Raw genomic sequence first — 57,530 nt, 5'->3', positions numbered from 1 at the left:
GCAGGCTGAGTACAAGGGTGCGCAGGAACTCCGACTTACCGGAACCGGTGGCTCCGATGCACAATCCGTGCGGGCCCATGCCGTTCTCGGCGGCCTCTTTGATGTCCAATTCCACCGGAAGGCCGTCAGCACCGACACCGAAGGGAACACGCAGGCGTTCCCGGCCATAGCGCGGACGCCAGGCGTGCTCGGGGTTGAACGCGCCGATGTCGCCGAGGCCCATCAGCTGGCTCCAGGTCGAGATCACCTCGGAGTCATCGGATTCCACGTCACTGCTGCGCTGGGTCGCCGCGCGATAGGGCGCGAGTCTGCGCGCCACCTGCTGGGCCTGCTGCGGGCTGATCCGGTCGATGAGCGCGAAGCGTTCCTGATTGCCGGTCGCGCCGCGGCCGACGCACTCGCCGTTCTCCACGATCATCTTGATGCCGCGGGACACCGCTAGACGCGGCGCGTAGCCACAGAGGTCGATGATCGTGACGCCCTCGTAGCCGGATTCGCGCAACTGATCGTCCTCGGCCTCGAGCAGACCCCCGTCGACGACGATGACGATGTGCACCATGTTCGCGTTGGCGGGCTGATTCCTGGAGTACCGAACCCGATTGCCGAGCAATGGATGTAGGCCGGCCATGGCTTCCCGGATCGAGCCGTAGAACATGCGCTGGGTGCCGATACCGTCCTGCGCGTCGGGATGTTGGGTGTGCGGCAGCCATTTGGTCCACTCCCATTCCCGCGCCGTATCGGCTCCGCAGACGACGGCGACGAGCACTTGGTCCGGCGCCTGGAACATGCACAGCTGCACCAACATCGCTCGGGTCATGTCCCGCGCCTCGCCGCGGTCGCCGTCCAGCGCGATCGTGGCGAAGCCCTTGACCGCGATCGCGGTCGGCAGGTCGGGCACTGTCGAGTGGGCACGCACGAAGCGGCGCAGCGAGACCGCGGCGATCGGCTCGAGCTCCTCGACCGGACCGGTCTCCGGCGCGACCAGCCGGGTGGCCAAGCGCTGACCGCCGATACCGATGCGGGCGTGGCAGAAATCCTTGTCGCCCGCACGGCGCTCCCACATGCGACTGGTGCCCGCGAGCATCCAGATCAATCCCGGTTCGGAATGGCTCCATTCGACCGACGCGCGCTGCTGCCGCGCAGTCTCGTCGACATCCCTGCGGACCTGGTCGAGATAGCGAAGGTAGTCCTTGCGGTCCTCGTTGGCCTCCGCGGCCTTCTGCCCCTTACCCCCGCCCTGGCCCGCGAACATGCCGACCATGGAGAACAGCATCATGACCGGGAACATCATGCTCATCGGATTCGACGCGATGCCGCTGCCCTGGGTGAACATCAGGGCCATCATGCCGACCATACCGATCACCATCACGACCGGCATCAGCTTCATCAGCAGGTTTCCCGGTGTCACCCGGGGGATTTCGGGCGGCGGCTGCAGCGTGACCTCGCCACCGGGTAAACGCGGCATCTCGCGGCGCGCACGGCGCTGGAAGCGGACAGTGCTCATCGACGAGAATCCCCCTTAGGCAAGCTGTGATTCGGGCTCAGTGTAGAGGTCACAGCCGACATGTCGTACAGTTCGACCAGCATTCTGCTGCCCGAACCGTGGGTTCGCAAGAGCGCCCATGACCAACGGGGTTTGCGGAATCACGAGGTAGAAGACCGAGTTGGGGGAAGCTTGACGCACGCGCGCCTTGACCACATCGACGAAGAATCCTCGCGCGGTATCGTCCGCGCGCCCGACCTCGCCAGGGTGACGATTCTGGCCAAGCACACCCAGGTCGACATGGCGATCCCGGTCGATGTGCCGGTCGCGCTGGTGATTCCGAGCGTCGTCGACATGGTCGCCCAGCACAGCAGGACGAACGACTTCGACAACGAGGGTGAGCGTTTCGAGCCCGCCGAATGGGTGCTCGCCCGCATCGGCCATCCCCCGTTCTCCAACTCCCTCAGCCTGGGCGAGCACGGCGTCCGCGACGGCGAACTGCTGATGCTGGAGAGCGCCTCACACATGGCGCCGACACCGCTGTTCGACGACATTATGTACAACGTCGCGATCGCCGACACCGACCACTACCGCAGCTGGACTCCGAAGGTCGCGCGGATCACCGGCTCGGTGCTCGCGGCGGTCACCATGACCGTCGGCTGTCTCGGCCTGCTGCTGTCTCCCGACGCACTGCCGATCGCGGTGGGCGGCTCGGTCGCGCTGGTGGTCGCGATCCTGCTCGTGGTCGCGGCGATGGTGCTGAGCAGGATGTACGGTGACACCACCACCGCGCTGGTACTCGGCGGCTGCGCGCTGCCCGCCGCCTTCACCGCGGGCATGCTCTACGTGCCCGACAACTACGGCTGGCCGCACATTCTGCTCGGTTCGGTGGTGCTCGGCGCGACCGCGATCCTGGCCTGGCGCGTCACCGGTGTCGGCCTCGCGCTGTTCATCGGCGCGGCCACCCTCCCGACCTACGCGGCGCCCGCCGCGCTGGTCGGTCTGTTCACCGATCAGCCCGAGCGCGCGATCGGCGCCGGCGTAGCGGCACTCGGGCTCGGCGGGCTCTCGCTGGCGCCCCGGGTATCCATGCTGCTCGCCAAACTGCCGCTGCCGCCGGTTCCTTCGCCCGGCACTCCGATCGACCCGAGCGAGGACGATCCGGACGACCACCGGGCGCTGCCGACCATGGACGTACTGCGTGTGAAGTCGGAACGTGCCCGCATGTACCTCGCCGGCTTGGTCGCGGCGACCACGCTGGTCACCGCCATCGGCGCGCTAGCGGCCACCGACCCGAAGACCGACGACCCGTACTGGCAGGGCGTGGCGTTCGCGGTGGTCTGCGCGGTGGTGCTGATGTTCCGCAGCCGCACGTACGCGGGCGCCGAACAGGCCGTCGTGCTCATCTCGGGCGGGTCGGCGATCGTACTGATCATGTTGGTGGGAGCCGGTTTCGCGATGGACCAGCCGCTTACGGTGTTCGGCGCGGCGATGGTCGGGCTGATCGCGGCGCTGATCCTCGGCATCATCGTCCCGAACCAGTCGGCCACCCCGCCGATGCGTCGCGGCGTCGAACTGCTCGAGTACGCGTTCGTCGCCGCTGTGTTGCCGCTGGCATTCTGGGTCGCCGACCTCTACTCGCTCGTCCGCTCGCTGTGAGCTCGCCAGGATGACTCCGAAGCATCTGGGCGGCAGACGTTTCCGTGTCGTACGGACCGGTACGGCCGCGTGCCTTCTCGCGCTCAGCGTGTCCGTCGGGTTCGGAGCGACTACCGGAAGCCCGCTCGCGCATGCGGAGAAGCCGACAGTGAGCCCGGACACGCCGCCGCCACCTGGAAATCCAGCCGCACCGCCGGACAAGACCGAGCGTGCGGCGAACACCCCATGCGTCGGTACCGGATCCGGCGGCGACGGGCCGACGACCCCGGCGGCGCAGCTCTCACTCGGCCTCGAACACGCTTGGCAGTTCTCCCGGGGCGCAGGACAACTCGTGGCGGTCATCGACACCGGCGTCGTCCGTCATCCGCGGCTACCAGGGCTGATCTCGGGCGGCGACTATGTGAGCAGCAGTGACGGAACCGAGGACTGCGATGCCCACGGCACCCTCGTCGCAGGGCTCATAGCGGCGACGAAGGTTGACGGTCAAGGCTTCTCGGGGGTCGCGCCCGAGGCACAGATCCTTGCCATCCGGCAGAGTAGCGGCCTGTATCAGAAGGAAGGAGCGAATCGGGACAAGGGGCCGGACGCACTGCCCCAGGCGTACGGCACCACTCGCACCATGGCGTCGGCGATCCGTCGCGCGGCGGACATGGGAGCCACCGTCATCAATGTGTCCGAGGTCGCGTGCAGGCCGACTTCGGAGCCATTCGAAGATACCGACCTCGGCGCCGCTGTCCGGTATGCCGCGATCGAGAAGAACGTGGTCGTGGTGGTAGCGGCCGGTAACTCCGACGAGAACTGCAAGGGCACCAACGCGGTCATCGATCCTCTCGATCCAGCCGCGGACCCGTGGAGCAAGGTGAACCTCAATGTGTCGCCGGCCCGCTACGACGATTACGTGCTCTCCGTCGGTTCCATCGACCAGAACGGGCAGCCGTCGAAGTTCACTGTGCCCGGGCCGTGGCTCGGCGTGGCGGCGCCCGGTGAGAACATCACCTCTCTCGATCCACTGTTCAACGACCCGAACAGCAAAGGAACAGCGGTCCAAGTCAGCAGCATCCGTCAACAAGGCCAGCTCGGACCGATTCAAGGCACCAGCTTCGCCACGCCCCTGGTGTCGGGTGTCGCCGCACTCGTACGGGCCCGTTTCCCAGAATTGAGCGCGCTGGACGTCATAAAACGCATCGAGGCCACCGCGCACGCCCCCGCGGAAGGGTGGAACCCTTACATCGGCTACGGCGCCGTCGATCCGGTCGCGGCCCTGACCGCCGAGGTGACCGGGGAACTGTCCCCGAAAAGGCCCAGCGTCGCCAAGAGCCAACAGCTAGCCGTACCCGCTGCGCCTCCGGCGCCGGACCATACGGCCCGCAACGTCGCGCTGATCGGCTCCGGCGTGATCGCGCTGTTGCTCATCCTCGGCTACCTCGCGTCGTTCCCACTCCGCCGCAGGTTCGGCGTCAGTCCCGACGACATGTGACGGATGTCCGCTCGGCGAGAGCATGAAGGTTCGCGCGTAGAGCGCGTCATGCAGGCTGATCTGATCGATAGGCTCGGCGAGCCGCACGGTGATTCCGGCGGCCTCGGCCTCGCCGTGCTGCCGGGCCTCCTCTGCCTCTTCCACCTTTCCTTGGCCCGATACCGCCGGTCACACGCGCCTCCCTACAAGGTTCTGATGCCCTGCGCGCAGCAATCTGGCCCGGAGAAATCACACCGTGCCCGCGGGGACGATCCACCGCATGGGCTGACCGGTGATCTGCGCAACAGTGTCGAAGTCCGCGTCATAGTGCAGAACTGTCAATCCGCCTAGCTCTGCGGTAGCTGCTACCAGGAGATCAGCCAAGCCTGCGCTCCGCAGCCAGCCCCGTTCGGCCATCTTGTACTGCACTTCCCGCACGCGCTCCCAGACTCGCGCGGGCATCACTTGCCAGGGATAGATGTCGGCAAGATCATCCCGATCCTGTTCGAAATCAGCCAGGGACCGGGATGAGTAGAGGAACTCCGGCTCGTTCGCCGCGCAGATGTGCACCAGACCCGCCCACACAGTGCCCGCCCACACAGAGGAAACGGTGGGATGCCCCATACGCGCCAGGGCGCTGGTGTCGATGAGATATCGCTCTACCGCCACGCCTCGGCCTTACGCCCAGGCGCGATGACGTCGTCGTACGCACCGGCCTGGGACCGAGCCATCATCCGCTGCAGTGCGGCAGACCGTCGATAAAACGCGATGACCTGGTGCAACGCCGCGTTGACGGTGTCCTTCTTGGTCGTGGTGCCGAGCAGATCACCGACCTCGACCAAAGCCGCGTCATCGATGTCTATCATCGTTCGCGACATCTTTTCCACCTCCAACATATGCATCAAGCCCCGTGCCCGGCGCTGTCAGCGGCCCCACCAGGTACAGAAGATGTCCTTGACGCGCCGAGGACATCCTCCGAGTGTCAGGTGTAGCAGTAGTCGGGGTCGTTGTCTTCGCGGTATGTGCGGACTGTGGTGTCGATCAGGCGCCGCAGGCAGGTATTCAGTGTGGTGGTGTCAGCGGGTTCGGCGCGGATCTCGTGGGCGCTGTGGCGCACCAGGTATCGGCCGTCGGGGAAATCCATGACGTGCAGGTCGCGGGCGGCGGAGGGGCGGTTGTCCCAAGCCGGTCCGGGGTGGACGGCGATGTGGACGATGGCGCTGCGGAGGCGTTCGAAGAATCGTTGCGCCTGTTCGCGGGGTGGCTGTGGGGCGTCGTCGTGGAATGCGGTGAACGGGCGATCCTCGTCGTCGAGGTCGTGCCGGGACACCTGCAGGGCGGCGCCGGTGCCGCGTGCGGTGTCCGGGAGCGCGCCGAGCACATGGCGGGCAACGTTATCGGCATCGATGAGCGACATGCGCACGCGCCCACCAGAATTCGAACTGACAGTCGGCTCCTGGGTTAGCAGCACGGCATGCCGGTGGTGCACGGCGGCGTGCACACGGATTCGGTGCTGCGGGTCGCCGCCGTTCAAGAGGTCGGCCGGTCTGGTTGCCGCGCCAGCGAATCCGGTGGCTTCGATGCGCGCCTCCGGTTCATCGAGCAGCCGCAGGGCGGTGTAGATGTCCTCGTTCATCCGCTGCGCGAGGTCGGCCGCCTCCGTTTTCCACTCCTGCACGTAGGCATCGACGGTGTCGTGACCGGACCGGTACTGCAACGGATACGGCAGCACATCCCGGTCGATACCACGCCACAGCACCGCGTAGCCCAGTGCGCTGAACGTCCACTGCCGCATACTCATCCACCCAGCACCGGAGGCACCGTCTTGGGCCGGTGGGCTTCGTCCTGACCGGTCAACTCGTCACCATTTGCCTTCGACACCAGGGCTTCGCTGATCTTCGACTTGTGTTCCTTCTCGTCGTCGGGTTTACCGCGGGCACCCGGCGGCATCATGCCGGGCGATCCGCCCATTCCCGGTGTGCCTGACCGTGCTGAACTCGGCCGACCCCCGCCCGGTGCGACCGGTGTTCCCGGCACACCTGGCATCGACTTTCCAGGACCGCCCGGCGGAGCACCGGAAGGCACCCCTGGACCGCTGGGTCCGCCAGGGATGGAGCTGGATGGACTGCCCGGCTGGGTGCTCGACGGCGTCGTCGCGGCGGGGTCGGCATTCGCAGGGATGGTCGGGTTCGCTTTCGATGGATCGAAAGCTGTTGTGGCTGGGGGATTCACACCTGCCGGGGTCGTGTCGGCCGGATTCTCGCCGGTCGACTGGTCCGGTGGGTTCGACGGCCGATCGGAGGCTGGGTTGTCCGGAGTCTGACCGCTCGGCCCGCCCTGCTGGTCAGAAGTGCCCTGCGGTGTCCATGGCGCGTTCGTACCTGGATCGCTCACCGGATTGTGCGGGCGTGGTACCAGCGGAACCTGGGTATCGCTCTCCCGCACGGCCGGGTAGAAGACGTTGTTGATCACGTGGGCATTCGCGGCGGCGGTGACGTCGCGGCGGTGATCGTTCATCTTCCAGGTCGGACCGGGCACCCAGCTGGCGACATCGCTCGTCCAGGTCGACTTGGAGTCCGGCTGCACGGCCGGTTTGGTGATCTCCACCGCTGACCGCACCAGCTTCACCTTCTCCGCCACGATCTGCGCGGAAGCGACCAGCTGCTGGGATTCGTCGACGTACTTGCGGATCCCCTCGGCCGCCTTGGTCCCGGCGCCGCCCTGCCACTTCTCGGCGATCGCCTGGAGAATCGCCGGACCGAACTCTTTCTGGCTGTCCTGCAGCTTGTTCCGCAGGCCCTCCCACATCTGGTGCACGCCCGTGACCGCGGATTGATTCATCTTCTGCACACGCTCGTAGATATCATCCAGACTCTCGGGATTCTTATACGAATCCGCCGGAACCTTCGACGACTGGAACTGAATCCCAAAACCGCCATTGAGAATTTCGCTGATCCGATTCCGCGCGATTACCGCATCGGAGCTCTGATCGCCATTGGCGTTCGCATACGAATCTGGGGGGCCGCTCTTCGACTGCTCCCGCAATGCGATAATCACCGCCGCCAGCATCGGAATACTCACAACCGCTCCCCCCGATCAGCCGACCTGGATATTCGCAATAGTCTGCGCGTTGACCCGCTCTTGCTCCACCAAGCGGTCAACCGAGACCTTGATCGTATCCCGGATGCCTTCCAAGACGGCAATGTGCTCGGCGAGGGAGGAGTCGAAGTCACCCTCACCACCGATGGCCTTGGTGCCCAACATCTTCGCGAGCTCATCGGCACAAGGGAAATCGCCGAGACCAGTGACGTTGGACATGATCTTTAGCATGGAACGACACTCGTTGTACACCCGTATCCGATCCTCGCATGCCTTGAGGCAGTCACGAGAGACGGAATCGTCAAGGTATAGACGGCCACTTTTCGCCTCATCGGCAAGATATCGCCACAACGTGACGTCCTCGTTCATCGCCATACGCGCCTTCCCCCTCAGGTCACTTCGGGAACAACGGTACTAGGACATCAGCCGCAGCGGTAGCGCGATCACATGGGCTCACGGAGGCGCTGGGCGATAGTCTATTGAAGGATATTTGCAACGAGCCTCCACCCGCCGAGAAAAGTAGGTCACAGGTCTCATTTCGTTTATCACTATCCCTGCGGAATTTCCACCCACTGCGACCTGTCACTGATACGCCTACAAAGTCGACGTTTTCTTTCTTCTTCTTGAAGTCATCCACTGTGAAAATCGTGGAGTAGATTGTCAAGGAGTAGTCATGCCCTGGCGGATGGTACCAGGAGCAAATCTTCCAACCATCCAACTGAACTCCTCCAACTCCAGAATCGCGAGAAGCCGGATCAACATCGAGACGGCGCAGAACCTCATCGCCGATCTGCGTACACGGATCCCAAAGCGCCTCAGTGGCAGCCTTCTGGTCAATGCCCGTGCTCGGTGTCGCCGACCCGTCGGTCGACTGTGAACACCCTGTGCCGGGCGCGAGGAGCCCCGCCAGCGCAACCACAGCTGCCACCGTCCGTCGTCCCACGAAGTGCCTCCCGTCAAACCGTTACGTCCTCCGAAGTCTATGACGCACCAGCTGCGGATCCGGTTCCATCGGACTCCGGACAAATCGGTGTGGTGGCCCGGAACAGTTGTGCTGGTGCAGAACTGCCCGTCCTCAGCCGACACATCCCGGTGCTGGCTGACATTCGGCGTGCGCTTCGAAAAAGACGTGGGCTATGTCGACCGGCGGAATTCGCCTTGTCCTACAGCCGAACCGCACAATGCGTCGAAGCGGAGGCGGAAGTGTTCGACCTCGTCCCCGGAAACCTGTCCGGCAGCGGCTCGCACCGGTCGGAGTTCCTGCATCAGCCGCCGTGAACTGACTAGACCCGTCAGAAGCGACAAGACGGCTTGGCCCTCCGCTATCGCCATGCGCAGCTCTCCGAGACCAGAAAGTGCCACAGCGAAGTATGCCCGGTAGGAAGCTTCGTCTCGAGGTTCATTGCTCGAGCACCGAACATTTTGGCGGTACAGCTCGACAGCTTTGCTGTGCTGGCCAAGCAATTTGCGGCCTTTGGCTTCGTGCGCATGAAGCTCATCCGGCGTCACGAAGTGCAGCCAGATCGGATCGTCAGCATCGTCCAAGCCCCGATCCGCCTCACGCCACACACGGACCATTGTTCGCTCGAACTCCTGCCGATCACCGACGGCCGCGTGGGCGACAGCCTCTCGGGCCATCCGCAGCGCATTCAAGCGAGAAGAGGGGACATGGCGGGCAAGATCGGTCACCCTCCGCGCCAGTCGCACCGGCTCACGGCTGGTCGTCGGCCGGTCTGTCGTCAGGATGCTCAATCCGCCGAGCGCACCGGCCATCATGTCGTCATCATTGCTTTGTTCGGCTAGCAGCAACGCGTCGGTATAACGCTGTCGCGCAAGGTCGGTCATGCCGCTGTCATGGGCAAGCCACCCAACGCAACTGCACAATCGGCCCGTTTCGGCGATCAGTTCTGCACCTGTCCGTACTCCGTACTCGCCGTGGTCGAGCAATCGCCGTGCCAGGCGATATTGCTGGATTGCGAAGTCGACGATCGCGCCGCTGCCGAATTGGTTGTCGTGCTCCCACAACTGCTGAGTCACCGTGCGCAGGTAGGCAATGTGGCCGGTCCCGACACGTATCGGATCCGACCACGGAAGGTCGGCCGCCGCACCCGTCGCGACCACCGCGACCGTTGCCGCCTGGACGAATTGTCTTCGATCCACGTCGTCGACTCCTTCACCCTCCCCACCGTCGATGGTCCCCGCGTCGGGGTCGCCGAGCAAGAGGGGCAACAGTGCGGACCTGGGTATCCCGAGCGCATCCGAAGCCCGGACCAATTCGCGCACATCGAATATCGTGCCCACTTCACCGCGTTCGACCCGTCCGGCGTGAGTACGGTCCCAGTGCAGCAGTTCCCCGAAATCGGCCTGGGACAAACCCATCTGCTTACGCACGAGCGCCAGCGCCGGGCCCGGCATCCCCGAGGCGAGCAACTGCCGGAATCGCGGCGAGTCCCACACGACAGTGAAAACTGAATTGGTCACATCCGGCCCCCTGATCCGAAGCGATACGCAATGCCCGGAACTCTATTCCCGGCAACACAAATCGTGGCGGCAAAACGGCAGATACCGCGCAATCGTGTCGGTCGGCCGATGCTGTCGCTTCGCCGCTTGCGGCGGCCGACGCTATTGATCGTCCGGCGCCGGGCCGATGCCATCTCCCGGGCACATCGGCCGCAAAGGGTTGCTGGTCGGTGGCGTGAGCCCCCGGCGCCGGACGCCCAATTCTTCCGTCGACGCGAAAGGCACCGCATGACACAACCGCCGCATCCGCTCGCCCCACACCCTCGCGCCAAGGCGCTGGGCTACCTGCGCGACGACGTGAGCGGGCAGGGGTGGCAGCACGATGAGCAGGCGATCCTGTCGCTGGCCACCCGGCTCGGCTACGACCTGGTGAAAACCGTGCGCATGAACCCCGACATCCACGACCCGCTGCACCGGCTGCTGATCATCGTCCGCCGCCTCGATATCGCCGCAGTGATCACACCCACCCTCGAACACATCGGCGCCCCCAGTCGCCTCTGCCGAGCCTGTTCCCTGATCACCATCACCCCGGAATACAACTGGGCACTCGCCTACCAACCATTCGACGGAAGTGCGCAATCGTGACCAGCGTCCCGGCGTCGGGTGCCCGCAACCAACAGAACACGTGCATGGGGGTAGCGGAATGCCCGCGGAAGCCGTTCACATACCGTCCAACGGCATGGGCGGGCAATAGTCGACTTACCAGTCAGCCGTTGGCCGATCGGCTACTTCGCCGAGGCGACCCGCTGCTTGGCGGGTGCGGGATCCGGGGCAACGCCGTCGTGGGCGACCATGGCGGCGTCACGGCCCATGCTCGGTCCGCTCGCAAGCAATCCGGCGATCGGCCACGGCGCCGGTTCCGGCTTGACACCGGATTCAGCATCCATGCCGAGCGCCTTCGCGGCCTCATTGTCCTTGATCCCGAAGCGAACACCGGTATCGGCGACATAGAACATGCCGTCCTTGCGTCGGCTGTCCGGTTCGATGCCGGTGGTCTGGACGAACGCGCCCGAACCAGGCGGGAAGTACACGGAGTCGACGTTGTCGCCTGTGCCGTCGGCCTGTGCGAGCGGAACCAGCTTGGCGCTGCTGGACATCGGCAGATCGCTGCCATCGATGACGGACAGTTCCGCTCGCAACGCGACGTCGGTGCTGCCGGAGACGCCCGGGATAGGCTTCCACGACAAGCAACTCACCGGTCGTGCTTTGGGCTGGACGATCGTAGGCGCGGTTTCGGGGTAGGTGGCGACGTTCAGCGCTCGCGACTCCGGCGCATAGGTCTTGTCGAAAGTCTGGATGGCGGTGCCGTGGTCCGGATTGCGCTGTGAGGCACGGATCACCTCGGCGGTAAACGGACTGACGGGTTGCAGGCCGTCATTCAGGAGAACGTAATTCTGATCAGCCTTGCCGTCGAGTTGCACGACCGTACCGATCTTCAGTCCGTTGATCGAGTATCCAGACGGTTGCCCACCCGGATCAGTGATCGTGGGCGGCGCAATCTGATTCACCTCGGGGATAGCGTTCAGCAGGCCCTCGCTGATCGGTCGAGGGGTCATTCCCCGGATCTTCAGCGGGTCGGTGACAGTCGGGTCGTTCATGTTGACGCGAGCGCGCGTTTTGTTCCAGACCAAGTAGACCGCGTCCTTGCCCTTCACCAGCAGCGCCTTGTCCTTGCCCATCGGCGCGGCCTTGTCGCCCAGTTCCAGATCACCGATCAGCACGGAGCTACTGCGGTCGTCGCTGCCGTCGGTCTTCAATGAGTCGCACACCGTCCAGACGCGCCCCTTGCCCTCCTTGTCGAAGTGCAACGAGCCGGGAGCGCCTGGGATGCCGATCAATTGACCGCGCGCCTTCTTCCCCAGCTCCGATTCCTTCACGATCGCGGGTTTGGCCGCGTCCCCCACGGCGAGGCGGGCCGAGGCGATGTTGAGCGCCGGATGCACCACGTCATCGATCACCACGTAGACGGCGCCGGACTCCTTGCCGATCAGGATCTTGTTGTCGCCGATCTTGTCCTGCGGTCGCAGCAACGCCAGCACGCCGCAGCCCGCGAGTACCACACAGGCCAGGATCAGACCGACCGCGTACGCGCGCGACTGAGAACGCATGGGGTCGTGCAGCATTCGCACGTCCCGACGCACCAAGGCGTGCTCCATTCGCCGGACCAGAAAGCGGTATCCGCTCACCTGCCAGCGTGTGGTGGGTTTTGAAGGCATTATTCCTCCCCCGAACAGTGCTCGCGCTCGCCGAACACAGTACAGTTCCCGAGGACTCTTGTTCAGCTCGGCCACTGCGAACCGGCCGACACCGGGTACTTGGGGGACGACGATGGCGGAACCGGCCGGAGCGGGATCACCGCCGCTCCTCGGACGCGTCTCGATGCGAAATCTGCTGATAGCACAGATCATTGGCCTGGTCGTCGGGTTGATCGCGCTGTTCGCCGGTCTTCCGGCACTACCCGCACTCGGCGCGGTGGTGGTAGCGATGCTGATCCCACTCATCCCGGTCGGCAAACGCACGCTGCTGGACTGGATCACCACCTGGTGGCGCTATTCCACCCGCCGGGAATACCAGCTCGGCGACACCGTCGACTTCCGCGGCGCGGACGGACGGTCGCTCGGCCTGTACTGGGACGGGAGCCGCGTGGTCGCGGTGGTCGAGGTGCTCCCCCCGCCCGGCGGTCTGACCAGGATCGCCCGCACCACAGTGCACGCCTCGCACCTGCTTCCGCTGCCGGAACTGGCGAATTGCCTGAACCAGCACGACATCCTGCTCAGCGGCATCGACATCATCAGTCATGGGCATCGCAGCCGCTCCGGCACGCCCGCGGGTCAGATCTACGAATCGCTGCTCGGCCCGCTGCCCGCCACCGCGCACCGCACGGTGTGGCTCGCGATCAGTTTCGACGCGGTGGCCTGCCCGGAGGCCGCGGCGCGGCGCGGCGGCGGAGCCGAGGGCGCCTCGCGCGCTGTCAATATCGCCACCCAGCGCATCATGCGCACGCTCGAGGATGCCGATTGCAATGCCCGGATCCTGACCGCGGCCGAGATCCGCAAGGCGGTGCTGCAAATCACCGGCGACTTCGCTCCGCGCACGCTCGAACATCGTTGGCGCTACGCGGAGATCGGAAACAGCGTGAACGTCGGCAGCGCGGTCGACCCCAAACATCTCGACTCCGAACTGCTCGCTCAGCTGTGGGTGGCCCCGTCGCGCGACACCACGGTGGCGGTGCGGCTGCGCCCCGGCAACTCGGCCGAGTCGGTAAGCATCGGTGCCGCTTGGCGATTGACCGCACGAGAGCTACCCGAACGGATCGAGCTGGCGGGCATGGTCTCGATGAACGGACGGCACCGCGACGGACTGCTCGCCCATCTGCCGATCGCCGTCCCCGGCTTGGACGACACCGTCCCGATGGCCGAGTACCCGATCGACGTGATCGACGCACTGCACCTGCCCTCCTCTGGCTGCGGCCAGCTGATCGGCTCGGACGACGAAGGACAGGGCGTCGCGGTCCGCATCGTCGGCGCGGGCATCTCGACGGTGTATGTCGCGGGCGAGTTGTACTTGGCTCAGCAGTTGGTGTTCCGCGCGCTCGCGGTCGGCGAGCGGATCCTGATCCGCACCGACCGGGCGCAGGCGTGGGAAAACCTGGTCACCACGATCGGCAACCCGGAGCGACTGACCATCGCCGTCGAGACCCACCAGTCCGACGCGGGATTCACCGCGACAGTGGTCGACGGGGTGCTCGCGCCCGCCCCGCATGCGGGCGTCACCACCATCTACGTGACGGGCGACCCGATGGGCTGGCCCGCCACCCGTCCCGACCTGGCCATCCACCAGCCCGGTGCGATCGGCAATCACGTCGTCTTGCGCACCGGCGCGGCCCAGGTCGACCTGACGCTGGTGTCCATCCCGCGCGAAGCCACCTACATCGGGCAGCCGCGCAGCCGTCGCGCCATGGCCAACCAGTAGCCACCGGCCCCGCGGCACGCGCTACGTCGAGCACGGCGGCGAAGATGCGGTTCGGCCGATCGGAGCGAGTCAGCGGGGCCCGCATATCACCAGCACCGTGTGCACAAACCCCGATAATCGAAATCCAGGCCACCGGCGGCGTACTTCCAGCGGGCGCCGAACGCGAACCGCTCGACCGCCCTCCCGATCCGACAGGCCCTCCACCTGGATTCTTCACCGACCCGAACTCGGCCTACAGCACCGCCGAACTCGACTTACTTACGACTACTTAAGTAACTGTGGATATAGCGCCCTTCCCCAGTCTCCGGCCTGAAGCAGACCTGGTACGCGCCAATCGCAAAGACCCAACCATCGCTGCGTTTCTACTCCGATGCCGGCGAACTACCGACTGGAGCCGGCATATCGCGGCCGAAGTGTCATAGCGCCACCCTGTCCGTCGCTTCACATCGAGAAGAACATCGAACAGGTGCGTTCCCTGTTCCTCGACACCCTGCGCAACTGGCCCGAAGAAAAGTTAGACAAGAACCGCCGAAGCATTGACAGACCTACATCCGATCGTTATCGTCGTCCTTGGTTACAATCTGTACGAGACGAGGAGTATTCGACATCGATCGGGAAACGCTTTTCATCTGACTTCCCGAGCATCGCGGTCCACCCGCGCTCGATACTGCGCGAACGTCGACAATAGCTTGTCCGCGTTCCCATATCTTCCCTTTCTTCTTCAACGGTAAGAATATTTCTCGTCAGCTCCCTCTGGTTGAGCAAAGACAAATCGGGAGCGCATATGTCGGCCCAGGTGTCGGCGGTTCTGAACAAAGAAATGCTGGCCAGCCGATGACCGCAACGGCAGTCGACAACAAGGCGAGTTCCAGATCCCTTCCCGCCGAAATATGGATTGTTTCCGTAGCCGCATTCCTCAATCGCACGGCAGGGTTCCTGGCGCTCTTTTCGGCAGTTTTCTACAAATCGATGGATCTGAGTGCATCGGCGATATCACTTGCGCTGTTCGCGGTAGGAGTTTCCGGAGTGCTCGGCTCGCTTGCCGGCGGCTGGTCCGCGGTGCGGTTCGGGCCGGTCAAGGTTCTGATCGTCGGTTCCGCCCTCAACGCGCCGCTGTTGCTCTCGCTCGGACTCGTGTCGACGAAACCCACGGCGACCATCGTCCTCGCCTCGCTGAGCGTAGCGGTGACGCAATCATTCACCGGACCGGCCGCGACCATCGTGACAGAGTCGACGTATGCGGGCAGCACAGTAACGGCATTCGCCTTTTATCGAGTATTTTTCAACGTCGGAACAACAGTCGTCCCCGCCGTCACCGGAATTATCGGAACCGGCAATTTCACGCCGCTCTTCTTCCTGTCGTCCATACTCTCTTTGACGACAGCAGTCATATTATCGAGTGAGCAGTCTCGAATAACCAGAGTGACCGAGTCCACCGAACTCGAGCCGAGTAACAAGCCGAACTCGACATTCGAGACGGACCGGTCGTACGATACCTACCGGCGAGTACGACTCTGGGCCGTTGTCGTCGTATTCGGCATCGCGATGCTCATTCATGCCACAAGCCTGAGCAGCATTCCACTATCCGTTCAGCGATTGAACCAGGGCGACCGGCTGTATACCGTATTGTTCCTGATCAATCCGGCTGTCATAATTCTGCTGGAACTTCCGCTCAGTTTCTTGGTAGCTAAAGTCAGATGGAATTACTCCTTCGGGCTGGGAGTTTTCATCAACGGCGCGGGGCTTACGCTATGCGGCATCGGGACCAATTGGACCGTCTGCATTGTCGGGTTCGTTATCTTTTCCATTGGTGAAGCAATTTTCGTACCGCTGGTAAACGCGTCCGTCGCGGATATTTCATCAGGCTCCGAGAACGCCCGTTTCCAAGGGTATCTATCGGCTGCGCAGGCGATCGGTTTCGCAACAGGGCCGGGCATCGGCGCCTTCGGCGTCCTGCAAAATCCCTCCCTTTTTTGGCTGGTGATTGTGCTTTTTTCACTGGTCGCTGGAGTGGCGGCAACAGTATCGGGAATCAAGATGCGGAGAACCCATGTCGAGTAACTCGGCCGTAAGTGACAGCTCCCCGGCGGCCATCATCAATGCACGGTCCCGTACCGGACAGCGGTCGGGGGTCGACTGGGTCAGCCTGTTCGACGACCCCGGCGAATGCGCCCACCGCTTTCCCGATGTCGAAGTTCTCATCCAGTGGATCGACGACTATCTGATCCGTCCCCACCAGAATCTCGGCCGCACCGGCGCGGTGTGCCCATTCGTCAAGCAGGCTGTCAAGGGACACACTATCTGGACCGCCGTCATACCCGGCGACACCGAGCCGACTGTGGATGCCATGCAGGACATGGTCGATGACGCCATGGACATCTACACCGATCTCATCGACACCGAAACCGACACTCCACTGCACACTGTGGTGACGATATTTCCGGACCTGACCGATTGCCGCCCGATAGATACGGTGCAGTCCGCCCGCAAGTCCCAGTTCGTCGAGCGCGGACTCATGCTCGGCCAGTTCTATCCGGGATGTCGGCAAACCGGATTGTGGAACAAGGATTTCTACCCTTTGGACTCGCCCATGCCGATGTTGGTGGTCCGGAAGATGATGAAATCGGACTTCCCATTTTTGGTCAGCAGCCGAGAGTGGCTGTTCGCCTATCTATCGCAATACGCCCCGGATCTCCCTGCCCGACTGCGCCGCTCGATCGCCGAACGGCTACAGGTGCACGGCCAACAGTCCGAAGCCTTCGCCGAACTCCGCGTCCACGACATCAACCAGCGACTCGACTAGTGCCGTCCCCCAAACACTCAGGTTTCGGCGGGTGACGCGGATGGGTTCGACTTCTGATGATTTCTCGGTGACCGTCGGATAATAGCAAGCGAGGAAACAGATTCGGTGCTCCCCGGTTGCGCTGGAGGGTTGCGGCCACAAGCCGGACTCATATCTCAGCACGCAAACCGAATTACCGTCCACGAGAATAAAAAACATCATCTTCGAGCGCGAAGACCAGACCCACACCCGTTTCAGGACCAGTGATTTGGCGATACGGCCTAATGACCCGGGTACGGGTCGGCGGTGCGGGCAGCCCGCAATGTGCGTGCCCACCAGGCCAACTGGCGCAGCAAGCGTTCCGCGGCGTCGATCGCGGCGCCATCCCTGGTGTCGCCAGCGTCGTCGAACTGCCTTTTGGCCTGGTGGAAGCTGACCGTCTCGCGGACAGAGACCATATGGATCTCGGCGACCACCTGCCGCAGCTGCTCCACCGCACGCAGGCCGCCGGAGAGGCCACCGTAGGAGACGAAAGCGATGGGTTTTGCACGCCATTCGTGTTTGGCGGTGTCGAAAGCGGTCTTCAGCGATGCGGGGTAACCGTGGTTGTACTCGGAGGTGATGGCGACGAAGGCGTCGGCCGCGGCCAGCCGCGCACGGTAGGCCGCCGTCTCGTCGGTCTCGGTGAGGTCGACGGGCAACGGGGTGTTGGCGAGGTCGATGACGCCTGTGTCGAACTCCGGGTGCCCACGCACCGTGCGCAGAAACCAGTCGGCGACCACCGGCGCGAACCTTTTCGGACGCACGCTGGCCACGATGACCTCGAGTCGCAACGGGGTATCCACCGCGCGAGCCTAACCTCCTGTGTATCGCCCGCGGTGCACGGACATCAGTCACGGACCGCCGCGATTGTTCGGCCCGCGCCAGCACCGCACTCACGATGACGCGACGGGCCAGGCCGTAACGCGGTTTCCCGCCGTCGATGGGCGAACTCTCACCTGAACGCGCTGCGTGCCGCTATGTTCGGCACGACAAGCGCAGTGCGGTCACGGGAGGACACGAAATGATCCTGGTAGCCGGAGCCACCGGCAATGTCGGCGCGGAACTGGTGCGGACGCTGAGCAAGCAGGGCGAGCCGGTCCGGGCGCTGGTGCGCGACGCGGCGAAGGCCGCCCTGCCGTCCGGAGCCGAGGCGGTCACCGGTGATCTGAACAGGCCGGAGACGCTGAGCGACGCGCTCGACGGCGTGCACGGCATGTTCTTGCTGTCCGGCTACAACGACCTCCCCGACCTGCTGAAACGTGCGAAAAATGCCGGGGTGCAACGGGTCGCGCTGCTCTCGGGCGGCTCGGCCGCGCTGCAGGACCTGGATAATGCCGTGTCCCGCTACATGACGCTGTCCGAGCGGGCGGTACGCGCGTCCGAACTAGCCTGGACATTCCTGCGGCCCAGGTCGTTCATGTCGAACTCGCTGCGCTGGCTGCCCCAGCTCGCGGTCGGCGACGTCATCCGCGTGCAGTTCCCCGATGTCCGGGTCGCTGCGATCGATCCCGCCGACATCGCTGCGGTCGCGGCGACGGCGCTCACCGGCGGCGGGCTGGACGGGCAGGTCCTCGAGCTGACCGGACCACAGGCGCTGCTGCCCGCCGACCAGATCGCGGTGCTCGCCGCCGTGCTCGACCGCCCGCTCGTCGCGCACGGGCTCAGCAATGAGGAGACGAAGGCCGAGTTGACGGCCACCATGCCGCAGGAGTACGTCGACGCCTTCCTCGGCTTCTTCGCCGACGGCACGCTGGACGAGGCGACGCTCTACCCCACTGTCGAGCAGGTGATCGGACGCCCTCCGAACACCTTCGAGCAATGGGCGACGGCGCACGCCGACGCGTTCGAGTGAAATGACCCCCATTCACCTCTCCTGACCGAATTCGGGCACCATATTCTCTGGCTATCAGCCTGACCGTGGCATCGGGGTTCGATTTCGGGAGGGAGACTGTGATTATCGGACGCTGGCTGGTGATCGAAACGCTCGGCCAGGCCGACACCTGGTCGGTGCTGGTAGCCGGATCAGCACCGCGGGAGTGGAAGTCGTATCACCGTGCGGTGCCCGCGCGATTGCAGCCGATCGTCACCGCGGCCTACAGCTGCGGCACGGCCGTCGATTACGAACTGCCACCGTCGCGACACGTCTGGTCGGGGCGGCAGGTCCAGGCGGCTCCGCTGCTCGGGCCCGGCGACCGGGTGCACGCGGTCCGACTGTGGGTGGGCAGCGGCGACCCGCCCGTGCCGGTCGGTATCACACCGTTCACCGTCGATGGCCGCACCCGAAGGGTCGAGGCGGTCCAGGACGAATCCGGCTCGCATTTCGATCGCACTCGCACCGTGTGGATCGGTGCGGAAGCCTTCGAGATGATCGAACGTTTCGACAGCGCACTCGAACTCGTCACCACGATGGCACGCTCGGAACCCGGCGGCCGATGGCTCGACACCGCCACCGTGCGTTCCACCATCGGCCCGCGCACCCTGCTGCTGGCGGCACGCAACCCGGATCCGGACCGCCACCACTGGGTCGGTGTCGCCGTCGACGTCACTGACAGCGTTGCGCCGCAACCCAAGTCGTTCGAGGCGGCCACCCTGGAACTGCTACGCGGCAGGCAATCGAACCTCTACCTTCTCGTCGTCGACCTGGCCCAGGTCCGGCTGGTCCGCTGGGTCACCGAACCTGTCCCCGGATTGCGCTGGGGTGGTGTGACAGACGAACGCACCATGCCACATCCGCACGACCGGCCTCGGATCCTGACCGCCCGCGCCGATGTCCGAGCGGGTAGCCGGCGGGTTCGGCTCGACGGGGTACGGTTGGCGGCGACCACCGGTGACTGGATCGTCGCCGACGTCGAGGCATCACCCTTGCCCTGCGGCACGCCCGACTTCCCACCAGCGGCATTCGCGCTGGTCCAACTGGCGGTCGTGGGACATCCGGCCGCCGAGTGATCCGCTGATGGCCGCGAACTCGGCCATCCCCGGCACCCGCATCGGGCTCAGGGGAGTTCGAATGGAAGCGACACTCCCGCATGTACGCGACACCGCTCACAGGTTTCGGTGCCGTCGACCGCGCTTACCGCGCGGCGGACGAGTTCCTTGAACGGCGGGAGATTGCGCTTGAACTCGGCGAAAACGTCGGCGGCGTGCACGCCGCCGCCCTCCTCCAGCCCCGCGTCCAGATCGGTCACCAAAGCGACTGCTGCATAGCACATTTCGAGTTCGCGGGCGAGCACGGCTTCGGGATGGCCGGTCATGTTCACCAGCTCCCAGCCCTGCGCGGCGAACCATCGGCTCTCGGCGCGGGTGGAGAAGCGCGGCCCCTCGACCACCACCATGGTCGCGGAGTGCATCATCGGCAGCGCGTCGGTCTCGGCCTTGATGGCGGCGGCACGCAGTTCGTCGCAGTACGGGTCGGCGAACGAGACGTGGATGCCGCCACCGTCGAAGTAAGTCTGCGGTCGGCCGGAGGTCCGGTCGACCAGCTGGTCCGGGACCGCGACGGTGCCGGGGCCCCAATCCGCGCGCAGGCTACCGACCGCGCACGGCGCGAAGATCCGCCGCGCGCCGAGCGAGCGCAGCGCCCACAGGTTGGCCCGGTACGGCAGGGTGTGCGGTGCGTATTCATGGTTCTTGCCATGCCTGGGCAGGAAGGCCACCGGCCTGCCCTCCACCTCGCCGACCGCGATGGCCGCACTCGGCGATCCGTACGGGGTCTCGACCTCGACGGTCGTTGCGTCGTTGTCGAAGAAATCGTAGAAACCACTTCCACCGATGACGGCGAGCGCAGGCCGAGAGTGCGAACTCATCACGCAATTGTCTCGTCTCGCGTCGACCGCCGCATCGCGGGGCGGCGCGACCGCGCCGGCGCGGCGTCGGGGATGATCACCGGAGGTATCGTTCGACGTGGAGAGGGACGTGCCGGGTGCGCGCGCCGACCTGGGCGCGGCCCGTCGTACGGGGGGCCTGACCTGACAATTCGCCCCGATCAATGTACCCTAGGGGGGTACTGATTCGGTCCGCTCCGCAGACCGGCAGGCAGCGAGGAGACACCGGTGGCAGCCACCCCCAACGATCATGCGACGCACGGCTACATCACCGCCAAGGACGACTACCTCAAGCGGCTGCGCCGCATAGAGGGTCAGGCGCGCGGTCTGCAGCGGATGGTGGAGGAAGAAAAGTACTGCATCGATATCCTCACCCAGGTATCCGCCATGACCAAGGCGCTGCAAGCGGTCGCGATGGGCCTGCTCGAGGACCACATCAGCCACTGCGTGGTGGATGCGGCGGTCGCGGGCGGCCCCGAGGCCGAAGCCAAGATCAAGGAAGCCACCGACGCCATCGCCCGCCTGGTCCGTTCCTGACCGGTCACGCCCGCGCATCGCCGGTGGCCGGGAACAGGACGCAGATCAGCCGTGCCAGCGGCGATAGACCTCGGCCGCGCCGGGATGCAGTGGGATAGAACCGGTGCTGATCAGCGAGCGACCGTCCAGGAACTGGGTGCCCGCCGCCTCGGTGGGCACCAGCGAATCCGCCTGCCACACCAGGAGCTCCGCGACCGAGGCGGCTACCCGGTTCGGCATGGCGGCGGTGGCGAGCAGGAGGTTCGCCACACCGATCGTGTGTACCGCGACGCCACCGGGGTAGGCGTCGGTGGGGATGGCGACCCGGTCGTACACCGGCCCGAACCGCTCCCGCATCGGCGCGGCCAGTTCGCCCATGTCTACCAGCCGCATCCGGCTCGGCACCTCGAGCAACGCAGTCGGCACACCGCCTGCCCACAACAACGCGTCCACGTCACCATCGCCCAACGCCGTCACCGCCTCAGGCAACGGTCGATGCGAAATCGCCACATCGGCGGCGGGATCCAATCCCGCGACCCGCAGAATCCGCTCGCCGGTCAGCGCCGCACCAGACCCTTCCGCCCCCAGACTCACCCGCGCCCCGCGCAGATCCGCGACCGCACCGATCGGGCTATCAGAACGCACGACCAGTTGCAGGTAGTTCTCGTACACCCGCCCCAGAGCCGACAGCGTCGCGGAGCGACTCGATGAGGGGTGGTGGTCGGGCGACGGGTGGGCCAGCGTCGCGGAGCGACTCGATGAGGGGTGGTGGTCGGGCGACGGGTGGACCACCCGGTCGGCGCCGTCCCCCACCGAGTCCGAGAGCGCGAGCGCGGCATCCACCTCTCCGCGGGCGAGTAGCGCCAAATTGGCCTGAGAACCCGCCGTGGTGACCCGTTCGATCCGCACGCCCCCGTCCTTCGCCGCGGCGGCGCCGAGTAACCCCGCGAACGCGTGATAGAAGCCGCCCACCTCACCGGAGGCCAGCCGCACCGTGACCCCCGCCCCCCGCGGACCGCACCCCGCGACTCCGGCCGCGACGGCGAGGGCGAGGAATCCGCGCCGACCGATACCACCCAGTTCGCGTCGCGTCATCGGTCCACCGCCGCGGGCAGCCGGACACCGATCGCGAGGCCGTGCGGATGGATCGCTTCGACCGTGAGGGTGCCACCGCGCGCCTGCGTCAGCGCCGCGGCGATCGGCAGACCGAGCCCGGAGCCGCCGGCCGGTGCCGACGAGCCGCGGAAGAAACGAGTGGTGAGCTTGTCGATCTCGCCGGGCCGCACCCCCGCACCGTCGTCGCGGACGGTCACCGTGACCCAGCCGGGCTCCGTCGCGACGGTCAGCTCGGTGTGCGCGCCGTGACCCGCGTAGCGCGACGAATTACTCAGCGGGACGTCGAGGATCTGGGCGAGCACGTCAGCGGAGACAGCGACGTCGGCATACGCGGGCGACGGCGCGACGCGCAGTTCCTGGTCGGCGGCCTCGAATGCCGAGCTCCAGGCGTCGAACCGGTCGGCGACCACTTGGACGGCGTCGCAGTGCCTGTCGTCGGCGGCGCTTCGCACGGCGTCGAACGCGGCGGGTGTCTCGGCGACGGCGAGACTGAGCAGGCCGTCGAGCAGCGCGGTGAGGCGGTCGACCTCGGCGCCTGCGCCACGGAAGGTGCTCGCGGCGGTCTCCGGAATCGCGGGCTCCAAGGAGTCGAGTCGAATTGTCAAGGCGGCCAGCGGATTACGCATCGCGTGCGCGGTGTCGGCGACGAGCTGGCGCTGCGCGTCCGCGGAATCGGCGACGGCGAAAGCCATGGCGTCGAACGATTCGGCGAGCGCCTTCATCTCCGGCGGCCCACCGTGGCGACCCGCGATCGATACCGGCGTGGCGGTGTCCGCGCGGGGCTTAGGCAGCGTCGCGGTCAACTCCGCGACCGCGTGCGAGAGCGCCGCCAGCGGCCGCAGCACCCAGCGGCTGAGCGTCACCGCCAGCAGCATGAACAACATCATGGCCACCACGCCACCGACCACGATCACCGCCCAGGCCCGCCCGATGTCGGCGCGGGCTCGAGTCGTGGACGCCTCGATCACGACGGCTCCGTTCACCTGCACGCCGGTGCCGACCGGCCGCGCGACGAGCATGGTCGGCGCGCCCCACGGCGCCAGCTTGTCCACCGCGTGCGGACGCTGATTGCGGCGCGCGGCCGCCACCGCCGCGACGACCCCGGGATCGTTCACGTCCGCGCCCGCGTTCACCGCGGTGGTGCCCCTGGCATCGACCACGAGCACGTTCTCGCCGTACAGCTCGTGATAGCGGCTCACCTCGTCGGCCAGCGCACGACTGTCGCCCGTGGTGACGGCGTCGTCGGCGAGGTTGGCGAACCGGTCGGCATCCCCGGAGCGAGCCAGCACCAGCTGCTGGGTGCGGCTGGTCGCGATGGTCAGCGACAGTGGAACCGCGAACGCCAGCACCGCGATGGCCGCGAAGACCGTCAGCGCGGCCAGCAGGCGACGCCGCATCGCACACCTCCGGCCCGCCCGGCCGCGGGCATCGTGCTCACTGCCCCCACCGATATCCGTAGCCGCGAATGGTGGTGATCAGGCCCGGCCGATTCAGCTTGGCTCGCAAGCCGGTCATGTGCACGTCCAACGAGCGCGACACCGCGACGAAGGCATCGCCCCAGATCCGGTCCATCAGCTGCTGGCGGCTCACGGCGGCGCCCGGCCGTTCCACCAACGCCTCGACCAACTCGAATTCCTTCTGCGTCAATGTCACGGGCGCGCCGGCCACCTCGACCACGCGGGCGTCGAGGTCGACCCGCACGTCACCGGTGACCACCACCGACTGCGCGTGCTGCGCCGCGGCGGCCGCGCGCCGGGTCACCGTCTCCAGCCGCGCTACCAGCTCCGCGATCCGCGGCGGCTTCACCAGGTAGTCGTCGGCCCCGCCACGCAGGCCGCGCACGATGGAGCGTTCGTCGCTGCGCGCGGTCAGGATCAGCACCGGCATGGTGCTCACCTCACGCAATCGGCGCAGCACCTGCAGGCCGTCACCGTCGGGCAGTCCGAGGTCGAGGATCACCGCGTCGTAATCGCGGTGGGCGATCAGCAGATCCGCCCCGCGGCGCAGACGTTCGGCACGGAAATTACGGGCGTTGAGCGCCTCCACCAGCGCATCTCCCACGCCGTCGTCGTCCTCGACCACCGCAAGCCGCACGCGCCGATCCTCCCATAGCGGCTGGATCGGCGCGTGTGCCGGGCAGTCAGTCACGCACAGTGACGAACGGTCGTCCCGGCTCGGCCGACGCAACGTCGGACCTGGTATCGGCGTCGGCGGTCGGCTCCGCGTCGATCGTCGACGCGGTCGAGGTCTCCCGCATGAAGTAGTAGGTGACCAGCGAGACGGCGATGCATCCCGCGACGTACCAGAAGTACAGTGACTCGTGGCCGCCCTTCTTCAGCGCCAGGGCGATCGTCTCCGCCGTGCCGCCGAAGATGGCGACGGTCAGGGCGTACGGCAGACCGACACCGAGCGCGCGGATCTTGGTCGGGAACAGCTCGGCCTTCACGATGGCATTGATCGAGGTGTACCCGGTGATGATCACCAGGGCACCCATCATCAACGCCCAGGCCGCGACCGGATTGGTGGTGCGCGCGAGCACAGTCATGATCGGCACGGTCAGCACGGTGCCCGCGACGCCGAAGAAGATCAGCAACTTGCGCCTGCCGACCCGATCCGACAGCGCGCCGGCCAGCGGTTGCAGCACCACGAAGACCAGCAGCGCGACGAAGTTGATCCACGCGACGGTCGACTTGGAGATGCCAGAGGTGTTGATCATGAACTTCTGCATGTAAGTCGTGTACGTGTAGAAAGCGACGGTTCCACCCAGCGTCAGCCCGATAACCAGCAGACATTCGCGCGGGTACTGCAACAGGATGCGCAGCGAACCACGCGACTTCTGCGCACCCGCGGACCCTGCCGTCACGGCATCGGCTGCGCTCTTCACCCGCTCCGATTCAGCACGGAACTGCTCCGACTCGTCCATGCCGCGCCGCAGCCACATCACGATCAGCGCACCGGCCGCGCCGATCACGAACGGAATCCGCCAGCCCCAGTTGTTCATCTGGGCCGTGTCGAGGAACTGCTGCAACACGATCTGCACGCCGAGCGCGACGAGCTGGCCGGCAACCAGGGTCACGTACTGGAAGCTGGAGTAGAACCCGCGCCTACCCGCCGAGGCCACCTCGGACAGATAGGTCGCGCTGGTGGCGTACTCACCGCCGACCGAAAGACCTTGCAGCAGCCGGGCCACAAGCAGTAAGGCGGGCGCGGCCAGGCCGATGGTCTGATATCCGGGCGTCACCGCGATCATCAACGAGCCCGCCGCCATCACGGTTACCGACAGGGTCAGCGCCGAGCGGCGACCGAACCTGTCCGCGTACCGGCCCAGCGCCCAGCCACCGATCGGACGCATCAGGAAGCCGACGGCGAACACGGCGGCGGTGGACAACAGCTGCGCCGTCGGATCGTCCTGGGGGAAGAACGTCTTCGCGAAGTACACGCTGAATGCGGCGTAAACGTACCAGTCGTACCACTCGACGAGGTTGCCGATGGATCCGCGCAGAACGTTCGCGACCACCCGGCGCTCGCCTACTGGCTGTGTCGTAGTCACAAGATCTCCTCACTCCGACGCCTCATCGCGTCGTCGCAGATCAGTGTGTTGGCAGTCACAAGCCAGACGGAATGGCTCTGCTCGCTTCCTAACAGTCCCTTAGGACGATCGTGGCAAAGCCCCTGGTGGTTGAGTGAAACGGGTTCGGTCCCCGGCTGACGCCGAGGACCGAACGAGTTCGTGCGAAGGAAAGCTCAGGACCTTTCGGCGAGCAACGGCGCGAGGGTGCGCAGCGCCGCGAGGTAGTCGTCGCCGAGGATCTGCGGGGCCACGTGGTTCGCGCCGGCGTCGAGGTGTTCGGTCAATCGGGCGGCGACCTGTTCCGGCGTGCCGTGCGCGACGACGGCGTCGAACACCCGGTCGCCGGGCGGGGTGGTGAGGTCGGCGTCGGTGAAGCCGAACCGGCGGAGGTTCGACACGTAGTTCGTCAGGCCGAGGTAGAAACCGATCGTCTCATCGGCTACCGCGTGCGCTGCGCTCGGATCGTCGGTCAGCACGACCTTGTGCTCTGTCGCCAGCAGGGCATCCGCGCCGATCGTGCGGCGGGCCTGCGCGGTGTGCTGTGGCGGCACGAGATACGGTAGCGCGCCCGCGGACCGCTCGGCGGCCAGTTTCAGCACGCGCGGGCCGAGCGCGGCCACCGCGCGGCGCTCGGCGGGCACACCGGCGGCGTCGAGTTCGTCGAGGTACTCGACCAGCGCGTCGTAGGGCTTGCGGTATTCACCGGTGTGTTCCGGGTGCCCGGCGCCGACGCCGAGCAGGAACCGGCCGGGGAAGCGCGCCTCGATCCGGTGGAACGATTCGGCGGCCTCCTTCGCCGCCGACGCCCAGATGTTCACGATGCTCGTGGCCACGGTGATCGTCTCGGTCGCCTCCAGCAGCGGCTCGACCGTAGCGAGATCCGCGGGTGGTGAGGCGCCCAACCACAGCGTGCCGTAGCCCAGCTGCTCCAACTCCCGCGCGTCCTCTGGGCTGAACCCGTTGTACGCCCGCCACACTCCGAACCGCCCGAGACTGTCGAATGTCATGTCCCGACCCAACACAGGCACGCATACCGGTATTCCATGCCCGTCGGCGACAGAGGGCTGGTCCTGACAGGTCGATAGCCCTCGCGGCCAGAGAAGGCTAACGTGGCGGGTGCACAGCTATCGGCGCCCGCCGCCGTGGCAGGCGTCACCACTGGGAAATGGAGGTGATTGCTGTGCTGAGATTCGATCCGTTCCATGACATCGACACCGTCGCTCGTCAGCTGCTCGGTGAAACCGCCGGGACCGCTCGCGCACCGAGATTCATGCCGATGGATCTGTTCAGAGCGGGAGACCACTACGTTCTGAATGCCGACATGCCAGGTGTCGACCCAGGCTCGATCGACGTCAGTGTCGACAGCGGCACGCTCACCCTGCGCGCGCAACGTACCGTCTCCAGCGAGGAAGGCGTCCAATGGATCGCCTCGGAACGCTTCGCGGGCACGTATATGCGTCAGCTGTCCCTCGGCGGCAATGTCGATGCCGACAAGATCAACGCGACATACAACAACGGTGTGCTGTCGGTGACGATCCCCATCGCGGAACGCGCGAAGCCCCGCCGCATCGAAATTTCCGGCGGGTCTCAGCCGAAGACGATCGAAGCGCAATCAGGGCAGTCGTCGAAGTGACCGTCGTTTCCCCCCGCACCCCTGCGCGGGTGCGGGGAAACCCTGTTTCCGAATACCCCTCAACGCCTCAGTCGCCGCAGCATCTCCCGTCCCGGACCGGGACAGACCGTATCTCCCGCGTCTGCGCATTGCGGGCGGCGAGGTCCGCGTCGGCGGGATAATCGACGCCGATCAGGCTCAGCCCGTGCGCGGGCGCGACGGTGACCGCACTGGAACGCTCGGTCTCGTGCAGCAGCTCGCCGACCCACTCCGGAGTGCGGCGGCCCTCCCCGACCGCGAGGACCGCACCGACCAGGCTGCGAACCATGGACCAGCAGAACGCGTCCGCGCTGACGTAGGCGGTCAGCAGGTCACGGTCCCGCACCCAGTCGAAGCGTTGCAGCTCGCGGATGGTGGTCGCGCCCTCCCTCCTGCGGCAGAACGCGGCGAAGTTGTGCAGCCCCAACAGCTTTCGCGAAGCCGCGCGCATGGCCTCGACGTCGACGCCGGACCGGCAGGCGACAACGCTGCGCGCATGTAACGGCTCGGCGCCGTATGCGGCGGTGGTGAACCGATAGGCGTAGTGGCGGCGGATCGCGGAGAACCGCGCGTCGAAATCCGGCGATGCGAGCCGTGCATCCTTGATCCGCACGTCCTTCGGCAGAAACCGCGCCATCCGATGTACCAACTTGCCCGCATCCAGCTCGGCAGTCGTATCGAAATGCGCTACCTGCCCCTCGGCGTGCACGCCCGCGTCCGTACGCCCCGCCACGGTCAGCTGGATCGGCTCACGGAACACCTTGCTCAGTGACTCCTCCAGCACCCCCTGCACGGTGCGCAGTCCCGGCTGACGCGCCCAGCCCAGGAAATCAGTGCCGTCGTAAGCGATAGCGAGCCGGACACGCGCCCTCGGTGCATCCGCCGCGCCGCTCTCCGGCGCATGCGTCGCATCGGGTCGCGGCTCGGCCGACGTCGATCCCACCGAATCCTCCACGGTCACACGATCTCCTAGTCGAAACGAACAAGCCCGCCGACCCAGTGCGGGTGGCGGGCTCGTTCGAGAACTGTGACGCGAGGCGTCAGGCGTCCTTCTTGTACTCGGCGGCCCCGTCGACAGACGGAGCTTCGGCGGTCTCGGCGACGGCCTCGTCGGCCTTCTCCTCGACGACTTCGGCGGCCGGCGCCTCCTCGACCTTCTGCGACGCGGCAACGCGGCGGGCGCGATCGGCTTCGTTGGTCACGGTCTTCTCCCGGACCAGCTCGATGACCGCCATCGGCGCGTTGTCGCCCTTGCGGGGCAGGGTCTTGGTGATGCGGGTGTAGCCACCCTCGCGCCCCTCGAACGACGGGCCGATCTCCGCGAAGAGGTCATGCACGACGTCCTTGTTGCGGATGACCTTGAGCACCTCGCGACGGTCGGCCAGGGTGCCGCCCTTCGCCTTGGTGATCAGCTTCTCGGCGTAAGGGCGCACGGCCTTGGCTTTGGCCTCGGTGGTGGTAATCCGGCCGTGCTCGAAGAGCGCCGTGGCCAGATTGGCGAAGATCGCCTTCTGGTGTGACGCCGACCCGCCGAAGCGGGCACCCTTCTTGGGCTTGGGCATTGTGTGGTTCTCCTTGTATTTTGCCGGCGCTCCCGGGGCCCTCCGTGGTTACGCTCCGCTTCCGCCTACGGGCCCGTCGCTCGCGCCGGGGTTGTCGGCCGGTCCGGGGCGCCTACCCCGACGGCCTAGAGCTGTTCGGTCTCGGCGTAGTCCTGCTCGCCACCGTCGGTGTCACTGAATGTGCCGTTGTCGCTCCACGTCCCGGTGCTGGCGTCGTAGCCCACCACGCTGGACGGGTCGAACGACGCCGGGCTGTCCTTCAGCGAGAGGCCCAGCGCGTGCAGCTTGACCTTGACCTCGTCGATGGACTTCTGGCCGAAGTTTCGGATGTCCAGCAGGTCCGACTCGGTGCGGGCGACCAGCTCGCCGACGGTGTGCACGCCCTCACGCTTGAGGCAGTTGTAGGACCGGACGGTGAGGTCCAAGTCCTCGATCGGCAGACCGAACGAGGCGATGTGGTCCGCCTCGGCCGGCGAGGGGCCGATCTCGATGCCTTCCGCTTCGACGTTCAGCTCGCGGGCCAGGCCGAAGAGCTCGACCAGGGTCTTGCCCGCCGAGGCGAGCGCGTCCCGCGCGCTGATGGAGTTCTTGGTCTCCACGTCCAGGATGAGCCGGTCGAAGTCGGTGCGCTGCTCGACACGGGTGGCCTCGACCTTGTAGGTCACCTTGAGCACCGGCGAGTAGATCGAATCCACTGGAATCCGGCCGATTTCCGCGCCGGACGCCTTGTTCTGTACGGCGGGGACGTAGCCGCGACCGCGCTCGACGACGAGCTCGATCTCCAGCTTGCCCTTGTCGTTCAGGGTCGCGATGTGCATGTCCGGGTTGTGCACGACGACGCCGCTCGGCGGAACGATGTCACCGGCGGTGACGGTACCGGGGCCTTGCTTGCGCACGTACATCGTGACCGGCTCGTCCTCCTCCGAGGACACGACCAGACCCTTGAGGTTCAGGATGATGTCGGTGACATCCTCCTTCACACCCGGAACGGTGGTGAACTCGTGCAGAACGCCGTCGATACGGATGCTCGTAACCGCCGCCCCCGGAATCGAGGACAGCAGGGTACGGCGCAGCGAGTTGCCGAGGGTGTAACCGAAGCCCGGCTCGAGCGGTTCGATGGCGAACTTCGAGCGGTTCTCGGCGACGACCTCTTCGGTCAGTGTCGGACGCTGTGAAATCAGCATTCGGATCATCCTCCTGTTTGGGCGCCCGCTATTTGACGCCTCGTCTTAGGGGTTGTGCGTGATCGTCACTTGCGGTGCCGTTTCGAGCGACCTGCGAGCAGTCGCCAGCGGTGCCGTTTCGAGCGACCTGCGAGCAGTCGCCAGCGGTGCCGTTTCGAGCGACCTGCGAGCAGTCGCCAGCGGTGACGATCACGCACCGCTGATTACTTCGAGTAGTACTCGACGATCAGCTGTTCCTGCAGCGGCACATCGATCTGAGCGCGGTCCGGCTCCTGGTGGACCAGGATCCGCAGGCGACCCGGGATGACCTGCAGCCAGCCAGGAACCGGGCGGTCACCAACCGTCTCGCGCGCGACCTGGAACGGCAGCGTGCCGAGCGACTTCTCCTTGACATCGATGATGTCGTACTGGGAGACCTTGAAGCTGGGAACGTCGACCTTGCGGTTGTTCACCACGAAGTGGCCGTGGCTGACCAGCTGGCGAGCCTGCCGACGGGTACGCGCCAGACCGGCGCGGTACACGACGTTGTCGAGCCGGGTCTCGAGCAGACGAAGCAGGTTGTCACCGGTCTTGCCCTTGAGGCGGTTGGCCTCTTCGTAGTACCGGCGGAACTGCTTCTCCATGACGCCGTAGGAGAAGCGCGCCTTCTGCTTCTCCTGCAGCTGAAGCAGGTACTCGCTCTCCTTGATCCGCGCGCGGCCGTGCTGGCCGGGCGGATAGGGGCGACGCTCGAACGCCTGGTCGCCGCCGACGAGGTCGACGCGCAGACGACGCGACTTGCGGGTGATGGGGCCTGTATAACGAGCCATTTTTCGCTATTCCTTTCCCGCTAGACGCGACGCCGCTTGGGCGGACGGCAGCCGTTGTGCGGCTGCGGGGTGACATCGGAGATCGTGCCCACTTCGAGGCCGGCGGCCTGCAGCGAGCGGATCGCGGTCTCGCGGCCCGAGCCCGGGCCCTTCACGAACACGTCGACCTTCTTGACGCCGTTCTCCTGCGCCTTGCGGGCGGCGTTCTCGGCAGCGAGCTGCGCGGCGAACGGGGTCGACTTGCGCGAACCCTTGAAACCGACGTGACCCGACGACGCCCAGGAGATGACGTTGCCGTTCGGGTCGGTGATCGACACGATCGTGTTGTTGAACGTGCTCTTGATGTGCGCGTGGCCGTGCGGGACGTTCTTCTTTTCCCGGCGACGCGACTTCTGGGTCTTCTTGGGGCCGGAGGCCCTTGACTTCGGAGGCATCGGTTATCCCTACTTCTTCTTGCCGGCGACGGTGCGCTTCGGGCCCTTGCGGGTGCGCGCGTTGGTCTTGGTTCGCTGGCCACGCACGGGCAGGCCACGACGGTGGCGCAGACCCTGGTAGCAGCCGATCTCGATCTTGCGACGGATGTCGGCCTGCACCTCACGGCGCAGATCACCCTCGACCTTGAGGGCCGAACCCTCGATGTAGTCACGCAGCTGCGTGACCTGCTCGTCGCTGAGGTCCTTCGAACGCAGGTCCGGGCTGACGCCGGTCGCCTCGAGGATCTCCTTGGAGCGGGTACGGCCGATGCCGTAGATGTAGGTCAGCGCGATCTCCATGCGCTTCTCGCGCGGGAGATCAACGCCCATGAGACGTGCCATATGGCAGTTCCTTAGTGTCGCGGAGGTCTGCTCCCTGTCCGTCCCCTCGTCTTATGGGGCACCGGCCTCCGAACCGGTGGTAGGCGCGCACGCCCCGGGCGAACCCGGATTTCCGCAGCGTGCGGCTGGTGCTGGGAGTTCTTCTTTGCCAATCCGAACTGCGGTTCGGTGCTTGGCTGGTGCTGCGTCGAGCGGCGCCCTCGGCAAGCCTCAGGCGCGGTGGAGCGAGGTCTCCCCCGCTTCCGCTCAGCCCTGGCGCTGCTTGTGGCGCAGGTTGTCGCAGATCACCATGACCCGGCCATGACGCCGGATCACCTTGCACTTCTCGCAGATCTTCTTGACGCTCGGCTGAACCTTCACGTCCGTCCAATCTGTTGTGGTTCACACGGGTGTGAACACAGGTTTCCCCAGTCGGCGACTGGGGAAGTCTCTGTGATGAGTCTTTCGACTCGACCCCGGCTCAGGCCGGGGCACGGCCGACTCGCACCACTCGACCGCGCTGGGCGCGATCACTTGTAGCGGTACACGATCCGGCCGCGCGACAGGTCGTAGGGCGAGAGCTCGACGACCACACGGTCCTCGGGGAGGATACGAATGTAGTGCTGCCGCATCTTCCCGCTGATGTGCGCGAGAACTTTGTGTCCGTTCTCGAGCTCGATCCGGAACATCGCATTGGGCAGCGGCTCGACAACTCGACCCTCGACCTCGATGGCCCCGTCTTTCTTCGCCATGTCCTCCGCGATCCCGGTTACGCTCAACCTGGTTTGTTTGACTGATTTCTGCTTGTATGGACCGATCATTGGCACAACCGGACGCACGCAAACAGTCGGCGCGTAGGTGCACCGCCGCTCAAGCTTACCGACCTGCCCCCGATCGGGCAAAAATGCCTCCCTGTATACCCGCTCCGTCAGGCGTTTCGAAGCCGCCTTCCCACGCCTGGTGAGCGTCCGGTCCGCCGCCGCGGCGGCATCACGTTGTCGCGTAAACTGACCGCTGTCCAGGTAATCGGGTCGAGCAGATCAAGGGGGACGCGTGAGCGAGTGTAACGAGCGAGCCACAGGGACAGCGCCCCTGGCCGCGACGGAGCCGAGCGCCAGCGAGGTGCGGCCGTGAGCGAGCGCAGCGAACGAGCCACAAACACAGGGCCCCTGGCCACGGCAGAGCCGAGCGCCAGCGAGGTGCTGCTGTGAGTCGTAACGACGACGGCCTCCCCATGCTGCCACCATGGCTATCCGAGAGCGAAGTCACACAGGTCGGCTACGAAGCGCCGGTACAGAACCTTCCGCATGACGACCTGATCGACGATACCTCCAACCGCAGACGCGGGCGGTTCAAGAGCCGGGCGCCGGAAGCCGAACGTCCGGAGAAGCGCCGCAAAGGCTGGCGCCGTGACAAGCAGGACGGGCACGTCGGCGCGGAACAGCGTCCGAACGATCAGGGCCGCGCGTACCAGACCGGACCGGGGGCGCTGCCCCGGGACCAGCGACAGCACGACTCGCGGCAGCCACCTGTTCCCGAGCAGGCGCCACCGGATCAGAACGCATTTTGGGAGGGCGGTCCCCAGCACACCGGCGGCGCACAGCACGGCCTGCCGACCCGCAATCCCTCGCAGCCCTCCCCGGGATTCCAGCCGCTGGGCAGCAGGGCTGCCGAGCCGTCGGCGTCGAACGGCCACTCTGCGCCACACCAGCCCCGCAGGCCGGATCTGCCGCCGCCACCGCCGATTCCCGATTCGCCACAACAGGTACTCGGCGATCGGCCCGGACAGGTGCCGGACGGCGAGAGCGCCGGACCGTCGATGCGCGTCGGTCCGTCGGCCGAGACCGGCGCAAGTCCGGCCGGGACACAGCCGGGCGAATCGTCCCCCGCCCGTCCGACCGGCGACCATCCGAACGAGGAACCGCTTGCCGCGATGCGGCCGAACCAGTGGCCGACGGCTCCTGAGGAACGGTCCGCACCGCCGGTAGGTGAAGACCCGTTCGTGTCGCCGACTGGTACGGACAGAGCGACGCTGCCCCAAGGTCCGCATCCGGCGGTTCCGCCGATGGGCCCGAACCCTGCGACACTTCCGGTAGGCGACCACCCTGCGATGCCCACCGCAAGCTCCGGGACACCTCCCGAGCCTGTTCATCCGGCGGTTCCGTCGATGGGCCCGAATTCCGCACCACCAGCAAGCCCGCGGCCCGCGATGCCCGCGACCGGCGCGGCCCCGACAGCGTGGCAAACCGGTGACCCTCCGGCTGTGCCACCCACCGGCGAAAGCCCGATCGGGCCGCCGGCACGCGAGCACCCCACAGCACCGCCCGCCGTGCCTCCGGTCGGCGAGCGTCCTTCGACACCGCCGACCAGTCAGGTCGCCGCACCACCTGGCCCTTCCCCCGCAGCCACCGAAGGTCCTGCCGCGACGGGTACCGGCCGTCCGCCACCGTCGTGGCTTGCCGCGCCGAGCCCCGCGCAAGGGGCGGCGCAGCCGAACGCCGAGTCCTGGCAGTCGGGTGCGGCCGGATCGGCGAATCCCCCTCGCGTCCAACCCGATATCGCGGCCTCGGGCTGGACCTCTTCGGCAGCGTCCGACATCGCATCGGCACGGCCCGCGGCAAGCGGACGACACCGACTGCCCCCTGAGGAGATCGACCACCGGCCTGGCCCCCAGGCGCCAGGCGAACAGGCCCCGAACTCGGACCAGCAGCCGGTGTCCCAGCCGCCGGTCCCGCAGCAGCACGCCGACCCGGCTCGGCAAGACGCGGACTACGTCTCAGGGCCGCATGCTTCAAGCGTCCCCACTCCCGAACAGGCTGGGCATCCACGGCAGTTCGCGGGCGGCCCGGCGGCGAGCGGCGAGCGGATCGGCCCGTACAGCCCCGCCGAATACCCGAACACAGGTCCGGCCGAATCAACCGGCCAGCCGGTCCAATTCGTCGGCGGCCCGGCACCGATCAACGGATCCGCCCCAGTCGGCGGACCCGCCGACCAGTCGCGCAACATCGCCGAGCACGGCGACTCCCGCGCGCAGGACGAATCAGGCCAGGCAGCGCCGTACACCGGGGCGACAAGCGACCAGTACCAGCCCCTCCCCCAGGGGTACGCACAATCCCCTCCACAGGCGGACCGCTCCCAGCGGGGCACCCCGCCGGGATACGCACAGCCGCGCGCCCAGCAGCCGAACTACCAGCAGAGTGCGCAGTACCAGCAGCCTTTGCTGGACAACGTCCCGCGGCGGCAGGTCAAGCGGCCGCCGGGAAGCGGGTGGCGCAAGGCAGTGCACCATGTCTCCGGCGGCGCCATCAACCCCGGCATGTCCGCCGAGGAACGCAGGCTGCAGGAGCTGGTCGCACGGATCAGGCAGCCGGTACGGGGCGACTACCGGATCGCGGTGCTCTCGCTCAAGGGCGGCGTCGGAAAGACCACCACGACAATGGGTATCGGCTCCATCTTCGCATCCATCCGGGGCGACCGGGTGATCGCGGTGGACGCCAACCCGGACTTCGGCACGCTGTCGCAGCGGGTGCCGCTGCAGACCAGATCCACCGTGCGCGATTTGCTGCTCGACCCGTCGATCCAGCGGTACTCGGATGTCCGTAGGCACACCTCGCAGTCCACCAGCCGATTGGAAGTGCTTGCCAGCGAACGTGATCCGGCCGCATCGGAAGCGTTCAGCGAGGAAGAGTACCGCGCTGTAGCGCAAATCCTGCAGCGGTTCTACAACATCATCCTCACCGACTGTGGCACCGGATTGATGCACTCGGCGATGTCGGGCGTGCTCGACCTGGCCCACTCGCTGGTGCTGATCTCCTCCCCCGCCATCGACGGGGCGCGCAGTGCCGCGGCGACTTTGGACTGGCTGTCGCTACACGGGCACGACCACCTGGTGCGCAACGCGGTGGTGGTGATCAACTCGCCGCGGTCGGGGTCGCCGAATGTGGGTATCCAGCAGCTGCGGGAGTACTTCCTATCCCGCTGCCGGGCTGTGCACATCATCCCGTTCGACCCACACATGTCCGTGGGCGCCGAGATCGACCTGCACCAACTCCACAAGCAGACCAAGCGAGCCTACGTGGAGCTGGCCGCAACCGTCGCAGACGACTTCGCCACCGATCACCGCCGCTATCGTCCGTGACGCCTGTTGGCCACCGCTAGCGACTGCTCGCAGGTCGCTCGAAACAACACCGCTAGCGACTGCTCGCAGGTCGCTCGAAACAACACCGCTAGCGGCTGCTCGCAGGTCGCTCCAAGCAGCACGACCCGCCAGGAATCGAAAGACGCGCGCTATCAGGAAAATTCGGTGGCACAAGGAAATCGGTGACTCGGCACGCCGAGAGCGTGAAGTGCCGAGCTACCGAGTCACCATTCGGGCAGTCGCCGTCTGCCGGCCATGACATCGCGGACCAGATCGTCGTAGGCATCCGCAAGTTCGGCCAGACGATGCCAGGCGCTGTGTAGCAGCTCGTCGTGCGCGTCCAAGGTCATCAACGCGTGGTGCGCGCGCACCGACGACTCCGCAAGACGGTCGATCACCGCGCCCACCGTCTCGGTGTGCAGTGTCGCGCCGAACCGATGCTGCGGCACGCTGCGCAGCACCCAGTCGTCGATCGCCATGACCAGTTCGGCTCTGCGACGCTCGATTTCGCGGATCACCGCCGGGGTGGTGTCCACCGAGCCGCCGCGGCCGACCAGCCGACGTTCGTGTAGTACCGCTAGGTCACGGGCGAACCACAGCAGCGGTCCGCCGACGACACGGTGACCGCGGCACGCCCGAACGAGTAGGTCGGACATAGGAACTAGTCCAGGTGCCGCAGAATGCACTAGAGAATCGACGCACCTCGGTGTGCCCGGGGGCGCCATTACAACTGTTGAATTCGAACCTGCCACGTTGCCTCGCCGTCATCGCCGCACAACACCGGATCAGGACGTTCAATACGATAAACCCCTGAAGGCACCTGTCAAGCATTACTCGGCCGTAGGGGGTCACGAAGAGTCCACTTCGTTACCTGCACGACCACCGAGGAGCAAGATACCGGGTGGTCTGACTTATTACCGGATCGCAGAACTACTCCGTGAGGAGATCCGCGCAGCCGAATGGAAGCCGAGTGATCGACTGCCCAGTCATTCCGAGCTTGCCGATCAGATACGGGTCTCGTTATCGCTGCCCGCAACGCTATCCAGGTATTTGTCGCCAAAAATCTGGTCTACAAAGCTACTTCCCGCGGAACGATGGTCCGAAATCAAGAAATACTAGGGCCGTGACGACTGATGTCGGCCGCTCCTACAGCGGCGGCAGGTGCGATATCTGGATCATCTCCGGGTCGCCGCTACGGGAAACCAGGATGCCCCGGCCCGGCGGGAGCTTCGACGAGCGGATGTCACCCAGGAGTTTTCCTTCGTCCTTGGGCGCACTCATCAGCAGTGCGTCGACCGAAAGCTCCTTGAGCCTGCCGAGCACCCTGTCGTACAACGCCCGCGACGCACCGCCCGAGCGGCGAGTCACGATCAAGTGCAGGCCGATGTCGCGGGCCTGTGGGAGATACTCGAGCAGTGGCTCCAAAGGATTCTGCCCGGTCGCGACCATGTCGTAGTCGTCGACGACGACATAGATCTCCGGTCCGGTCCACCAACTGCGCTCCCGAAGCTGTTTCGGGGTGATGTCCGACCCAGGGATGCGCTTGCTGAGGTAGCCGGCGACCTCTTTGATCATTCCGATCGAGGTCTGCGACGAGGTCGAGTACCCGGCCAGCTGCTGGCCTTCGATGAGCCCGAGCATGGTACGCCGGTAATCGATAAGGATGACCCGGGCCTGCTCGGCGTTCGAGTTCTCCACCACACCCAGGACGATGTTACGCAGCAAGGTGGTTTTGCCGCATTCCACATCCGCGAACGCCATGAGATGCGGCTGGGTACCGAAATCCAGGACAACTGGCTCCAGTTCGGCTTCCCCCAGTCCGACGACGACCCGCGTGGGGCCGAGTTCGATGCCGCGCTCCCGCGCGGCGGCGAGCACCTCCGTGCGCGAGACGTCCAACGGCAGCATGCGCACCTCAGGGGCGCGGCGACCGCCGAAGATCTCGTTCATCTGTTGCTTGGCGGCGACGACACCGTCGGCCAGCGTCTGCGGGTCGGAGTCCGAATCCAATCGCGGCAAGGCGATGAGCATATGCAGCTTCTCCGGGGTCAAGCCTCGTCCCGGTCGGCCAACGGGGACGAGCACGGCGGTGCGCCGGTCCATCTCGGAGTCGGACGGGTCGCCGAGCCGAAGCTCCAACCTGGTCCCGATGAGATCCTTGACGGCAGGCCGGATCTCGGCCCAGCGCGTCGCCGCGACCATGAGATGGATGCCGTAGGACAAGCCCTGCGCCGCGATCGCGTTCAGAGCCGGCTCGAGGACATCGAATTCGGCGCGGATTGTCGGCCATCCGTCGATCACCAGGAATACGTCGCCGTGCAGATCCTCCGACAGCGGGTCGGCCGCACGATCCTCGGCGGCCATTTGGTTCAGTCTCGCCTTGCGCTTGCGGAACTCGTGGATCGACTCGATGCCCAGCTCGCGGAAGCGTTCTTCACGCTGGTGCAGCAGCGTGGTCATCTCCGCGACGGTCCGGCGGACCCGGTCGACCTCCAGCCTGTTCGCTACCGATCCGACGTGCGGCAGATCAGCCAAGCCTGCGAGGGTACCGCCACCGAAGTCCAAACAATAGAACTGTACTTGTTCAGGGGTGTGTGTGGCAGCGGCCGCCATGATGACCGTGCGAAGGGTGGTCGACTTACCCGACTGTGGGCCGCCGACCACGGCAAGATTGCCCTGCCCGCCGGACAGGTCGATGACCAGCACGTCGCGGCGCTGTTCGTAGGGTTTATCGATCACGCCGATCGGCATCCACAGCTGACCGTGCCGGTTCGCCGGCGATTTCCAATCCGGATCGGGCAGCAGCATGTCCACCGAGGGCGACTCGTCCAAGGGCGGCAACCACACCTCGTGCGCCGGCCGTCCGTGCCCGGTCAGGCGCTGGACGACCACCTGCAGCAGGGTGGAGGGCACCGCCTCGGTGCGCAGGGCGGCCTCGCTCGGCGGGGGTGGCAGCTCACCCGGCGACGGCGGTAGTTCCGGAAGTCCACGGGCCACGGCACTGTCGAGCGAAGTCGGCTCCTGTTCGGGTGCCTCGACCTCGCTCGCGGTGAACACCACGGCTGACTGGCCGCCTACCGAACGCCCGTCGATCTGTTGCGTGCCACGCGGCGAAACATACGGCCCTGACACGTAACTTGTGTTGAATCGCAACGGATCGTCCGCGTCGCTCTTGAGGTAGGCGGAGCCCGGCACGCTCGGGAGGTGGTAGGCGTCGGTGATACCGAGCACCGCACGCGATTCGTTCGCCGAGAAGGTGCGCAGCCCGATCCGGTAGGACAGATGGCTGTCCAGACCGCGCAGCTTGTTCTCTTCCAATCGCTGCGACGCCAGCAGCAGATGCACCCGCAGTGAGCGCCCCAGCCGACCGATCATCACAAACAGATCGGCGAAATCCGGTTTTTGTGAAAGGAGTTCGGAGAACTCGTCGACAACAATGAACAGCGCGGGAAGCGGGTCGATCTGGGCGCCTGCGGCGCGGGCCTGCTCGTACTCGGTGACGTTCGCGAAGTTGCCCGCTGAACGCAGCAGCTCCTGACGGCGGTTCATCTCGCCGGCCAGTGCGTCCTTCATGCGGTCGACCATCGAGAGTTCTTCCTCGAGGTTGGTGATGACCGCGGCCACATGCGGTAGCGAGTCGAGACCGAGGAAGGTCGCACCACCCTTGAAGTCGACCAGCACCAGGTTCAGCAGGTCAGGCGAATGCGAGGTCACCATCGACAGCACCAGGGTGCGCAGAAACTCCGACTTACCCGAACCCGTTGCGCCGATGCACAACCCGTGTGGTCCCATGCCGTTCTCGGCGGACTCCTTGATGTCGATCTCCACCGGGGTACCGTCCGGGGTGACACCGATCGGCACCCGCAGCCGCTCACGGGAACTGCGTGGACGCCACACCAGTGGCGGATCGATCTGCGCGGCGTCCGGAATCTTCAGTAGCGACATCAAACCCGGATCGGCGCGTGTTTCGTCGCCGAGACTGACGATCTGCGCGGCCGTGGCGACGCGGTAGCGAGCCAGGTCCCGGGCGAGAGACTCTGCTTCGGCACCCGTCACCACATCCGCGGTCGCGAATTTCTCGGTGCCCGCAGCCGATTTCGCCGCGACCATGCCGTCGCTGACGACGAGCTGGAGCCCACGGCGCACAGCCAACCCGGTCTGCGGTGCGGTGAGGTCGAGGACCGTGACGGAGTCCAGACCCGCGTCGCTGACGATCCGATCGGTAGCACTCACGTAGCCGTCATCGATGATGACGAGCAGGTGGACTCGCCCCGCGGTCGGCTGAGCGTTGCGCATGAAGCGGCCACGCTCGAGAAGCTCGGCCGCCATAGCTGTCTCCAGCTCCGCCAGCGAGCGGTACATCATCCTGGCCGAGCCCATCCCGTCCCGCTCGACCGGGTGCTGCAGGTGCGGAAGCCATTTGGCGAACGACCAGGTCTCGCTGTCCGGGTCGGCGCAGATGATGGCGACGGCGGTGTGGTCCGGTCCGTGGAATGCCACGAACTCCATCAGCATCGCCCGCACCAGGGTGCGCGCATCGGCGGGATCACCTTCGATATTGATAGCTGGAAACGCGCGCAGCGAGATGGCGGTCGGCAGTCCGTGCACCACGGAGTGGGTGCGGACGAACCGGCGCAGCGCCACGGTCGACACCGGCTCCAGGTCCTCCAGCGGGCCGGTCTCCGGCCGCGCCAGTTTGGTGGCCAGCCGGTGGCTGCCGACGCCGACGCGCACATGCCCGAAATCCGGGTCGTTCGGACGGCGCTCCCACATCCGTCGAGTGCCGACGATCGATTGCAGATCGGCTGGCGCTGGGTGACTCCAGGTCAAAGCGTCGAGCTGGGCATGGCCGGTCTTGCGCACATCCTTGCGCACCTGGTCCAAGTAGCGGAAGTAGTCCTTGCGCTCCTCGTTGAGTTCGGCAGCCTTCTTCGTGCCACCGGCCCCCCCGCGCATTCCCGCCATCATGCCGACCATCGACATCAGCATCATCATCGGGAACATCATCATGAACGGGTTGGCCAGGAGATTGCGCCCCATCATGGCCATCATCGCGATCATGCCGACCACAGCAACCACCATGACGAGTGGCATCAGTTTCGTCAGCAAGCCGGCCGGTACCGGCCGTGGGATCTCGGGCGGTGCCGTGAGTGCCACTTCACCGCCGGGCGGCCGTGGCGGCGCGATCCGCGGCCTGCGCACAAATCCTTCGGTAGCCATGTCCTACTGTCCTTCTTCCACAGGTTCTGCAGAGTCGATGGCATCGACACGGGAGCGGCGGAACGGAATCGACAATGTGTATCCGATGCCGAGCAGCGCCAGCAAGACGATCGTGCCGATGGTGGCCACCCGCCGGGGCATCGGATCGACGTAAGGTGGCGGCGTCGGCCCCTCGATGGGGCGCGCCACATCTGCTTCCGCGCTCACCGGTTGCTCGGGCAGCTGCGCCGTCAACGCCGCCACCGGGTCGACGAGCCCGTGCCCGAGCTGGTCGTCGCGTCCAGCGCCTGGTGCCTGTGCGGTGCGGATGATCCGATCCATCACCTGTCGCGCCGACAGCTCAGGGAACCGCGCGCGCACCAGCGCCGCGAGGCCGGAGACATACGCGCTGGAAAAGCTGGTCCCATCGAGAGATCCGGTGCCTTCGCTGGTCTGCACGGCGTTGACCAACCCCACCCCGCCGGGTTTGCTGTCGAGCGAGACGATGTCGCGTCCCGGCGCCGCTACGCCGACCCATGGACCGAATATCGAGAACGGCGACGGTGTGCCGTCGGCTTCCACCGACGCCACCGAAAGCACGTAGGGGGAAAACCAGGCCGGGCTCACCGTGGTGCGGACCGCACCCCATCCCGAACCGTCGTTTTGGGCGCCGCATGTACCGTTATTCTGGATGTTTCCGGCGGCGGCAACCACCACGACGTTACGGTCGTAGGCGAATTTCACCGCGGCGCCGAGCGCACCGTCGACGGGAGCGACTCCGGCCGGCGAGCAGGCCACTTCGGAGATATTGATCACAGTGGCACCGCGGTCGACAGCGCGGACGACAGCGGCGGCCAGCGTCAGCACGGTTCCGTACCCGGTGCTCGAGATCGCGCCCGGCACCTCGCGGCGGTCGCGATCCTTCGGCTCGTAGGCCAGGCTCAACTGCCGGATAGCAAGGATCTCCGCTTCCGGTGCAACACCGACGAAGGCGTCGTCCGGACTGGGCCGCGCGGCGATGATGCCGGCCACGAAGGTACCGTGGCCGTCGCAGTCGACCGTTCCGTTCGAGTCGGAGACGAAGTCTCCGCCGGGCTCGAGGGCTGGTAGGCGCGGATGCGGATTCACGCCGGTGTCGACAACCGCGACCTTCTGGCCGCGGCCCCGGCTGAACTGCCATGCGGCGGGCAGGTCGAGAATCCGCTGCGGCAACGGGGCGTCACGTGGCGCGGCGCCTGTGAGCAGGGGTTCGGCACATACGGATCGCTGCTCTGTCGCGTCGGGCGGTCCATTCACGGCCAGTGCCGCACCGAGCGCGCCGTCATCGATGACGGGGGGCGCGATCGCATACGAAGGGGCAGGCATCCCGACGATGCTCAGGCCGAGAACCGCCGCGACACCGGCCAGCCTTAGCGGTGTGCGTGACTTGCGCCGCCTCGCGATAGCCATCGGTGTCACAGGTTTCTGGCGGCGGAGTACAGGTCCATGATCCAGAGCACCAGTGGAATGATGGTGACGATCAGCAGGTATTCGAATATCTCGCCCATGCGGCGGGTCACCGGCGACATTTCGGTGTGCGGTCCGATGACACCGAATACCATCGCGACCGCCCCTACCGCGAGCAGCATCCCGGCGACTGGCACCAGCCACGAAGGATGACCGAAGGCCACACCGACCATGATCGCGATCAAGGTGGCAGTGCCACCCACGATCAGTGTGCTCGCCTGGGTCAGGTCGGCGAGTGAACGTCCCCGCAGACACAGGATCAGCGCGACAACCACGGCCAGCGCGATACCTTGCCACCGCGCCGCGCCGAACGGGTCCGCGGCGATCACCGCCCCCGCCGCTGCCGCCACGGTGGACCCGATGAGTACGCCGGACTGGTATTGGTTGGCAGCGCTGGCCCGCAGCTCCAGTCCCACCGCCGATGGCAGGGCGGTGGCACCGATGGCGCCGATGTCTTCGATGGTGGGCCGCGGTTCGTGGTCGGCCGGGTCGATCGCCGCGCCCGCGGTCGGTACCGGGGGCACCGGTAGCCGCGCCGCCGCGACCGCGATTCGTGGGGCCATGGTGAGCATGATGAGGGCGGCCACCATCGCGCCTGCGGCGATTTTCGGCGGATCCGTCTCCCAGACCATCCGCACGAAGGCGGCGACACCGCCGAACAGCGCCATGGTGATGGCCGTTGCGAACATTGTCGCGCCGACACCGGTGACGCTATAGCCGACCACCGCGACGACCAGGGCCGTAACACAGGCCAATAGCAGGTGCGGACTGCCGAGATCGCCCGGCACGAACAATGCCGCGCTGGCGAAGAACAAGAGCAATGAGTTCAGCGACAACATCACGGCGACCAACCGCGCCTGGTACATCCGTATCGCGATCACGGCCGCGGCCATCGCGGCCGCGCCGGTTCCGACCGTGAGGAAACCGATCGCGATACCCGCGCCGTCGCCCCTGGCTGCGACCAGCAGCGCGATTGCCGCGAGCACCGCGGCGAGGGCTGCGATCAACCCCACCCATCGGGCCGATGCCGGTGACCAACTTCGGAACATCTCGGTGGTCAGCTTCGACACCGCGTCGATCACATCGTCGAACAGCGCGGGCGACTCCTTGGCCGTCACCGACCGCAGTACCAGCAGCTCACCGTCGTAGACCTCTGCCTCGGTCAGCGTCTGGTTGGGTGGGATCGGGTCGCGGCCGACCCGGGCCAACGTCCAATGCTGCGTCTGCAGCGGTGCACCCTCCTCGGGGTCGGTGAAGTCCGGGGTGCGGGACTCGATCAGCTCGACTACATCGGTGATGAAGGCAGCGATCGGAATGGTCGCGGGCAAACCCAGATCGATCTGGGTGTTTCCGCCGATAACCGACACACGGCACAGTTCCGGGTCAACGGCACCCAAGCCGCTGGTCGACGACTCGGTCACGGGTTGGATGACTCCCTACACTCAACGCTGTCCCTAGATGGCAACGAACACAATCTATCGAACAAACCGATATCCGGCAGCCGGTATGCTGAGCGAGAAATCGCTCACACGTAGGCTTTGGGGGCTCACCCGCATGACTGGCAATCGCCAAGCACAACGCGCCTTCGATGCTGGCGTCTTGTCACTGGGCCTGGTTATCGACGGGCAGGAATCCGCCCGCGACCTCGACTACGCCAAGCTGGCGTTCCAACGGGCAACCGAATGGGATCCAGGCATGTGCGATGCATGGCTCGGGCGTGCTGCCGCTGGTGAAGTCACCCGCGAGGTGCTGTTCAACATGTACAAGACCAGCGGGGCAACGCTTTTCCGGGAACAGCGTCGGTTGGGGCTGCGCCCCCGCGAGCTCGCCGGGCGCTTCGTGGTCGGCCAGTACATCGACTACCCGCTGTCCAGCTACACCGAAATCTGGCTGGCGCAGGCTTCGCTGCTGATCTCCGAGGGTGACTACGACGAGGCCGAGAAGGTCCTCGACGAACTCGCTGCGTACCGGAAGTCCCAGCTGTCGCAGCCCGATCGCGAGATCGACGACCGCATCAGCGCGTACGTGCGCGGCGTCCTGCACTACACGACGCAGCGCTGGCCCGATGTCATGACGGTGCTCGCCGGCTCCACGGAGTGGGAAGACCCTTACCTGGCCGCCGGTGCGCACGTGATGGTCGGCACGGCTTGCGCACAACTCGGGCTGTTCGGTGAAGCGATCCGCCGGATGGAACGGGCCGAAGGAGGCCCCATCCCCGCGGCCGCGACCACCGCCCGATTCTGCCGGGGCCTTTGCCTGCGCGAGACCGGCCATGAGGACGAAGCCCAAGCCCTGTTCGAGAAAGTGTTCTCCGAGGCACCGGATTTCGCGGCGAACACCGCCGCCATGCGAGACCGCAAGTACCGCCTCACGGTGTCCACCAAGGAACAGATCGAGGCGCGTACCAACCGCTGGGATCCCGCGTCCGCTCCGTCGACCGAGCAAATGGGCCGCGAGGAGCGCGACGACAAAGCCAAGCTGATCCTCGCGGCCGCACGCGCGGAGCTGGATGCGCAGATCGGTCTTGCCGCGGTCAAGACGCAGGTCGCCAAGCTGCAGGCGACCGCACAGCTGGCCAAGATCCGCGCCGAGAAGGGGATGGCCAGCGTGCCGCGCGGACAACACCTGGCGTTCACCGGCCCGCCTGGGACCGGTAAGACCACCGTCGCCCGGGTGGTCGCCAAGATCTACTGCGGATTGGGTCTTTTGAAGACCGATAGTCTCGTCGAGGCCAAACGCGCGGATTTCGTCGGCCAGCACTTGGGCAGCACCGCGATCAAGACCTCCAAGCTGATCGACAGCGCTATGGACGGTGTGCTGTTCATCGACGAGGCCTACACGCTGATCCAGACCGGCCTGTCCGGCGGCGACGCGTTCGGCCGCGAGGCGGTGGACACCCTCCTGGCACGTATGGAGAACGATCGAGACCGCCTGGTCGTGATCATCGCGGGATACGACGGCGAGATCGACCGGCTGCTCGCGGCCAACGACGGCCTCGCTTCCCGGTTCGCCAAGCGGGTGAAGTTCGATTCCTACACCCCGGCCGAGTTGGGCCAGATCGGGCAGTTCATTGCCCACAAGAGGGATTCGGAGATCTCCGACGAAGCCCAAGCGCTGCTCGTGCAGGCTTGCGCGGATTTGTACGGCAAGGAGAGCACCGACCAGACCGGTCAGCCGCGCCGCGGGATCGACCTCGCCGGCAACGGCCGCTTCATCCGCAACGTCATCGAAGCAGCCGAGGAGGAACGCGAGTTCCGGCTGGCCAACGACGAAAACCTGGACCTGACCGATGTGGACGAGAGCGTGCTCATGCGCATCGAAGCCGACGACATGCGCAACGCCCTCGACAGCGTCTTGTCCACCCTGCGGTAGCGCTGTCCCGCCTCTCTGTCCCGCGCTCTCCGCCTAGTTTGTTGCTGCGCCGGTGGGGAGGGTGTCGTGGCTGACGAGTGCGTTCTTGGCGGACAGGGTCGGGCCGGGGACGAGCTGGCCGATGATCGGCCACGGGGCCAGTCGTGGTTTCTGCGCCAGGCCGAGCACGGCCGCGGTCTGGGCGTCGGGCACGCCGTAGCGTATTCCGTTGTCGGCCACGTAGAACAGGGTGCCTCGGCGGGAACTTTCCGGGTCCATGCCGGTCGCCTGGACGTACTCACCTGAGTTCGGCGCCAGGTACGCGGCGTCTACGCGATCGCCGGTGCCGTCCGAGGTGGCCAGGGCGACCGGGGTGGCCGAGTCCGCCAGCGGCAGTTTCCGGCCGGCCAGGACCGTCACTGTTGCGGCCGGATCGTTGGAGCCCTTGGACCAGGACGTGCACCCCACCGGATAGTTCTCTGCGGGAAGGATCTTCGGCGTTTCCTGCGGGAAGTTGTCGACCGTGAGAGTGTTCAGCACCGGTACCCCGACCAGCCGGTCCGGTGGCACCGTCGTGATATCGCTCATGCCTTGAGAATTCGCGTTGCGGATCACCTGGGCGGCGAAAGATGTCACCCGTTGCACCCCGTTCGGCAACACGACGTACAGCTCCTCGGCATTGACCCCGCGCGCTCTGATCACACCGCCGACGGGTATGTCCGACAATCGTCCAGGGCCGGGTTCGCCCAGCCGATCGATGTGCGGCGGCTTCAACGCGGGCACCGGGGTGGTCGAGTTCAACAGCCCGGCGCTGACCGGTCTCGGCGGCTGGTTGCTCAACTTCAGCGATCGGTCCAGGACCGAATCAGCCGGGTCGATCTCCGCGCGCTTGCCGTCGAACAGCAGGTAGATCTTGTTCTCGCGCGTCACCAGCAACGCCTCATCCGATCGCAGTGGCCGGGCCGCATACTCGGATTCGGGCTCGATCGCACCGGCGATCGCCGTCGTGCTCACTCCTGGGGAGCGGGCCGCGCTGCCTGCCGCGGACAGCATCACCGAGTCGCACAGCGTCCAGATCGAGCGGTCGCCCGACGCGCCGGGCAGCGCGGCTGGAGCGCCGGGAATACCCAGCATGGGACCGCGCGGCAGCGACGTCAGCTTGGACGCTTTCACCGAGGTCGGCAGCTCATCGCTGCCTGTGATGAGCCGCGCCGAGGCCAGGTTCAACACCGGATGCAGGGTTCCGTCGACCACCGCGTACAGCGCGCCGCTTTCCTGCGCCATCACGATCTTCGCGTCGTCGACCGAGCCCGCCGGCTTCAGAAAAGACAGGATCGCTGCGCCCGCCACAACCAGGATTCCGAGTACAGCGCCGACGATCAGCGACCGCGCCTGCGACCGCATGGGGTCGTGCAACATCCGCACATCACGACGTATCAGCGCATGCTCGTACCGGCGCAGCAGAAACCGGTATCCGTTGACTTGGGCACGCGTGGTCAACTGTGCTGGCACGACGCCTCCGAACTGATGCGGGTTGGAGCAGGTGGAATCCTATCCTGCCCTGCTCCTTACTTCCCAACGTGACAATTGATTCCGTACCGACATGGGTAACTCGTCGGGAACCGGCTGACCTGGCCACCAACTCACCGCCAGCCGCCAACGCCACTCTCGTGGCACCTGAGCCCGGCCAGAAGACGCGGGACAGGTAGCGAAGGTGGGGAACTTCGGTCCATTATGATTCCATGGCGTCAACAACGGCCGACCCGGCCGTAGCGGTATCGGCACCACCGCTGCACTCACCGCAGAACTGGTTGTTTCGAATATTACCGCTGCGCTTGGTGATTCCGGTCGTGCTCGTCGCGATAGCGGTTGCCCTCGTCGCAGTGTCGTTCGACGCGCCGACACCTTATGCCGTGGCCGGTGGCGCGCTCGTCATCGTCGTCGGCCTCACCAGGCTGCGCGGCAACTCGCTCGCCGGATTACTGGACGAGAAGATCGCGTTCCGGTGGTACGCCTTCCGTAACCGTTCCACCGGCGTCAACCACGCTCCGTTCGATGTGCCACTGCCCGAGGGCGGCACATACGGCATGCGGTGGGATGGCGCACACCTGATCACCATGCTGCGCATCGACGCGCCGCCGCGCTTCGTGACGCTGCTCAGCCCGAGTGGACTGAGCACGGGAGACAAGGTTCCACTCCCGGAGCTCGCGCGCTGCCTGAACCAGTTCGACATAGATCTCGCGTCCATCGATGTGATCAGCACCGGAGCGCGCACTTCGGACGCCGGTCCGGTCGCACGGCTCTATGACCAGATCCTCGGGCCGCTTCCCGCGGTCGCTCAGCGAACGGTCTGGATTGTTCTGCGGCTGAACCCACTGGCCAACGTCGGCGCGGTGGACCGCCGCGGCGGGGGCTCGACCGGCACACTGCGATCCGCGATAGTCGCGACCCGGCGGGTGGCGAATCGACTGGCCGCCCGCGGGCTCACAGCGTCGGTGTTGTCTGCGGCGGAGATGACCTCGGTGGTGCATCAGCTCACCCGCGGCGCTTCGCTGGATCAGCTCAAGGAGACATCCCGGGGCCTAGAGCACGACGGAATCTATTCAACGTCCTACCGGATGGCGCTCGAAGCGCTCGGCCCTCGCGGGTTCGCCGATGTCTGGGCGACCCAGAGCCTGGCGACCACGATGACTGTGCGGCTACGGCGGGCAACAGCTGACGGCACTTCAGCCCTGAGTGCGGGATCGGCGAAGATCGCGGTGACCGCGACAGTCCGATTCGACACTCGCCACGAGCCGGCGGAGGCAAGTGCCCCTGGCCTGGTACCTATGCCAGGGAAACAGTATCGGGCGCTGCTGCACAGCCTTCCGGTCAGTGCCCAGGGACCCGAGCTGCCGATCGACAGCTCCTTCGGCACCCCGGATTCACTGGGCGCCCTATCCATGCCCATCGCCGGCTGCGGACAGCTGATCGGCGCGGACTCCTCCGGGCAGGGGGTGGCGCTGCCGTTGGTGGGCCAGCGCGTGCGCCGGGTCGAGATCATCGGCGCGCTGCTGATTGCCAAGCAGGTCATCCTGCGCGCCATCGCGTTGGGCGCCACTGTCGTGGTGCACACCAACCGCCATGAGGCCTGGCGGGAGATGGTGGCCTATGTCGATTCGCCGCAGCTGCTTTCGCTGGCGGCCTGGTCGGCCGGTTCCCAGCAGGCGAATTCACACCGGGCCGCATCCGTCATCGTCTACGACGGCATACCCCCGTCGACGCACCACTCCGACGCGACGGTCATCCTCCTGCGGTCGCGTTCGGCAGGTAGCAACTATTTCGACCCCGACGTCACCCTGACCGAGGACCCCGAGACCGCGAACCGGGTCACCGTGCAGACCGCCGCGGGCACGACAACCGTCGACATGGTCGCGACTCCCTTCGAGATGACCTACCTAGGCGTGGCGCGGCCGATTCCGGTGTAACGGCCGAACGGCCCGTGCACGCGATTCGTGCACGGGCCGTCGAGGCAGCCGGATGCCTGCCGTCAGCCACCGTTGAAGGTTGCGCGGACCCTGATATTCGTCTTGGTCGCCCGTTCGTACGCGGAAACTATGGCATTGCCCCAGCTTTCCGATGACGGTTTCGGGATCCGTTGCATCAGTAGTTCCGAGCTCTGAATCCCCTGCGTCCTCGACGAGCCTTTGAAGTCGACATGGCCCGCGTTGGGGACAAGAACGACGTGTCACCCCTCCCGAAGAGGGGTGGACACGTGTGAACGTTCGACTCCGCTCAGATGGCTCCGAAGCCGTCCGCAACCGCCTTATCCGCGCCGAAAGCTCTGATCAGTGCTTCTTCGAGCGCTGTGGCGATATTTTCGATCGTGGACAAAGTGTCAGCGAACTCGTTGTCCCATGACTTCTTCACCGGTTCATAGCCGTCGGTGTACGCCGCATTGACGGTACCGTCTGTGTCATCTGTCCACGCCTGCTTCAACGTTTCCGAAGCTGCCGCAAGGTCATCACCGCCAGCTGTCGCCAGATCACTATGGCACTGACGCAGCTCGGTGTACATGTGGTCTATTTTCGGCTTATTGTAAACGGTTATTCCGGACATGTCAGATCCTCTTAATAGTGTGCGGATGTGGAGGAGTACTAATTCTCACTAAGTGAGATTCGTCATGGGTGCGGTACTTACGCGCGCAAACCCTTCTTCGTTTTCCGTCTCAGTGTTGACGTATGTTGTTTGACCGACGCCGACCTGATCCTCCAATTTCATCAGAACTTTCTTCAGGCGAACGCCTTCTTCATCCCACGCCGCCACAGCTTTCTGGAATGCTGTCGCCGCTTGACCCTGGAATCCGCTCCGACCTGAATCGACCGCCTGCTGAACTCGAGCAAGAATTCTCTGGATCCTGTCGACTACCGCGGCAACATCTTCCTTCCCCCTGGCAACCTTGGCTTCGTCCTGTGCAACCATCGTATGTACCTCTATCTCTGTGTATTCCTAGGAACGCCAGGCGATGCGGTCGCACATCACCCGTCTCTATGTGTGTCAGCAGCCTGCTCATATCTGAATTACGACAGCCACCTCCCCCCAGGCAGCGACCGGACCAGCGCGGAAATCGCTTGTGCGATCCGGTGATCGGAGCCCGGCGTGAAGGTGGACCACACCCGCAGGTCAGGGGAAGCTCCGGGGCTGGCGACGATACGACCCTGGGTGGTGTCGTATACCGCTACCGCACCGGAAGATCGGGTTGTCGCGCCGTCGTCGTAGGCGTAGGCGACGATCTCGGCGTGCGCGAAACAGCTCGACATGGCGAGCCCGAACTCGATCGCGGCACGTTCCTCGATACCAAGTCCATAGAGCACCTGGGTGTAGTCGCTGGATTCGACGGCTCGATCGAAACGTTCACGCAGCTGATCGGCCGGCGCACTGAAGCTCACGGTACGCGCGGGCGGACAGGCCCCCAGCGCGTCGAGCACTGGGCGTGCCAGCGCGGCTCCGTCGTCATCGGCCCACGTTGTGCGGACGTCGAAGACGTCACCGATCCTGGTTGCCACGGCGTGCTGGGACGCCCTGCGGGCCAGGCAGACTCGCCGAGTTCCCGCCTCTGTGTGGATACGCGCCACCAGCTCCCGGTCCGGTTGCGACAGGATATGAAGGGCAGCAGCGAGATCGGTGTCCACCTCGTCATAGCTGTCCACGAGCCCCGAATCCCGCAGGCCGGCGATCGCCTCTTGCTGCGCGGCGGTCCAGGCTTGTACCGAATCCTGTCGCGGACCGACACCGAGGACCAGCGGCAGTGTCTGCACGCCCAAAATGCCGGACACGGCGAGCAGGCCGTCATTGGTCATCGTCGGCATCGCACCCCCTTGCGCTGAGGCGGTCTCATGTCGCCTCCGATCGCTGGGCCTGCTCGGCGGCGCCCAACACCGGCGGAGCCACATCGATGCCGGCATCTATCTCCACCGCCTCGCCACCGAGCGACGCGGCCGCTCCCGCACGGACGGCACGCTCGGCGGCGCCCATGGCGGCGGCTGGCGGCATCCCGCCCGGCATCATCCGCCCGGCACCCGAGTCGGCAGGTACCGAAGTCGACCGCACTGGAACAACGTCCTGCGTGGACGCCGCCTGCGCGACAGTCTGGGTGTGGTAGGCGGCCTTCGCCCGCGGCATCGCCAGCCCACGGAAACCCGCGCCTACCGTGGCAGGCGTGACGCGGCCAGCCGCACTGGGAGCCGATGTCGGTGTCGCGGCGGCGCGTTCGGCATCAAGCGCCGCACTCGACGCTATCACCGGTGGGTGCTGCTGGTGCCACGGTGTGGCCAGCGGTGTGGTCGCCGATTCGTAACTCTGCATGACGCGGGCGGCATTCGCCTTGGCCAGGTTCTGCTCGGTATCGACCTGGGCCGCCGCCGCGACCAAAGGGGCGCCGAGTGCGGCACCGGCTTGCTCGATTCCGCGTTTCGCCACCTCGAGTGCGGCGATTTCGGTTACGTGCGGCATAGCCAATCGGGCTACTTCGTATGCCACAGCCTGACCACTGGCCCGCGACGCGTTGTGGCCCGCGGCAGCGGCGGCGTCCACGAGCCAATCCCGCAATCTCGCGATCCGGTCGATCGCGGCGCTACTCTCGGCGGAGCGCCATGATTCGCGAATCTTGGCGATGATCTGGTCATATTCGACTACGGCCGCACCGAAACTCACGGCCAGCTCGGCCCATGCGGCGCCTGCTTCGGCCATCGGAATCGCGCCACGACCAGTCGTGAGGTCACGCGACAACTGCTCGGTGGGTCTGGCTTCCCAGATCACACCGGTGAATCCGGCTACCGGTGGCTCGACCATATGTGCAGCCTCGCGCTATCTCGCAGTACTGAAGCCGGCCGCGTTGTCATTGTCCATCCGCACCACCTGCTCGGTCTGCGAACGGAAGGCGGCAGCCAGCTTTCGGATCTCGAGGATGCCCTGGGTGGCGGCGTCGTCGTAGGACGACGCGACGCCGCGCAGCGTTTCCGCAGCGCGCATGGATACTTCGTCCATGCCCGCGTGCTCCACGGCGAGCGCAGGCAATTTTGCCCGTAGATCGTTCTCCAGCCGGGTTGCGAGGGCGTCCAAGTCGGTGCCGGATTCGCGTGCCAGGATCGGATCGAATTCCATGACGACCTCCTGTCAGAGGGTAAGTGCCTTGTCCGGCGAATCGCCGTCCAGTGGTTCGGTCACACGCTCGGCCGCGCCGACCACCGGCAGCGAGGCTCCTTCGATATCACCCACGACCTCGTTGCCGTGCTGTTCGGTCACCAAGTTGGCGCGAACGCTGTCCGACGCCGCGGCCTCGCCTGCCCGCGCCATACCGCCACCGGCAGCGCCTGCGGCACCCATCGGCATCATTCCTCCGCCACTGCGCATCGGGCTGCCCGCGCTGGAAGCGGATGATGCTCCGCCGGTGCCAGCGGCGCTGGTACTAGCACTCGCGGCACCGACACCGCCTGCGGGCACCCGCGCGCCACCCCAGGGGGTGAGCTGCCGCGGCTGGGCGCCGATGCCCGCGCCGCCGCCACCCACGAGTCCCGCGCCACCGATCGGAGCACCGCCGCCCCCGAATTTTTCCTTCTCCTTGTCGACATCCGCAATGGATTTCACTGGATTCAGCGCGGTGTGTGCCTGGGCGATGGACTGCGCACCAGAAGAGACCGCGTTGGTCAGCGTCGGCACGATCTGCATCAGCTGCGACACGACCTGCATCGGGTCCACGCCCTTCGGCGCGTTGGTAACGGGTATCTTCTGCCCGGTCCCCATCATCTTCGCACTCTCGATGCCCAGCTCGGTGCGGGTCTTTCCGACCACGATCGTCGCCTCGGTGAGCGTCTCGACGGTCATCGCCAGCAGGAATGCCTGTCCGGCTCCGGTCGCGAAGAACGGTGCCGACGCCGCTACCGACGCCATGTACTTGGCCATGATCGCCGCCATCGCGGCGGCACCGGTGAAGACCGAGGTCGCTGCCGTGGCGGTGCCTGCCGCGGTCTGCGCGCTCTGAGCCGACACAGCCGCGCCGTCCTTCTGCGCCTGCGTCGCCTTCCCCGCAGCCTCCGTCGCACCCATGCCCTGCCACAGCATCATCGCCATCTGCACCGCCGACGAACCGACTTGCATCGTGGTCTGCAGGACGGAGGAGATTTGGGAAAACACCTGTGTGGGGTCGGGCCCCGGTCCGGCGGCGGGCTGACCGGTACCGAAACTGCTCGCCAGATCAGTGAGCGGTTTGGCCAGCAGTGACAGATCGAGAGCTGGCAGCGGTGGTAGTTCCGGCAGTGCCAATTCCGTGGGCAATTCCGGCAGCGGTCCGAGGCCCATATCCTTGAGGACGTCGTTGACCGGCCGGTTCAGCATCGGGCCGACCGCGCTCTGGCGCAGCAGGTCCATCACGGTCTGGTCGATCGGGGCTGTCATGACTGTCTACCGACAGCCCCGAACTCGGTTACCGACGCGGCCTCGGTGAGGTCGTGTAGGCCGGCGCCCTCATAGGATGTCATCGCCGAGCCCGCGTGCACGGCGGCCAGTTCGACGACCGACATGAGGTTATTGGCCTGGGCAAATGCGAACGCGGCCAGGAAATCCTGCCCGATCAGGCCGAATACCGGGATTGCGGCAGCCATGGTCGCCGCCTGGTTCGCGGCACCCGCCGCAGCCGTCTCCACCGCCATCATGGCCGAGGCATCGCCGTACCGGCGGATGGCGTCTGACGCTACAACAAGTTCAGTCATCGGAAACCTCTACAGCCGGAAGACTATTGGTTGCTTGTCCAAATGTACCGGCTTTCCCATTGGCGGGAAGCCGATCAGAGTGTGTGCTGATCCGCCGAGCAGGTGGATCATCCTGCCGATTGCTCAACAGGCCTTCACACATAGGTAGAACGCAAAGAATCGCTATAGAGTTCAATGCCCACGCTCACTGTCCGGGATCGACTCGGCGATCTCCTGGTTGAACGCGATGACCAAGTCGCCTCGCCGAGCAATCGCGAGATGGGCCGCCCGGCCTGCGGTAGCGACCAGCACCGCCTCGAATTCGCTCGGCGACAGCTTCGAGATCGCGTCCGAGAACACCAGATCACACAGTGCGCCATTGCCGTCTACCTCGGCGGTCACCGTGCCATCGGGCGAAGTCTCCCGCACTCGGATCGCGGCCATCTGATCACCCAGATCACGCATTCGATTCAGCTGACGGTGCACCCGCGCCTCCAGCGCATCCATCGCCTCGTTCATGCTGTCTCCTCTGCGGCATGAGCGGGGCCCTCCGTGGTCACACTCCGCTGCCGCCTCCAGGCCTGACCGCTCATACCGTCTCCTCTGCGGCATGAGCGGGGCCCTCCGTGGTCACACTCCGCTGCCGCCTCCAGGCCTGACCGCTCATGCTGTCTCCTCTGCGGCATGAGCGGGGCCCTCCGTGGTCACACTCCGCTGCCGCCTCCAGGCCTGACCGCTCATACCGACCTCAGCCAGCTCTGCGGCTCGACGTCGTAATCCGACTCCTCGACGAGCTCCTCGCGCGCGACGTCCTCCGGCTTCGGCAAGCCGGTCAGCGCGAGCATCTCGCTGCTCAACCCGGCCGCCTCCAGCTCCGCCCGGCGAGCCAGGCCCGCACGGTTGGCCGACTGCCGGCACAGGCGCAAGATTTCGCGAGCCAGCTCCCCCGGAGCGCGCCGCAACTCCTCGCGTTCGACGGTGATCCCGATCGGTAGCCCCTCCTCGGTGGTCTCGACCGAGATCGAGCCGCTCCTCGATGTTGCTGTGGCCATGGCATCCTCACCTACTCGTCTTACCGAATCATCTACGGCAACCTGTATTCCGTTAACACCCACTCGTCTTCGATGGTGCGAGCCACTATGACCATCTCGGTATTGATCATCGCGATCAGGCGTTAGGCGTCGTCCGCCGACGGGATCACGTAGCGGCCGTCGTCCAAGAGATCATCCCCCTACGATCAGACTCCTGTACCGAATGGTCGCACGCTCGCGGGAATCACGCTCGCCGTGCTGCCCGGCCCCGACGGTTTCCCCTTGTCGTCCAACTCCTTCGCTGCATTGCGGCCGAAAAATTTTACACCCCACGACATCTACATCTCATCGTCTCACCCACCACTGGAGGGAAGAGATGAACCACGCGATGAGCACGTCCGTGTCACTATGGGTCGGATCGTCGGTGATAGTCAGGAGCGCCAACCATGGGTCACACCAAGGCCTTGCCACTGCCGAGGGCACGGGACTCGGAGGCACGGATGAGCCATCCCTAACGGACCGCCGAGCTCCAGCACCGGCCCGGTCACGACAACCAAGGACAAGGACCCCCGGAAGCGCATCACGGCCCAGACAAACGCGGGGGAAGTCAGATTCGAGCCCCCTCCGATCAGGTAGCTGCCGGAGAATGCGCGGATGCGATCAGTGGAAGATCGTTCGAGATAGTCAGGAGTGCGATTCATGGGTGATACCAAGGCCGCAGCGCTGTCGGCAGCATGGATCGGGGGACACCGATGACCTCTCGTGACGCTATGGAAGGCGGAAGTGTCCCGCCGCAGAAGCCGATCGGCCCGGTCATCGAGACCGACGGCAAAGACCTCATGGCGGGTGCGCTCAAGGAGGCCGCGGCCGGGGAACTGCGGTTCGAATGGCAGGCCGCGCAGAACGCCGCCACTGAGGCCAGCAAGGCGATCGGCAAGATTCTCGGCATCGAGGAGGCGATGAGCGAGATCACGCTGGATAATCTGAGCCAATTGCGATCCGGTTCCCAGCTGGCCACCATGTTCAACAACACGCTGAACGCGCTGGGTGAAGTGCTGGGCGGCCACAAAGACTCGTTGACCAATGCGATGGAAATGTACAAACTCGCAGGCAAGAAGTATATCGATGTCGATTTGGATAACGCGAGCGACATCAGCGGCACGGAAAAGAAGCGATACGGTTCGTATCTCGACGGCATCAAGGCACCCACCAGGCCTTCGGGAAGATTCCTCACCGAGGCCCCGAAAAAGGGCAGCGTACCTAAAACAGAGTACGAGAACAGCGGTCGCATCGAAGACAGAGTGGCCGCCGGACAGCGAAATTTCCTTTCAGACGCCGGTCTGACCGACGAGCAGCAAGATCTGGCCAAAGCTGTTGATCCGATCGCCAAGATCGTCAAAACTGCCAACCTTCCGAACAGTCTCTCGGACTTCATGGGCTCCAATCAGACGCAGCCGAAGGGTTTGCAACAGAATCAGTTGGAGATACTTTCGCCCGATCCGGAGAACCCGGACAGTCAGTTGTGGCGTGACTTGTACGAGCTCGGCCAGCACACCGGGGACGCGATCAAACCGGTGGATCACGCTTCCAAGATGTGGAAATGGATGGCGGATGCACTGGACGACGCGGTCGGTACCTACGCCAAGAATATCGCGAACACGCCCGAAGACCAGTGGCGGGGCAGCGGCCGCAACGCGGCAACAAAAGCGGTCAAGGACTACAGCACAAAAGTAGCCGACCTGACCTCACGCATGCACGCGATGGCCGACAACCTCAAATACACCTCGGAATGGCTGGCGGACACCAAAAAAGGCATGCCCACTCAGCCGAATCCGCCGAAAAACCAGATTACATACTATTCGGATGAGAACGGCTCCTATCCCATCTCCTTCGATTCCATGACCTCAGCCGCGAATCAGCGTGATCTTGCGATTTATCGGCAGAACATGGAAAACAACTATGTTTCGGGCGTTCAGACATCGTCACTGCTGGTACCGGCGCTGAACGAGATCCCGTCGACCGCGCCCAAGGTCGACGAGGATG

Annotated in this window: 53 protein-coding genes (1 of these 53 only partly in view); 15 read left to right on the top strand and 38 right to left on the bottom strand. The window is 65.7% G+C overall.

What is annotated here, in order from left to right; genetic code table 11:
• Positions 1-1,504: the beginning of a type VII secretion protein EccCa gene (eccCa, locus tag AB0H00_RS15720; protein WP_357266234.1), read on the bottom strand. Its footprint begins 2,528 nt before the window's first position; 1,504 of the gene's 4,032 nt are visible here — the first part of the coding sequence; the start codon lies at positions 1,502-1,504; its stop codon lies beyond the left edge, outside the window.
• A gap of 171 nt (positions 1,505-1,675) precedes the next feature.
• Between eccCa (AB0H00_RS15720) and eccD (AB0H00_RS15715) the strand changes: the two genes are divergently transcribed.
• Positions 1,676-3,142, top strand: coding sequence for a type VII secretion integral membrane protein EccD (eccD, locus tag AB0H00_RS15715; protein WP_357266232.1), 1,467 nt, complete (start codon positions 1,676-1,678; stop codon positions 3,140-3,142).
• A gap of 10 nt (positions 3,143-3,152) precedes the next feature.
• The gene (gene mycP, locus AB0H00_RS15710) at positions 3,153-4,619 is read left to right on the top strand and encodes a type VII secretion-associated serine protease mycosin (RefSeq protein WP_357266230.1); all 1,467 of its coding nucleotides are present in this window, start codon (positions 3,153-3,155) and stop codon (positions 4,617-4,619) included.
• Between the two features lie 228 nt (positions 4,620-4,847).
• Here mycP (AB0H00_RS15710) and AB0H00_RS15705 read toward each other — a convergent pair whose 3' ends face one another.
• The 7 genes from AB0H00_RS15705 to AB0H00_RS15675 all read right to left on the bottom strand — a co-directional run bounded on the left by AB0H00_RS15705 (position 4,848) and on the right by AB0H00_RS15675 (position 10,178).
• On the bottom strand, positions 4,848-5,267 hold the full coding sequence (locus AB0H00_RS15705; protein WP_357266228.1) for a PIN domain nuclease: 420 nt from the start codon (positions 5,265-5,267) through the stop codon (positions 4,848-4,850).
• Positions 5,258-5,476, bottom strand: a complete 219-nt coding sequence (locus AB0H00_RS15700) for a type II toxin-antitoxin system VapB family antitoxin (protein WP_357266226.1) — start codon at positions 5,474-5,476, stop codon at positions 5,258-5,260. The genes AB0H00_RS15705 and AB0H00_RS15700 overlap by 10 nt, the downstream gene beginning before the upstream one ends.
• A 104-nt stretch (positions 5,477-5,580) precedes the next feature.
• A complete protein-coding gene (locus AB0H00_RS15695; protein ID WP_357266224.1) occupies positions 5,581-6,399 on the bottom strand; it encodes an ESX secretion-associated protein EspG in 819 nt (272 codons plus the stop codon).
• The gene (locus tag AB0H00_RS15690) at positions 6,396-7,679 is read right to left on the bottom strand and encodes a hypothetical protein (protein ID WP_357266222.1); all 1,284 of its coding nucleotides are present in this window, start codon (positions 7,677-7,679) and stop codon (positions 6,396-6,398) included. Before AB0H00_RS15690 ends, AB0H00_RS15695 begins: the two co-directional genes overlap by 4 nt.
• A gap of 15 nt (positions 7,680-7,694) precedes the next feature.
• A complete protein-coding gene (locus AB0H00_RS15685; RefSeq protein ID WP_357266220.1) occupies positions 7,695-8,066 on the bottom strand; it encodes a hypothetical protein in 372 nt (123 codons plus the stop codon).
• Positions 8,067-8,091: 25 nt separating this feature from the next.
• On the bottom strand, positions 8,092-8,616 hold the full coding sequence (locus tag AB0H00_RS15680; protein ID WP_357266218.1) for a DUF3558 domain-containing protein: 525 nt from the start codon (positions 8,614-8,616) through the stop codon (positions 8,092-8,094).
• Between the two features lie 215 nt (positions 8,617-8,831).
• Positions 8,832-10,178, bottom strand: a complete 1,347-nt coding sequence (locus AB0H00_RS15675; protein WP_357266216.1) for a helix-turn-helix transcriptional regulator — start codon at positions 10,176-10,178, stop codon at positions 8,832-8,834.
• 267 nt (positions 10,179-10,445) lie between these two features.
• Here AB0H00_RS15675 and AB0H00_RS15670 point away from each other — a divergent pair, with 267 nt between their 5' ends.
• Positions 10,446-10,802, top strand: a complete 357-nt coding sequence (locus AB0H00_RS15670; protein ID WP_357266214.1) for a hypothetical protein — start codon at positions 10,446-10,448, stop codon at positions 10,800-10,802.
• Positions 10,803-10,942: 140 nt separating this feature from the next.
• Here AB0H00_RS15670 and eccB (AB0H00_RS15665) read toward each other — a convergent pair whose 3' ends face one another.
• Positions 10,943-12,433 carry a type VII secretion protein EccB gene (gene eccB, locus AB0H00_RS15665; RefSeq protein ID WP_357266212.1) on the bottom strand — a complete coding sequence of 497 codons (1,491 nt, stop codon included), beginning with the start codon at positions 12,431-12,433 and terminating at the stop codon, positions 10,943-10,945.
• A 112-nt stretch (positions 12,434-12,545) separates the two neighbouring features.
• On the opposite strand from eccB (AB0H00_RS15665), the gene eccE (AB0H00_RS15660) reads away from it, so the two are divergent.
• The 3 genes from eccE (AB0H00_RS15660) to AB0H00_RS15650 all read left to right on the top strand — a co-directional run bounded on the left by eccE (AB0H00_RS15660) (position 12,546) and on the right by AB0H00_RS15650 (position 16,992).
• Positions 12,546-14,189, top strand: coding sequence for a type VII secretion protein EccE (gene eccE / locus AB0H00_RS15660; RefSeq protein ID WP_357266210.1), 1,644 nt, complete (start codon positions 12,546-12,548; stop codon positions 14,187-14,189).
• An 834-nt stretch (positions 14,190-15,023) separates the two neighbouring features.
• Positions 15,024-16,250 (top strand): MFS transporter, encoded by a 1,227-nt coding sequence (locus tag AB0H00_RS15655; RefSeq protein ID WP_357266208.1) that lies wholly within the window; start codon positions 15,024-15,026, stop codon positions 16,248-16,250.
• Positions 16,240-16,992 carry a DUF6875 domain-containing protein gene (locus tag AB0H00_RS15650; RefSeq protein ID WP_357266206.1) on the top strand — a complete coding sequence of 251 codons (753 nt, stop codon included), beginning with the start codon at positions 16,240-16,242 and terminating at the stop codon, positions 16,990-16,992. Before AB0H00_RS15655 ends, AB0H00_RS15650 begins: the two co-directional genes overlap by 11 nt.
• Positions 16,993-17,252: 260 nt before the next feature.
• On the opposite strand, the gene AB0H00_RS15645 is transcribed toward AB0H00_RS15650, so the two are convergent.
• Positions 17,253-17,816 (bottom strand): NAD(P)H-dependent oxidoreductase, encoded by a 564-nt coding sequence (locus AB0H00_RS15645; protein WP_357266204.1) that lies wholly within the window; start codon positions 17,814-17,816, stop codon positions 17,253-17,255.
• A 218-nt stretch (positions 17,817-18,034) separates the two neighbouring features.
• Between AB0H00_RS15645 and AB0H00_RS15640 the strand changes: the two genes are divergently transcribed.
• Positions 18,035-18,865: an NAD(P)H-binding protein gene (locus AB0H00_RS15640; RefSeq protein WP_357266202.1), complete on the top strand. Its 831-nt coding sequence runs from the start codon at positions 18,035-18,037 to the stop codon at positions 18,863-18,865.
• Between the two features lie 98 nt (positions 18,866-18,963).
• Positions 18,964-19,959 carry a GAF domain-containing protein gene (locus tag AB0H00_RS15635; protein ID WP_357266200.1) on the top strand — a complete coding sequence of 332 codons (996 nt, stop codon included), beginning with the start codon at positions 18,964-18,966 and terminating at the stop codon, positions 19,957-19,959.
• Positions 19,960-20,006: 47 nt separating this feature from the next.
• On the opposite strand, the gene AB0H00_RS15630 is transcribed toward AB0H00_RS15635, so the two are convergent.
• Complete coding sequence (locus AB0H00_RS15630; RefSeq protein WP_357266198.1) at positions 20,007-20,816, bottom strand: S-methyl-5'-thioadenosine phosphorylase; 810 nt, start codon at positions 20,814-20,816, stop codon at positions 20,007-20,009.
• Positions 20,817-21,062: 246 nt separating this feature from the next.
• Here AB0H00_RS15630 and AB0H00_RS15625 point away from each other — a divergent pair, with 246 nt between their 5' ends.
• Complete coding sequence (locus tag AB0H00_RS15625) at positions 21,063-21,371, top strand: metal-sensitive transcriptional regulator (RefSeq protein WP_357266196.1); 309 nt, start codon at positions 21,063-21,065, stop codon at positions 21,369-21,371.
• Between the two features lie 45 nt (positions 21,372-21,416).
• On the opposite strand, the gene AB0H00_RS15620 is transcribed toward AB0H00_RS15625, so the two are convergent.
• From AB0H00_RS15620 to AB0H00_RS15600, 5 genes are all read right to left on the bottom strand, one after another.
• Entirely contained in the window at positions 21,417-22,445 is a 1,029-nt protein-coding gene (locus tag AB0H00_RS15620; RefSeq protein WP_357266194.1) for a TAXI family TRAP transporter solute-binding subunit, read from the bottom strand.
• Complete coding sequence (locus tag AB0H00_RS15615; protein WP_357266192.1) at positions 22,442-23,863, bottom strand: HAMP domain-containing sensor histidine kinase; 1,422 nt, start codon at positions 23,861-23,863, stop codon at positions 22,442-22,444. Before AB0H00_RS15615 ends, AB0H00_RS15620 begins: the two co-directional genes overlap by 4 nt.
• A 37-nt stretch (positions 23,864-23,900) precedes the next feature.
• The gene (locus AB0H00_RS15610; RefSeq protein WP_357266190.1) at positions 23,901-24,560 is read right to left on the bottom strand and encodes a response regulator transcription factor; all 660 of its coding nucleotides are present in this window, start codon (positions 24,558-24,560) and stop codon (positions 23,901-23,903) included.
• A 46-nt stretch (positions 24,561-24,606) separates the two neighbouring features.
• Positions 24,607-26,016 (bottom strand): MFS transporter, encoded by a 1,410-nt coding sequence (locus AB0H00_RS15605; protein WP_357266188.1) that lies wholly within the window; start codon positions 26,014-26,016, stop codon positions 24,607-24,609.
• A 194-nt stretch (positions 26,017-26,210) separates the two neighbouring features.
• Positions 26,211-27,044, bottom strand: a complete 834-nt coding sequence (locus AB0H00_RS15600) for an LLM class F420-dependent oxidoreductase (protein ID WP_357266186.1) — start codon at positions 27,042-27,044, stop codon at positions 26,211-26,213.
• Positions 27,045-27,217: 173 nt separating this feature from the next.
• Between AB0H00_RS15600 and AB0H00_RS15595 the strand changes: the two genes are divergently transcribed.
• Complete coding sequence (locus tag AB0H00_RS15595; protein ID WP_357266184.1) at positions 27,218-27,670, top strand: Hsp20/alpha crystallin family protein; 453 nt, start codon at positions 27,218-27,220, stop codon at positions 27,668-27,670.
• A 67-nt stretch (positions 27,671-27,737) separates the two neighbouring features.
• Here the strand turns inward: AB0H00_RS15595 and truA are convergent, their stop codons facing one another.
• From truA to infA, 8 genes are all read right to left on the bottom strand, one after another.
• Positions 27,738-28,538, bottom strand: a complete 801-nt coding sequence (gene truA, locus AB0H00_RS15590) for a tRNA pseudouridine(38-40) synthase TruA (RefSeq protein ID WP_357266262.1) — start codon at positions 28,536-28,538, stop codon at positions 27,738-27,740.
• A 190-nt stretch (positions 28,539-28,728) separates the two neighbouring features.
• Complete coding sequence (gene rplQ / locus AB0H00_RS15585; RefSeq protein ID WP_357266182.1) at positions 28,729-29,250, bottom strand: 50S ribosomal protein L17; 522 nt, start codon at positions 29,248-29,250, stop codon at positions 28,729-28,731.
• 125 nt (positions 29,251-29,375) lie between these two features.
• On the bottom strand, positions 29,376-30,434 hold the full coding sequence (locus AB0H00_RS15580) for a DNA-directed RNA polymerase subunit alpha (RefSeq protein ID WP_357266180.1): 1,059 nt from the start codon (positions 30,432-30,434) through the stop codon (positions 29,376-29,378).
• Between the two features lie 203 nt (positions 30,435-30,637).
• Positions 30,638-31,243 carry a 30S ribosomal protein S4 gene (rpsD, locus tag AB0H00_RS15575; RefSeq protein WP_357266179.1) on the bottom strand — a complete coding sequence of 202 codons (606 nt, stop codon included), beginning with the start codon at positions 31,241-31,243 and terminating at the stop codon, positions 30,638-30,640.
• A gap of 20 nt (positions 31,244-31,263) precedes the next feature.
• On the bottom strand, positions 31,264-31,677 hold the full coding sequence (gene rpsK / locus AB0H00_RS15570) for a 30S ribosomal protein S11 (RefSeq protein WP_014981768.1): 414 nt from the start codon (positions 31,675-31,677) through the stop codon (positions 31,264-31,266).
• 9 nt (positions 31,678-31,686) lie between these two features.
• Complete coding sequence (gene rpsM / locus AB0H00_RS15565; protein ID WP_040686660.1) at positions 31,687-32,058, bottom strand: 30S ribosomal protein S13; 372 nt, start codon at positions 32,056-32,058, stop codon at positions 31,687-31,689.
• 246 nt (positions 32,059-32,304) lie between these two features.
• The gene (gene rpmJ / locus AB0H00_RS15560) at positions 32,305-32,418 is read right to left on the bottom strand and encodes a 50S ribosomal protein L36 (protein ID WP_011207363.1); all 114 of its coding nucleotides are present in this window, start codon (positions 32,416-32,418) and stop codon (positions 32,305-32,307) included.
• 149 nt (positions 32,419-32,567) lie between these two features.
• Positions 32,568-32,789, bottom strand: coding sequence for a translation initiation factor IF-1 (gene infA, locus AB0H00_RS15555; RefSeq protein ID WP_003418601.1), 222 nt, complete (start codon positions 32,787-32,789; stop codon positions 32,568-32,570).
• A gap of 455 nt (positions 32,790-33,244) precedes the next feature.
• Between infA and AB0H00_RS15550 the strand changes: the two genes are divergently transcribed.
• Positions 33,245-36,175, top strand: a complete 2,931-nt coding sequence (locus AB0H00_RS15550) for an AAA family ATPase (RefSeq protein ID WP_357266177.1) — start codon at positions 33,245-33,247, stop codon at positions 36,173-36,175.
• A gap of 224 nt (positions 36,176-36,399) precedes the next feature.
• Here AB0H00_RS15550 and AB0H00_RS15545 read toward each other — a convergent pair whose 3' ends face one another.
• Positions 36,400-36,831 carry a DUF4254 domain-containing protein gene (locus tag AB0H00_RS15545; RefSeq protein ID WP_327112672.1) on the bottom strand — a complete coding sequence of 144 codons (432 nt, stop codon included), beginning with the start codon at positions 36,829-36,831 and terminating at the stop codon, positions 36,400-36,402.
• 52 nt (positions 36,832-36,883) lie between these two features.
• Here AB0H00_RS15545 and AB0H00_RS15540 point away from each other — a divergent pair, with 52 nt between their 5' ends.
• Positions 36,884-37,294, top strand: a complete 411-nt coding sequence (locus AB0H00_RS15540) for a GntR family transcriptional regulator (RefSeq protein ID WP_357266175.1) — start codon at positions 36,884-36,886, stop codon at positions 37,292-37,294.
• Between the two features lie 27 nt (positions 37,295-37,321).
• Here the strand turns inward: AB0H00_RS15540 and eccCa (AB0H00_RS15535) are convergent, their stop codons facing one another.
• The 3 genes from eccCa (AB0H00_RS15535) to eccD (AB0H00_RS15525) all read right to left on the bottom strand — a co-directional run bounded on the left by eccCa (AB0H00_RS15535) (position 37,322) and on the right by eccD (AB0H00_RS15525) (position 44,301).
• Positions 37,322-41,395 carry a type VII secretion protein EccCa gene (gene eccCa, locus AB0H00_RS15535; protein WP_357266173.1) on the bottom strand — a complete coding sequence of 1,358 codons (4,074 nt, stop codon included), beginning with the start codon at positions 41,393-41,395 and terminating at the stop codon, positions 37,322-37,324.
• Positions 41,396-41,398: 3 nt separating this feature from the next.
• Positions 41,399-42,739, bottom strand: a complete 1,341-nt coding sequence (gene mycP / locus AB0H00_RS15530; RefSeq protein ID WP_357266171.1) for a type VII secretion-associated serine protease mycosin — start codon at positions 42,737-42,739, stop codon at positions 41,399-41,401.
• An 89-nt stretch (positions 42,740-42,828) separates the two neighbouring features.
• A complete protein-coding gene (gene eccD, locus AB0H00_RS15525; protein WP_357266169.1) occupies positions 42,829-44,301 on the bottom strand; it encodes a type VII secretion integral membrane protein EccD in 1,473 nt (490 codons plus the stop codon).
• A 133-nt stretch (positions 44,302-44,434) separates the two neighbouring features.
• Between eccD (AB0H00_RS15525) and eccA the strand changes: the two genes are divergently transcribed.
• On the top strand, positions 44,435-46,252 hold the full coding sequence (gene eccA, locus AB0H00_RS15520) for a type VII secretion AAA-ATPase EccA (protein ID WP_357266167.1): 1,818 nt from the start codon (positions 44,435-44,437) through the stop codon (positions 46,250-46,252).
• 33 nt (positions 46,253-46,285) lie between these two features.
• On the opposite strand, the gene eccB (AB0H00_RS15515) is transcribed toward eccA, so the two are convergent.
• Entirely contained in the window at positions 46,286-47,743 is a 1,458-nt protein-coding gene (gene eccB / locus AB0H00_RS15515) for a type VII secretion protein EccB (RefSeq protein WP_357266165.1), read from the bottom strand.
• A gap of 230 nt (positions 47,744-47,973) precedes the next feature.
• On the opposite strand from eccB (AB0H00_RS15515), the gene eccE (AB0H00_RS15510) reads away from it, so the two are divergent.
• Complete coding sequence (gene eccE, locus AB0H00_RS15510) at positions 47,974-49,698, top strand: type VII secretion protein EccE (protein WP_357266163.1); 1,725 nt, start codon at positions 47,974-47,976, stop codon at positions 49,696-49,698.
• Positions 49,699-50,005: 307 nt separating this feature from the next.
• Here eccE (AB0H00_RS15510) and AB0H00_RS15505 read toward each other — a convergent pair whose 3' ends face one another.
• The 9 genes from AB0H00_RS15505 to AB0H00_RS15465 all read right to left on the bottom strand — a co-directional run bounded on the left by AB0H00_RS15505 (position 50,006) and on the right by AB0H00_RS15465 (position 55,508).
• Positions 50,006-50,329 (bottom strand): hypothetical protein, encoded by a 324-nt coding sequence (locus AB0H00_RS15505; RefSeq protein WP_357266161.1) that lies wholly within the window; start codon positions 50,327-50,329, stop codon positions 50,006-50,008.
• A gap of 48 nt (positions 50,330-50,377) precedes the next feature.
• Positions 50,378-50,692: a WXG100 family type VII secretion target gene (locus tag AB0H00_RS15500; protein WP_357266159.1), complete on the bottom strand. Its 315-nt coding sequence runs from the start codon at positions 50,690-50,692 to the stop codon at positions 50,378-50,380.
• Between the two features lie 98 nt (positions 50,693-50,790).
• Positions 50,791-51,570, bottom strand: coding sequence for an ESX secretion-associated protein EspG (locus AB0H00_RS15495; RefSeq protein WP_357266157.1), 780 nt, complete (start codon positions 51,568-51,570; stop codon positions 50,791-50,793).
• 34 nt (positions 51,571-51,604) lie between these two features.
• A complete protein-coding gene (locus AB0H00_RS15490) occupies positions 51,605-52,561 on the bottom strand; it encodes a PPE domain-containing protein (RefSeq protein WP_357266155.1) in 957 nt (318 codons plus the stop codon).
• A gap of 15 nt (positions 52,562-52,576) precedes the next feature.
• On the bottom strand, positions 52,577-52,873 hold the full coding sequence (locus AB0H00_RS15485) for a PE domain-containing protein (protein WP_357266153.1): 297 nt from the start codon (positions 52,871-52,873) through the stop codon (positions 52,577-52,579).
• 12 nt (positions 52,874-52,885) lie between these two features.
• Positions 52,886-54,163, bottom strand: coding sequence for a hypothetical protein (locus AB0H00_RS15480; RefSeq protein WP_357266151.1), 1,278 nt, complete (start codon positions 54,161-54,163; stop codon positions 52,886-52,888).
• The gene (locus tag AB0H00_RS15475) at positions 54,160-54,477 is read right to left on the bottom strand and encodes a hypothetical protein (RefSeq protein ID WP_357266150.1); all 318 of its coding nucleotides are present in this window, start codon (positions 54,475-54,477) and stop codon (positions 54,160-54,162) included. Before AB0H00_RS15475 ends, AB0H00_RS15480 begins: the two co-directional genes overlap by 4 nt.
• Positions 54,478-54,648: 171 nt before the next feature.
• Complete coding sequence (locus AB0H00_RS15470; RefSeq protein ID WP_357266148.1) at positions 54,649-54,975, bottom strand: YbaB/EbfC family nucleoid-associated protein; 327 nt, start codon at positions 54,973-54,975, stop codon at positions 54,649-54,651.
• A gap of 218 nt (positions 54,976-55,193) precedes the next feature.
• Positions 55,194-55,508 carry a hypothetical protein gene (locus AB0H00_RS15465; protein ID WP_357266146.1) on the bottom strand — a complete coding sequence of 105 codons (315 nt, stop codon included), beginning with the start codon at positions 55,506-55,508 and terminating at the stop codon, positions 55,194-55,196.
• Positions 55,509-56,239: 731 nt separating this feature from the next.
• On the opposite strand from AB0H00_RS15465, the gene AB0H00_RS15460 reads away from it, so the two are divergent.
• On the top strand, positions 56,240-57,530 hold a 1,291-nt coding region (locus tag AB0H00_RS15460), incomplete at its 3' end, for a hypothetical protein (RefSeq protein ID WP_357266144.1).

Source organism: Nocardia sp. NPDC023852, assembly GCF_040639505.1.
Classification (GTDB): domain Bacteria; phylum Actinomycetota; class Actinomycetes; order Mycobacteriales; family Mycobacteriaceae; genus Nocardia.
This window is presented reverse-complemented; position numbering and strand designations above follow the sequence as displayed.

Coding starts and splice junctions, on each gene's coding strand:
- AB0H00_RS15485 (WP_357266153.1), bottom strand. CDS start 52,873: ATGGAATTCGATCCGATCCTGGCACGCGAATCCGGCACCGACTTGGAC.
- eccB (WP_357266212.1), bottom strand. CDS start 12,433: ATGCCTTCAAAACCCACCACACGCTGGCAGGTGAGCGGATACCGCTTT.
- AB0H00_RS15490 (WP_357266155.1), bottom strand. CDS start 52,561: ATGGTCGAGCCACCGGTAGCCGGATTCACCGGTGTGATCTGGGAAGCC.
- mycP (WP_357266171.1), bottom strand. CDS start 42,739: ATGCCTGCCCCTTCGTATGCGATCGCGCCCCCCGTCATCGATGACGGC.
- AB0H00_RS15630 (WP_357266198.1), bottom strand. CDS start 20,816: ATGAGTTCGCACTCTCGGCCTGCGCTCGCCGTCATCGGTGGAAGTGGT.
- AB0H00_RS15640 (WP_357266202.1), top strand. CDS start 18,035: ATGATCCTGGTAGCCGGAGCCACCGGCAATGTCGGCGCGGAACTGGTG.
- AB0H00_RS15685 (WP_357266220.1), bottom strand. CDS start 8,066: ATGAACGAGGACGTCACGTTGTGGCGATATCTTGCCGATGAGGCGAAA.
- infA (WP_003418601.1), bottom strand. CDS start 32,789: ATGGCGAAGAAAGACGGGGCCATCGAGGTCGAGGGTCGAGTTGTCGAG.
- AB0H00_RS15505 (WP_357266161.1), bottom strand. CDS start 50,329: ATGTCCGGAATAACCGTTTACAATAAGCCGAAAATAGACCACATGTAC.
- AB0H00_RS15480 (WP_357266151.1), bottom strand. CDS start 54,163: ATGACAGCCCCGATCGACCAGACCGTGATGGACCTGCTGCGCCAGAGC.
- AB0H00_RS15545 (WP_327112672.1), bottom strand. CDS start 36,831: ATGTCCGACCTACTCGTTCGGGCGTGCCGCGGTCACCGTGTCGTCGGC.
- eccE (WP_357266210.1), top strand. CDS start 12,546: ATGGCGGAACCGGCCGGAGCGGGATCACCGCCGCTCCTCGGACGCGTC.
- AB0H00_RS15500 (WP_357266159.1), bottom strand. CDS start 50,692: ATGGTTGCACAGGACGAAGCCAAGGTTGCCAGGGGGAAGGAAGATGTT.
- rpsM (WP_040686660.1), bottom strand. CDS start 32,058: ATGGCACGTCTCATGGGCGTTGATCTCCCGCGCGAGAAGCGCATGGAG.
- AB0H00_RS15475 (WP_357266150.1), bottom strand. CDS start 54,477: ATGACTGAACTTGTTGTAGCGTCAGACGCCATCCGCCGGTACGGCGAT.
- AB0H00_RS15470 (WP_357266148.1), bottom strand. CDS start 54,975: ATGAACGAGGCGATGGATGCGCTGGAGGCGCGGGTGCACCGTCAGCTG.
- AB0H00_RS15495 (WP_357266157.1), bottom strand. CDS start 51,570: ATGACCAATGACGGCCTGCTCGCCGTGTCCGGCATTTTGGGCGTGCAG.
- AB0H00_RS15615 (WP_357266192.1), bottom strand. CDS start 23,863: ATGCGGCGTCGCCTGCTGGCCGCGCTGACGGTCTTCGCGGCCATCGCG.
- AB0H00_RS15650 (WP_357266206.1), top strand. CDS start 16,240: ATGTCGAGTAACTCGGCCGTAAGTGACAGCTCCCCGGCGGCCATCATC.
- mycP (WP_357266230.1), top strand. CDS start 3,153: ATGACTCCGAAGCATCTGGGCGGCAGACGTTTCCGTGTCGTACGGACC.
- rpsK (WP_014981768.1), bottom strand. CDS start 31,677: ATGCCTCCGAAGTCAAGGGCCTCCGGCCCCAAGAAGACCCAGAAGTCG.
- eccCa (WP_357266173.1), bottom strand. CDS start 41,395: ATGGCTACCGAAGGATTTGTGCGCAGGCCGCGGATCGCGCCGCCACGG.
- AB0H00_RS15620 (WP_357266194.1), bottom strand. CDS start 22,445: ATGACGCGACGCGAACTGGGTGGTATCGGTCGGCGCGGATTCCTCGCC.
- AB0H00_RS15670 (WP_357266214.1), top strand. CDS start 10,446: ATGACACAACCGCCGCATCCGCTCGCCCCACACCCTCGCGCCAAGGCG.
- AB0H00_RS15695 (WP_357266224.1), bottom strand. CDS start 6,399: ATGAGTATGCGGCAGTGGACGTTCAGCGCACTGGGCTACGCGGTGCTG.
- AB0H00_RS15580 (WP_357266180.1), bottom strand. CDS start 30,434: ATGCTGATTTCACAGCGTCCGACACTGACCGAAGAGGTCGTCGCCGAG.
- AB0H00_RS15700 (WP_357266226.1), bottom strand. CDS start 5,476: ATGTCGCGAACGATGATAGACATCGATGACGCGGCTTTGGTCGAGGTC.
- eccE (WP_357266163.1), top strand. CDS start 47,974: ATGGCGTCAACAACGGCCGACCCGGCCGTAGCGGTATCGGCACCACCG.
- eccA (WP_357266167.1), top strand. CDS start 44,435: ATGACTGGCAATCGCCAAGCACAACGCGCCTTCGATGCTGGCGTCTTG.
- rpsD (WP_357266179.1), bottom strand. CDS start 31,243: ATGGCTCGTTATACAGGCCCCATCACCCGCAAGTCGCGTCGTCTGCGC.
- rplQ (WP_357266182.1), bottom strand. CDS start 29,250: ATGCCCAAGCCCAAGAAGGGTGCCCGCTTCGGCGGGTCGGCGTCACAC.
- AB0H00_RS15655 (WP_357266208.1), top strand. CDS start 15,024: ATGACCGCAACGGCAGTCGACAACAAGGCGAGTTCCAGATCCCTTCCC.
- AB0H00_RS15465 (WP_357266146.1), bottom strand. CDS start 55,508: ATGGCCACAGCAACATCGAGGAGCGGCTCGATCTCGGTCGAGACCACC.
- AB0H00_RS15600 (WP_357266186.1), bottom strand. CDS start 27,044: ATGACATTCGACAGTCTCGGGCGGTTCGGAGTGTGGCGGGCGTACAAC.